The sequence below is a fragment of the Streptomyces broussonetiae genome (genome assembly GCF_009796285.1).
GTDB lineage: Bacteria > Actinomycetota > Actinomycetes > Streptomycetales > Streptomycetaceae > Streptomyces > Streptomyces broussonetiae.
In genome coordinates this window covers 5,738,448-5,793,849 of record NZ_CP047020.1, presented here as the reverse complement: position 1 = coordinate 5,793,849, position 55,402 = coordinate 5,738,448, and the positions used below count along the sequence as shown (strand labels likewise).

The 55,402-nt window shown below is 72.2% G+C and carries 54 protein-coding genes and 1 riboswitch (2 of these 55 only partly in view); of the genes, 23 read left to right on the top strand and 31 right to left on the bottom strand.

Annotated elements, in window-relative coordinates:
- Positions 1–288: the end of a L,D-transpeptidase family protein gene (locus GQF42_RS26895; RefSeq protein ID WP_158924014.1), read on the top strand. The gene continues 561 nt to the left of window position 1, outside the view; 288 of the gene's 849 nt are visible here — the last part of the coding sequence; the start codon falls outside the window, past its left edge; it ends in the stop codon at positions 286–288.
- A gap of 231 nt (positions 289–519) precedes the next feature.
- On the opposite strand, the gene GQF42_RS26890 is transcribed toward GQF42_RS26895, so the two are convergent.
- From GQF42_RS26890 to GQF42_RS26860, 7 genes are all read right to left on the bottom strand, one after another.
- Entirely contained in the window at positions 520–1,662 is a 1,143-nt protein-coding gene (locus tag GQF42_RS26890) for a hypothetical protein (protein ID WP_158924012.1), read from the bottom strand.
- The gene (locus tag GQF42_RS26885) at positions 1,662–2,324 is read right to left on the bottom strand and encodes an RNA polymerase sigma factor (RefSeq protein ID WP_158924010.1); all 663 of its coding nucleotides are present in this window, start codon (positions 2,322–2,324) and stop codon (positions 1,662–1,664) included. Before GQF42_RS26885 ends, GQF42_RS26890 begins: the two co-directional genes overlap by 1 nt.
- 279 nt (positions 2,325–2,603) lie before the next feature.
- Positions 2,604–3,185 carry a hypothetical protein gene (locus GQF42_RS26880; RefSeq protein WP_158924008.1) on the bottom strand — a complete coding sequence of 194 codons (582 nt, stop codon included), beginning with the start codon at positions 3,183–3,185 and terminating at the stop codon, positions 2,604–2,606.
- 197 nt (positions 3,186–3,382) lie between these two features.
- Positions 3,383–4,015: an RNA polymerase sigma factor gene (locus tag GQF42_RS26875; RefSeq protein WP_158930628.1), complete on the bottom strand. Its 633-nt coding sequence runs from the start codon at positions 4,013–4,015 to the stop codon at positions 3,383–3,385.
- 161 nt (positions 4,016–4,176) lie between these two features.
- Positions 4,177–4,524, bottom strand: coding sequence for a hypothetical protein (locus tag GQF42_RS26870; RefSeq protein WP_158930626.1), 348 nt, complete (start codon positions 4,522–4,524; stop codon positions 4,177–4,179).
- A gap of 186 nt (positions 4,525–4,710) precedes the next feature.
- Positions 4,711–5,280: a hypothetical protein gene (locus GQF42_RS26865; protein ID WP_158924006.1), complete on the bottom strand. Its 570-nt coding sequence runs from the start codon at positions 5,278–5,280 to the stop codon at positions 4,711–4,713.
- A gap of 93 nt (positions 5,281–5,373) precedes the next feature.
- The gene (locus tag GQF42_RS26860) at positions 5,374–7,023 is read right to left on the bottom strand and encodes a beta-N-acetylhexosaminidase (protein WP_375988780.1); all 1,650 of its coding nucleotides are present in this window, start codon (positions 7,021–7,023) and stop codon (positions 5,374–5,376) included.
- A 154-nt stretch (positions 7,024–7,177) separates the two neighbouring features.
- On the opposite strand from GQF42_RS26860, the gene GQF42_RS26855 reads away from it, so the two are divergent.
- The 7 genes from GQF42_RS26855 (at position 7,178) to GQF42_RS26825 (ending at position 12,797) form a co-directional block, all read left to right on the top strand.
- Entirely contained in the window at positions 7,178–7,750 is a 573-nt protein-coding gene (locus GQF42_RS26855; protein WP_158924004.1) for a 2-oxo-4-hydroxy-4-carboxy-5-ureidoimidazoline decarboxylase, read from the top strand.
- 192 nt (positions 7,751–7,942) lie between these two features.
- Positions 7,943–8,323, top strand: a complete 381-nt coding sequence (gene sdhC / locus GQF42_RS26850; RefSeq protein WP_158924002.1) for a succinate dehydrogenase, cytochrome b556 subunit — start codon at positions 7,943–7,945, stop codon at positions 8,321–8,323.
- Positions 8,324–8,328: 5 nt separating this feature from the next.
- On the top strand, positions 8,329–8,808 hold the full coding sequence (locus tag GQF42_RS26845; RefSeq protein WP_158924000.1) for a succinate dehydrogenase hydrophobic membrane anchor subunit: 480 nt from the start codon (positions 8,329–8,331) through the stop codon (positions 8,806–8,808).
- A 19-nt stretch (positions 8,809–8,827) separates the two neighbouring features.
- Positions 8,828–10,582 (top strand): succinate dehydrogenase flavoprotein subunit, encoded by a 1,755-nt coding sequence (gene sdhA, locus GQF42_RS26840; RefSeq protein ID WP_158923998.1) that lies wholly within the window; start codon positions 8,828–8,830, stop codon positions 10,580–10,582.
- Positions 10,582–11,343 (top strand): succinate dehydrogenase iron-sulfur subunit, encoded by a 762-nt coding sequence (locus GQF42_RS26835; protein ID WP_067055741.1) that lies wholly within the window; start codon positions 10,582–10,584, stop codon positions 11,341–11,343. Before sdhA ends, GQF42_RS26835 begins: the two co-directional genes overlap by 1 nt.
- A gap of 104 nt (positions 11,344–11,447) precedes the next feature.
- Positions 11,448–11,858 (top strand): VOC family protein, encoded by a 411-nt coding sequence (locus tag GQF42_RS26830; RefSeq protein ID WP_158923996.1) that lies wholly within the window; start codon positions 11,448–11,450, stop codon positions 11,856–11,858.
- A 117-nt stretch (positions 11,859–11,975) separates the two neighbouring features.
- Complete coding sequence (locus GQF42_RS26825) at positions 11,976–12,797, top strand: TetR/AcrR family transcriptional regulator (protein ID WP_233273473.1); 822 nt, start codon at positions 11,976–11,978, stop codon at positions 12,795–12,797.
- Here GQF42_RS26825 and GQF42_RS26820 read toward each other — a convergent pair whose 3' ends face one another.
- A complete protein-coding gene (locus GQF42_RS26820; protein WP_158923994.1) occupies positions 12,798–14,342 on the bottom strand; it encodes an ABC transporter substrate-binding protein in 1,545 nt (514 codons plus the stop codon).
- Between the two features lie 237 nt (positions 14,343–14,579).
- Positions 14,580–14,819, bottom strand: a complete 240-nt coding sequence (locus GQF42_RS26815; protein ID WP_158923992.1) for an SCO4848 family membrane protein — start codon at positions 14,817–14,819, stop codon at positions 14,580–14,582.
- Between the two features lie 91 nt (positions 14,820–14,910).
- On the opposite strand from GQF42_RS26815, the gene GQF42_RS26810 reads away from it, so the two are divergent.
- Positions 14,911–16,122 (top strand): D-alanyl-D-alanine carboxypeptidase family protein, encoded by a 1,212-nt coding sequence (locus tag GQF42_RS26810; protein WP_325100354.1) that lies wholly within the window; start codon positions 14,911–14,913, stop codon positions 16,120–16,122.
- 28 nt (positions 16,123–16,150) lie between these two features.
- Here GQF42_RS26810 and GQF42_RS26805 read toward each other — a convergent pair whose 3' ends face one another.
- Positions 16,151–17,011 (bottom strand): YihY/virulence factor BrkB family protein, encoded by an 861-nt coding sequence (locus GQF42_RS26805; protein WP_158923988.1) that lies wholly within the window; start codon positions 17,009–17,011, stop codon positions 16,151–16,153.
- Between the two features lie 116 nt (positions 17,012–17,127).
- Here GQF42_RS26805 and GQF42_RS26800 point away from each other — a divergent pair, with 116 nt between their 5' ends.
- Both GQF42_RS26800 and GQF42_RS26795 read left to right on the top strand, forming a co-directional pair.
- On the top strand, positions 17,128–18,396 hold the full coding sequence (locus GQF42_RS26800; RefSeq protein WP_158923986.1) for an FAD-binding oxidoreductase: 1,269 nt from the start codon (positions 17,128–17,130) through the stop codon (positions 18,394–18,396).
- A 15-nt stretch (positions 18,397–18,411) separates the two neighbouring features.
- Complete coding sequence (locus GQF42_RS26795) at positions 18,412–19,149, top strand: SDR family NAD(P)-dependent oxidoreductase (protein WP_158923984.1); 738 nt, start codon at positions 18,412–18,414, stop codon at positions 19,147–19,149.
- 10 nt (positions 19,150–19,159) lie between these two features.
- On the opposite strand, the gene GQF42_RS26790 is transcribed toward GQF42_RS26795, so the two are convergent.
- From GQF42_RS26790 to GQF42_RS26780, 3 genes are all read right to left on the bottom strand, one after another.
- Positions 19,160–19,744, bottom strand: coding sequence for a 2'-5' RNA ligase family protein (locus tag GQF42_RS26790; RefSeq protein ID WP_158923982.1), 585 nt, complete (start codon positions 19,742–19,744; stop codon positions 19,160–19,162).
- 151 nt (positions 19,745–19,895) lie between these two features.
- Complete coding sequence (gene trpS / locus GQF42_RS26785) at positions 19,896–20,912, bottom strand: tryptophan--tRNA ligase (protein ID WP_158923980.1); 1,017 nt, start codon at positions 20,910–20,912, stop codon at positions 19,896–19,898.
- Between the two features lie 164 nt (positions 20,913–21,076).
- A complete protein-coding gene (locus tag GQF42_RS26780; RefSeq protein ID WP_158923978.1) occupies positions 21,077–22,528 on the bottom strand; it encodes a glycine hydroxymethyltransferase in 1,452 nt (483 codons plus the stop codon).
- A gap of 41 nt (positions 22,529–22,569) precedes the next feature.
- A riboswitch (ZMP/ZTP riboswitch) is annotated at positions 22,570–22,657 on the bottom strand.
- A 137-nt stretch (positions 22,658–22,794) separates the two neighbouring features.
- On the opposite strand from GQF42_RS26780, the gene rocD reads away from it, so the two are divergent.
- Positions 22,795–24,000 carry an ornithine--oxo-acid transaminase gene (rocD, locus tag GQF42_RS26775; protein ID WP_158923976.1) on the top strand — a complete coding sequence of 402 codons (1,206 nt, stop codon included), beginning with the start codon at positions 22,795–22,797 and terminating at the stop codon, positions 23,998–24,000.
- Here rocD and GQF42_RS26770 read toward each other — a convergent pair.
- Both GQF42_RS26770 and GQF42_RS26765 read right to left on the bottom strand, forming a co-directional pair.
- Positions 23,997–25,181 (bottom strand): glutathionylspermidine synthase family protein, encoded by a 1,185-nt coding sequence (locus GQF42_RS26770; RefSeq protein ID WP_158923974.1) that lies wholly within the window; start codon positions 25,179–25,181, stop codon positions 23,997–23,999. The genes rocD and GQF42_RS26770 overlap by 4 nt on opposite strands.
- A gap of 13 nt (positions 25,182–25,194) precedes the next feature.
- Positions 25,195–25,533: a hypothetical protein gene (locus GQF42_RS26765; RefSeq protein ID WP_158923972.1), complete on the bottom strand. Its 339-nt coding sequence runs from the start codon at positions 25,531–25,533 to the stop codon at positions 25,195–25,197.
- Positions 25,534–25,655: 122 nt separating this feature from the next.
- On the opposite strand from GQF42_RS26765, the gene GQF42_RS26760 reads away from it, so the two are divergent.
- Entirely contained in the window at positions 25,656–26,477 is an 822-nt protein-coding gene (locus GQF42_RS26760; RefSeq protein ID WP_158930622.1) for a DMT family transporter, read from the top strand.
- A 282-nt stretch (positions 26,478–26,759) separates the two neighbouring features.
- Here the strand turns inward: GQF42_RS26760 and pdxR are convergent, their stop codons facing one another.
- Positions 26,760–28,166, bottom strand: a complete 1,407-nt coding sequence (gene pdxR, locus GQF42_RS26755) for a MocR-like pyridoxine biosynthesis transcription factor PdxR (protein ID WP_158923970.1) — start codon at positions 28,164–28,166, stop codon at positions 26,760–26,762.
- A 59-nt stretch (positions 28,167–28,225) separates the two neighbouring features.
- Here pdxR and GQF42_RS26750 point away from each other — a divergent pair, with 59 nt between their 5' ends.
- Genes GQF42_RS26750 through GQF42_RS26740 form a run of 3 tightly spaced genes read left to right on the top strand, consistent with a single transcriptional unit; the run spans position 28,226 to position 29,894 of the window.
- A complete protein-coding gene (locus tag GQF42_RS26750; RefSeq protein WP_158923968.1) occupies positions 28,226–28,735 on the top strand; it encodes a carboxymuconolactone decarboxylase family protein in 510 nt (169 codons plus the stop codon).
- Between the two features lie 38 nt (positions 28,736–28,773).
- On the top strand, positions 28,774–29,175 hold the full coding sequence (locus GQF42_RS26745; RefSeq protein WP_158930620.1) for a carboxymuconolactone decarboxylase family protein: 402 nt from the start codon (positions 28,774–28,776) through the stop codon (positions 29,173–29,175).
- Positions 29,172–29,894, top strand: coding sequence for an isocitrate lyase/PEP mutase family protein (locus GQF42_RS26740; RefSeq protein ID WP_158923966.1), 723 nt, complete (start codon positions 29,172–29,174; stop codon positions 29,892–29,894). The genes GQF42_RS26745 and GQF42_RS26740 overlap by 4 nt, the downstream gene beginning before the upstream one ends.
- A gap of 6 nt (positions 29,895–29,900) precedes the next feature.
- Here the strand turns inward: GQF42_RS26740 and GQF42_RS26735 are convergent, their stop codons facing one another.
- The 7 genes from GQF42_RS26735 to GQF42_RS26705 form a co-directional block, all read right to left on the bottom strand.
- The gene (locus tag GQF42_RS26735; protein ID WP_158923964.1) at positions 29,901–30,854 is read right to left on the bottom strand and encodes an ABC transporter substrate-binding protein; all 954 of its coding nucleotides are present in this window, start codon (positions 30,852–30,854) and stop codon (positions 29,901–29,903) included.
- 1 nt (position 30,855) lies between these two features.
- A complete protein-coding gene (locus tag GQF42_RS26730; protein ID WP_158923962.1) occupies positions 30,856–32,820 on the bottom strand; it encodes an ABC transporter permease in 1,965 nt (654 codons plus the stop codon).
- Entirely contained in the window at positions 32,820–33,920 is a 1,101-nt protein-coding gene (locus GQF42_RS26725) for a quaternary amine ABC transporter ATP-binding protein (protein ID WP_158923960.1), read from the bottom strand. Before GQF42_RS26725 ends, GQF42_RS26730 begins: the two co-directional genes overlap by 1 nt.
- Positions 33,917–35,458, bottom strand: a complete 1,542-nt coding sequence (locus GQF42_RS26720; RefSeq protein ID WP_158923958.1) for a GMC family oxidoreductase — start codon at positions 35,456–35,458, stop codon at positions 33,917–33,919. Before GQF42_RS26720 ends, GQF42_RS26725 begins: the two co-directional genes overlap by 4 nt.
- 43 nt (positions 35,459–35,501) lie before the next feature.
- The gene (locus tag GQF42_RS26715; protein WP_158923956.1) at positions 35,502–37,022 is read right to left on the bottom strand and encodes an aldehyde dehydrogenase family protein; all 1,521 of its coding nucleotides are present in this window, start codon (positions 37,020–37,022) and stop codon (positions 35,502–35,504) included.
- Positions 37,023–37,276: 254 nt separating this feature from the next.
- A complete protein-coding gene (locus tag GQF42_RS26710) occupies positions 37,277–37,750 on the bottom strand; it encodes a MarR family winged helix-turn-helix transcriptional regulator (RefSeq protein ID WP_158923954.1) in 474 nt (157 codons plus the stop codon).
- Between the two features lie 187 nt (positions 37,751–37,937).
- Positions 37,938–38,867, bottom strand: a complete 930-nt coding sequence (locus GQF42_RS26705) for a LysR family transcriptional regulator (protein WP_158923952.1) — start codon at positions 38,865–38,867, stop codon at positions 37,938–37,940.
- A 103-nt stretch (positions 38,868–38,970) separates the two neighbouring features.
- Between GQF42_RS26705 and GQF42_RS26700 the strand changes: the two genes are divergently transcribed.
- Positions 38,971–40,416, top strand: coding sequence for an MFS transporter (locus tag GQF42_RS26700; RefSeq protein WP_158923950.1), 1,446 nt, complete (start codon positions 38,971–38,973; stop codon positions 40,414–40,416).
- Positions 40,417–40,491: 75 nt separating this feature from the next.
- On the opposite strand, the gene GQF42_RS26695 is transcribed toward GQF42_RS26700, so the two are convergent.
- The 4 genes from GQF42_RS26695 to GQF42_RS26680 form a co-directional block, all read right to left on the bottom strand.
- Positions 40,492–41,481, bottom strand: a complete 990-nt coding sequence (locus GQF42_RS26695) for a malate dehydrogenase (RefSeq protein ID WP_158923948.1) — start codon at positions 41,479–41,481, stop codon at positions 40,492–40,494.
- A 372-nt stretch (positions 41,482–41,853) separates the two neighbouring features.
- Positions 41,854–43,134 (bottom strand): helix-turn-helix domain-containing protein, encoded by a 1,281-nt coding sequence (locus tag GQF42_RS26690; protein ID WP_158923946.1) that lies wholly within the window; start codon positions 43,132–43,134, stop codon positions 41,854–41,856.
- Positions 43,135–43,442: 308 nt separating this feature from the next.
- A complete protein-coding gene (locus GQF42_RS26685; protein ID WP_158923944.1) occupies positions 43,443–43,904 on the bottom strand; it encodes a DUF3017 domain-containing protein in 462 nt (153 codons plus the stop codon).
- Positions 43,894–44,748, bottom strand: a complete 855-nt coding sequence (locus GQF42_RS26680) for a bifunctional methylenetetrahydrofolate dehydrogenase/methenyltetrahydrofolate cyclohydrolase (RefSeq protein WP_158923942.1) — start codon at positions 44,746–44,748, stop codon at positions 43,894–43,896. The genes GQF42_RS26685 and GQF42_RS26680 overlap by 11 nt, the downstream gene beginning before the upstream one ends.
- Positions 44,749–45,008: 260 nt before the next feature.
- Here GQF42_RS26680 and GQF42_RS26675 point away from each other — a divergent pair, with 260 nt between their 5' ends.
- The 4 genes from GQF42_RS26675 (at position 45,009) to GQF42_RS26660 (ending at position 48,683) form a co-directional block, all read left to right on the top strand.
- The gene (locus GQF42_RS26675; RefSeq protein ID WP_158923940.1) at positions 45,009–45,629 is read left to right on the top strand and encodes a hypothetical protein; all 621 of its coding nucleotides are present in this window, start codon (positions 45,009–45,011) and stop codon (positions 45,627–45,629) included.
- Positions 45,630–45,779: 150 nt separating this feature from the next.
- A complete protein-coding gene (locus GQF42_RS26670; RefSeq protein ID WP_158923938.1) occupies positions 45,780–46,559 on the top strand; it encodes an FHA domain-containing protein in 780 nt (259 codons plus the stop codon).
- Positions 46,556–48,097, top strand: coding sequence for a serine/threonine-protein kinase (locus GQF42_RS26665; RefSeq protein WP_158923936.1), 1,542 nt, complete (start codon positions 46,556–46,558; stop codon positions 48,095–48,097). Before GQF42_RS26670 ends, GQF42_RS26665 begins: the two co-directional genes overlap by 4 nt.
- A gap of 100 nt (positions 48,098–48,197) precedes the next feature.
- Positions 48,198–48,683: a hypothetical protein gene (locus GQF42_RS26660; protein WP_233273471.1), complete on the top strand. Its 486-nt coding sequence runs from the start codon at positions 48,198–48,200 to the stop codon at positions 48,681–48,683.
- Positions 48,684–48,773: 90 nt separating this feature from the next.
- Here the strand turns inward: GQF42_RS26660 and purH are convergent, their stop codons facing one another.
- Together purH and purN are read right to left on the bottom strand one after the other, a co-directional pair.
- Positions 48,774–50,342, bottom strand: coding sequence for a bifunctional phosphoribosylaminoimidazolecarboxamide formyltransferase/IMP cyclohydrolase (gene purH, locus GQF42_RS26655; protein WP_158923934.1), 1,569 nt, complete (start codon positions 50,340–50,342; stop codon positions 48,774–48,776).
- A complete protein-coding gene (gene purN, locus GQF42_RS26650) occupies positions 50,339–50,977 on the bottom strand; it encodes a phosphoribosylglycinamide formyltransferase (RefSeq protein ID WP_158923932.1) in 639 nt (212 codons plus the stop codon). The genes purH and purN overlap by 4 nt, the downstream gene beginning before the upstream one ends.
- A 250-nt stretch (positions 50,978–51,227) precedes the next feature.
- On the opposite strand from purN, the gene GQF42_RS26645 reads away from it, so the two are divergent.
- Entirely contained in the window at positions 51,228–52,061 is an 834-nt protein-coding gene (locus tag GQF42_RS26645; protein ID WP_158923930.1) for a hypothetical protein, read from the top strand.
- 19 nt (positions 52,062–52,080) lie between these two features.
- On the opposite strand, the gene GQF42_RS26640 is transcribed toward GQF42_RS26645, so the two are convergent.
- On the bottom strand, positions 52,081–53,877 hold the full coding sequence (locus GQF42_RS26640; RefSeq protein WP_233273470.1) for a cell division protein PerM: 1,797 nt from the start codon (positions 53,875–53,877) through the stop codon (positions 52,081–52,083).
- Positions 53,878–53,973: 96 nt separating this feature from the next.
- On the opposite strand from GQF42_RS26640, the gene GQF42_RS26635 reads away from it, so the two are divergent.
- Positions 53,974–55,038 carry a helix-turn-helix domain-containing protein gene (locus GQF42_RS26635; protein WP_158923928.1) on the top strand — a complete coding sequence of 355 codons (1,065 nt, stop codon included), beginning with the start codon at positions 53,974–53,976 and terminating at the stop codon, positions 55,036–55,038.
- A 79-nt stretch (positions 55,039–55,117) separates the two neighbouring features.
- Here the strand turns inward: GQF42_RS26635 and sucD are convergent, their stop codons facing one another.
- Positions 55,118–55,402, bottom strand: the final stretch of a protein-coding gene (sucD, locus tag GQF42_RS26630; protein WP_158923926.1) for a succinate--CoA ligase subunit alpha. Its footprint extends 600 nt past the window's final position; only the last 285 of its 885 coding nucleotides appear in the window; its start codon lies beyond the right edge, outside the window; it ends in the stop codon at positions 55,118–55,120.

The window sequence follows — 55,402 nt, the reverse complement described above, 5'->3', positions numbered from 1 at the left end:
ACGGTGTCGACCATGGCGGTTCGGTTCGGCACCCAGTACTCGCCGACCCGGGAGGGTGTCTTCCACATCTACTGGAAGGCGCGGACCTGGGTGTCCACGCTCTACCACTCGCCGATGCCGTACGCGATGTTCTTCAGCGGCGGACAGGCGGTGCACTTCTCGTACGACTTCGCTGCGCGCGGTTACGCGGGCGGCTCGCACGGTTGCGTCAACGTCCGCGACGAGTCCGCCATCAGGCAGCTGTTCGCGCAGGTCCAGGTGGGTGACAAGGTCGTCGTCCACTGGTGACGCAGAAGGCGGAGGAGAATGGGCGCGGGCGGGACCGGGGGAACGTGTCCCGCCCGCGCCAGGTGCACGAGCCGTGGGTACGGGGGGAACCCCGGCTCAGTGCGACGGCCGATGACCAGTCGGCTCACTCAGTACTGCGCCTTGGACTTCAGAAACGTCACACCTGACGCCGAAAAAATTTCTCGAACCAACGAAATCGCAGGTCACAGGGGTGCGAGGGGACACCGTGCGTCAGCGGGCGGTGTACGTCGGGCTGGGTGCGGGGGCCGGTGCGGTACCGCTCGTCCGGGTCGGGCGCTCAGGGGTGAAGGCGGAGGGGGCGGGTGCGGCGCCGTCGCGGTGCCGGCCCCTGCCGTGGTCACCGCCGGTGCCGTGGTGGCCGCGGCCCGGGTGGCTGTCGTCGTCGCCCTGGCCCTCGTCGTCACCGCCCTGGCCGTTCCCCTTGCCCCGGTCCCCGCCGCTCCCCTGGCCCTTGCCCTGGTCCTGGCCTTTTCCCGGGTCGTCGCCGCCGCTGCCGTTCGTGCCGCCGATCGCCGAGTCACCGGTGGCCAGGATCACCTTGCAGTAGCGGTTCACCCGTGCGGAGCCGCCGGCCAGGTTCTCCAGCGCGCGCAGCCGGCCGGACTCCGGCTGCCTGCCGTCCCGGATGTCCCGGCAGGCCGTGGTGATGTCCTGCCAGCGGCCGCCCGGCGCCCCTGAGGCGGCGCCGGAGCCCGGTGCGCCGCTCGCGCCCGGGCTGCTGCCCGGTCCGGTGGCCCGGCCGGAGGCACCGCCCGAACCCGCGCCCGTGCTGCCGCTCGGCACGCCCGGACCGGGGTCCGGGGTCAGCGACGGAGAGACCGAGGCGAGCGGCGCGTTCGAGGTCTGACCGGCGGAGACGGAGGCGGCAGGGCCGGGGTTCCCGGAGTCGAACGGTGTGGGCAGCACCCCGCTCCCGACGGCCATGGCGACCCCGCCGAGCATGCCCACGCTCACCCCCGCGGCGAGCGCCAGCCGGGCCGGGCGGGCCCAGCGGGGGCGGCGGGCCGGGGTTCCGCTACGGGCCCCGCGGCCCGGGGCGCCGATGCGGACCAGCCCCGCGTCGGCGGGCGGTTCGGCCGCGCCGGCACGCCGGGCGGAGGCGGCTGTGGCGAGGGCTGCGGCGGTGCGCTCGGCCTCCGCGGCCTCGCGAGCCTTGCGGAACGCGGCCAGGGCGGCCTGTTCGCCGGGGAGTTCACCGGTGGCGGCAGCCGCCTGCGCGGACAGGGCACCGAGCGCCCGGGAGAGACGTTCGGCCTGGTCACGGGCGCCGGCGTCGACGGCTTCCAGTGACTCCCCGCGCAGCAGACGTTCCGCCGTCCTGCGGTTCAGCCACTTGTCGTGCTCGTCGGCCATCACATGTCCTTCTGCGTCCGCGGACGCGTATGCGTCACAGTTGCGGACGACACCGCGCCGTGGCGCGGTTCTCGCTGGGGCGGGAGCGCATCCAGGGCGCCCACCGATTCCGGATCCTGGCCGAGCAGCTCCGCGAGCCGCTTGAGGCCTCGGTGCGCCGCGGTGCGTACGGCACCGGCGCGTTTGCCGAGCGTCTCGGCGGCGCTCTTGGCGTCGAGACCGACCACCACACGCAGGACGACCGCCTCGGCCTGGTCCTGCGGGAGCCGCGCGATGAGGGAGAGGGTGCTGTCGGTGGCCAGGGCCTCGATGGCCTCACCGGCGGTGTCGGACTCGGCGGCCCGTCCGGTCAGTTCCGTCTCGTCGCCGCCTATCGCGGGGCGGCGACCGCGCATCCGTATGTGGTCCAGGGCGCGGTTGCGGGCGATCCGGGCGGCCCAGCCGCGGAACCGGTCGGCGTCTCCGCTGAACCGGTCCAGGTCACGGGCGATCTGCAGCCAGGCCTCGGAGGCGACGTCCTCGGCGTCCGGATCACCGACCAGCGTGCGGACGTATCCGAGCAGCCGTGGGTGCACGGCGCGATACACCGTACGGAACGCGGTCTCGTCCCCGTCCTGTGCCGCACGCACCGCGGCGGTCAGCTCCGCGTCGTCCCCCAGCACCGCACTCCCTAACGCCTGTCTTCGGTCGGCGCGAAAGGCACGTTACGGCGTGAAAGCGGTCCCCGTCCACGTCCGTAGAAGATGCAACTAACTCGTGACCGGCGCCTGGAGTGCGCGGGAGGAGGCCGGCCGCGACCCGGGTGTGACAGAAAACGCACTCACGGCGCTGAAGGAAGTACGGGCCGTGCGCGGCCCGTCCGCGCGACGGCCGGGGCCTCTCCTGTGGGGGGTGGCGGCCCCGGCCGTTGCCTCGGCGCCACCCGCCTCTCCCGCCCGGCGCTACTTCTTCGCCCGGCCGGTCGGCTTCGAACTCGGGGCGACGCCACGGGACTTGACGCCCGAATTGCCGTCTTTGTCACCCTTTTTCTCTTGCCCGCGCTTCCCTTGCGTGCGCTTCCCTTGCGTGCGCTTCCCTTGCGTGCGCTTCTTGCGGGCGTGGTGAGTCGGCGCATCCCGAGCGGCGGCCGGGCGGCGCGGGCGCACGAAGAGGCCGGACGGGCCCGGGGTCACGGACCCGGCGGCCGGAGCCGGGCGGTACGGGGCGCTCACCGAGGGGCGGGCCGGATGCACGGCGCCCCGGCCGGCGTCCGCGCCGGAGCCCGTCGTACCGATCGCCGCGACGGCGACCCCGCCCAGCGCGACGCTCGCGAGCGCCACCGAGAGCGTGCCCCGCAGCGTCAGCCGGGCACGGCGCGGTGCGGCGGGCCGCCAGTCGTCCCGGCGCCGGGCGCGCACCCGGCGCGCGCCGGGCGAAGGGGCGGCACGGGCCGCACGGAAGGCGGCCACGGCCCGGCGCTCGGCCTCGGGATCGACACCGTCGGCACGCAGGGCGGCACCGAACCAGGCCCCAAACCCTGACATTTCAGCCGACTCGGACACACTGGGAGGTACGCGCCGACGGTCGGGCAGCCCGTCGTCGCTGTGCCGTTCGCCCATGTCCGTTCCCGTCCTCGTCCGGTCCACCCGACGCGCCGGATCCACGGGCCCGGAAACAGTGTCTGTGCCGGTGCCGTACGCGGATCCGTACGGCCTTCCATACGGCCCGCGGCCGTCGGCGTTCATTCCGACTCACCCAGCGTCCGCGGGCCCTCATCCGTCACACCCGTGCCACCCTCGCCCTGTGCGCCCAGATGCCGGGCGAGCCGCTTGAGTCCGCGGTGGGCGGCCGTGCGGACGGCGCCGGGGCGCTTGCCGAGGACGCGCGCGGCGGACGGGCCGTCGAGGCCGACGACCACGCGCAGCAGCACGGCCTCGGCCTGGTCGCGCGGGAGGGCGCGCACCAGGTCCAGCGCGCGTTCGGTGGACAGCGACTCCAGGGCCTGGTCGTGGGTGTCGAGCCGGCCGGGCAGCTCCAGCGCGTCCTGTTCGAGGGCCGAGGCCCGGGGCCGCACCCGCAGACGGCGCAGATGGTCCAGGGCACGGTGCCGGGCGATGGTCGCGGTCCAGCCGCGAAAGCCCGCGCCGTCGCCCTTGAACCGGCCGAGGTCCCGGGCTATCTCCAGCCAGGCGTCGGAGGCCACGTCCTCCGCGTCCTCGCCGACCAGACCCCGCAGGTAGCCGAGGAGTCCGGGCTGCACGATCCGGTAGGCCACCGCGAAGGCGGTCTCGTCGCCGTCCTGGGCGCGCGCGACGGCCGCGCCCAGCTCCGCGTCCCGCGGCGGCGGGCGGCGGGGTTCCCCTCCCTGGCCCAAGACGTCCTCGTTCGTGCCCAGTTCATGGCCACTGCGTGGCGCGTCCCTCACGGTCCGACACGTCCGGCCGTGTCTCCGCCCTCCACGATCATCAGCGCCGGGCCTCATAGAAGTGTCACAGCTAGGCCGTAGTACCCGCCCGGCGCCTCCTCCGGGTCCGGCTACGCCCGTCCGGAGGAGGTCGCGTCCCGGCACAACAGGCGCAGCGAGCCGTGGCCGCCGTACACGCGCCGGGCCTCGTCGACGGGGTCCCACAGCCGGCCGTCGGGGGTGCGCACCCAGTACTCACCGCCCGTCGCCCACCACTCGCCGCCGGTCTGGCGGACGATCACCTCGCCCGCGTAGGCGCCGAAACCGCGCAGGGCGCTCTCGACGGCGGGGTACGGCGGGCCCTCGCGGCGGATCTCCTCGATCATCCGGTCCGCCCGCCACAGGCTCTGCGCCGAGTAGTCGAGCCGGACCCGGGCGCCCTCGCGCGCCATCGCCACGGTGTCGGCCGCCCACCGCACCGGCTTCGCCGCGGCGTGCGGCCTGGTCTCCTGCTGTGGTGTCACGTCCTGGGCTGTCACATAGGGAAGAGCGAGCCGGCCCCGCCATCCGTCACGCCGATTCGAAACGTTTCGTCAACCGTCGCAGGACCGCCCCACGTCCACCGCAGAGCGCTCACAGGATCGCCTTGGCCGCAGGCCGGACGGTCACGCCCCCGACTCCGCCTCGCTGCGCGCCCGGCGGGACACCACCGCCCGCAGCACCCGGCGCCCCTCCACCGACACGTCCAGTGCGCGGCGCAGGCCGTGGCTGCCGTGTTCGGCGAGGAGGTCCAGCACGGCCCGCTGGCGGCGCAGCTCGGCGGCGACCAGCGGCGGCAGGTCCGCCGTGTCGCCCGCGCGCCCGGAGTCGAGGGCTTCGGCGGCCGGGGTGCCGTCGGCGGCGGGGTCGAGCAGCCGGTGGATGCGCAGCGAGGCGACCGAGCAGGCGTCGGCCCAGGGCCGTACCGCGTCGGCGGTGCGCGCGGCCGGGGCCGCGTCCAGCATCCGCCGCACCAGCAGCGCGGCCTCGTCGTCGGCGCCCTCCTCGGCACCCACGCTGCCCCGGGCCCGCTCCAGGCCCACGGACCAGTCCGAGCCGTCGGCAAGGCTCGCCCACAGGGGCCGCAGCAGTTCGTCGTCGGCACCGAGCAGAGGCAGGCACCGGTCCAAACAAGCCAACCCGCTGGCGGCCAGTCCGCGTTCGTCGGCCTGTGCGATTTGTTCCACCAGGCTCATGAATGTCTCCCTCGCCAGGGCACCGACCGGTACGGAGCCCGTACTTCCCCTTACTGCGTCCGGACCCCTCCCGGTGTCACAGGGAGCGCCGGCTCAGCCCAGCCTGGCCGAAAGCTGTTGGAAGTCCGCCCAGGACAGGGACGGTTTGCCCGGGTCCCACAGCTTCTGCACGGTGGCCCGCAGCGGCATCCGTATGCCTGCTGCGACCTGCGCCTGCGTCTGCGCGTCGGGGAAGTCGCACCACACCCCGAAGGTTCCGCCGAGTATCTGCCCGTCGTACTTCGCCGGTACGGCGGTCGTGCCGCGCACCACCAACGGGTTCCACTGCTCGTAGATCCGCCTCCCGGTCGGGTAGACGAAGGTCTGCGGCTGACCGAGGACGTAGTAGAGGAACTCGTCGTTGTAGTTGACGACCTTCCGGCCCGCGCTCAGGTACTCCACCGGCTGCCGGGCGCCCAGCTCCTTGCCGGTCCAGTAGGCGACCTGGAGGTCCTGGGCGGGCTGCACGGAAGTACCGCGGTAGAAGCCGTCGTTCCAGGCGCGCATGGTCCTGCCGTGGGCGCGCACGGTGTCGGCGCGGGCGTTGAGCCAGCCGGTGGTGAGGCCGGCGACCGTGCCGCCGGAGCCGTAGGCCTTCCGGGCAGCGGCTGCGAGCTGCGGATACGAGGCCTGCGGGTCCTTCACGGTGAGCGCCTGGTACTCGTCCCCGCCCAGCTGCCACTGGTTGCCGGTGAACAGCCCCGCGTACTCGTTCAGCAGGTCGTCGACGATCTTCGCGGAGCCGGGCTTGGAGATGTCGACCGCGCCCTTGGTGGCCACCCCGTCGGCGTTGCGCAGTTGCAGGTCCGGGTGGGCGGCGATGACGGCCCCCAGATGCCCGGGCGAGTCGATCTCGGGTACGACGGTGATGTGCCGGCTGTTCGCCAGGTCCACGATCTTCTTGACCTGTGCCTTGGTCAGGTGGTCCTTGGAGACGATCTCGGGGTGGGTGCTGGACTCGATCCGGAAACCCTGGTCGTCGGAGAAGTGCAGTCCCAGTTCGTTGAACTTGAGATCCCCCAGCTCGCGTATCCGGTCCTCGATCCAGGACTCGGAGAACGGCTTGCGCGCGATGTCCAGCATGAACCCCCGCACCGGCTTGGCGGGCTCGTCCCGCACGACCCCCTCCGGGGCCGCGGCGCCGCCGTGGACCTCCTGCTTGAGGGTGCGGGTGCCGTAGAACACGCCCGCGTCGCCCGGCCCGCTGATGTCGACCCGTCCGTCGCGGACGGTCATGGCGTACGACTCCTGGTTCCCGCCCCCGCCGCCGAGCGCGAGCCGGACGTCCCCCGCCCGCACGTCGTCCTTCTCCCCCGCGTAGGTGAGCCCCAGCTCCCCGGCCATCAGCCGCCCCGTGTCGGCCAGCTCTGCGTCGCTCACCACCACGCGCTCGTTCTTCTGCGGCTTCCAGCCCGGCCCCCGCGCCGGGGTGAAGGCGTGCACCGCGGGTATCGTCCGCGGCGCCCGGGACAGCGCATAGGACCGGCCGGGCGTGGGGCTCTGCGACGCGCCGGAGCCGCTTCCGCCCCCCTGGCCGGAGGACGACCGCGCCGCACCCCCGTCCGCCTTCCCGCCGTTCCCGCCCGACGAGGCCCACACACCGACGCCGGTACCGATCGCGATGGTTCCGACGAACGCGGCGGCCACCACCGCCCGCTTACGTATCACCTGTTGCGCCGAAGCACGGCGTTTGTGCTGGGTCACTCTGCCAACGTACGACCGACCCGCTGTTCATTCGTCACCCGGGCGTTCCCAAACTCTGCCGTCCGGGTGAATTTCAGGCACCACGAGGACACACAGTGACCACTCTCGATAACCTGACGACACACCTTTCACAGCATCCCCTGCCACGCCACATGTGACGCGAGGACCCACGCTGCCCGCCCACCGTCTCCCGTACCTCCCCAAGCCCCTCGACGCCTTCAACACCGCCCCCGACGACGAGGCCCGCGCCCTGCTCCTGCGCTGTCTGTGCAGCCTGCGCTGGTCCCGCCGCATCGCGGACCACCGCCCCTACCCCGACCTGGAGTCCCTCCTGGCCGCTGCGGACGAGGCGGCGTACGACCTGTCCCCGGCGGACCTGTCGGAGGCCCTGGCCGGAGAGTCCCTCCCCGCCCTCCCCGAGGACACCTACTCGGCGGCCCACATGGCCCTGGGTGCGGCTCACGCGGCCTACGAGGCACGATTCGGACACGCGTTCATCATCTACCCGGGTGACGTCCACCCGGACGAGGCACTCGACCACATCCTCGAAGGCATCCGATCACGATTGACAAACGATCCGGAGGAGGAACGGGTGGTGGCGGCAGAGGAACTCCGGCGCTTGGCAAGAAGCAGACTGGCCATTTCCCTGAGGGGTGCGAAACCGCATCTACCAGCGGCTCCGTCGCGGGGCATGACCAGCGCCAACGCACCCGCGGTCGGCACATGACGGGGCACCACGCCCCCGGCAGCCGCCCGGCGCTCCCCCATCCGGTGGCAGTTTGATCACTCGGGCAGGCCCCCCGTAAGCACCGCCGTGCAGCACGGATACGATGCAGAGGGCCGGTGGACCGTACCCGGCCGGGCCCGACCGACACCGAAGCCGGCGCGGCCCTAGTCCCCGCTCCCGGAGGGTTCTTCCGTGCCGGCTGGAACGCTGTACCGCGGCCGGGAAGGAATGTGGTCCTGGGTGGCTCACCGAGTCACCGGCGTCCTCATTTTCTTCTTCCTGTTCGTCCACGTGCTGGACACCGCTCTCGTGCGTGTCTCCCCCGAGGACTACGACAAGGTCGTAGCCACGTACAAGACGCCGATCGTCGCGTGCCTCGAATACGGCCTCGTCGCCGCCATTCTCTTCCACGCGCTCAACGGCCTGCGCGTCATCGCCGTCGACTTCTGGTCGAAGGGCCCGCGCTACCAGAAGCAGATGTTCTGGACCGTGATGGGTGTCTGGGTCGTCCTGATGGTCGGCGCGATCTACCCCGTGCTCGGCCACGCCGCTCGTGTTCTGTTCGGGAGCTGACGCCGATGTCCACGACTGAAACCACCGCGTCCGGGATCGGCCCCGTCGAGGGCGCCGTCTACACCGTCGACAACCCGGCCCCGCTGATCGAGGCGCCGCGCAAGCGCACGAAGAAGACCCCCAAGTCGACCCGGGGCAACTTCGAGCTGGCCGCCTGGCTGTTCATGCGCCTGTCCGGCATCGTGCTGGTCGTCCTGGTCATCGGCCACCTGCTGATCCAGCTCGTGCTGGACGGCGGCGTCTCCAAGGTCGGCTTCGCCTTCGTGGCCGGCCGCTGGGCGTCCCCGTTCTGGCAGGTCTGGGACCTGCTGATGCTGTGGCTCGCGATGCTGCACGGCGCCAACGGCCTGCGCACGGTCATCAACGACTACGCGGAGCGTGCCGCCTCCCGTATGTGGCTGAAGGCCCTGCTCTACACCGCCACGGTGTTCACCATCCTGCTGGGCACGCTGGTGATCTTCACCTTCGACCCGAACATCCGCTAGGCACGGGGCTGCGAGAATCATGAAGATCCACAAGTACGACACCGTCATCGTCGGCGCCGGTGGCGCGGGCATGCGCGCCGCCATCGAGGCCACGAAGCGCAGCCGCACCGCCGTGCTGACCAAGCTCTACCCCACCCGCTCCCACACGGGCGCCGCGCAGGGCGGCATGGCCGCCGCGCTCGCCAACGTGGAGGAGGACAACTGGGAGTGGCACACCTTCGACACGGTCAAGGGCGGTGACTACCTGGTCGACCAGGACGCCGCCGAGATCCTGGCGAAGGAGGCCATCGACGCCGTCCTCGACCTGGAGAAGATGGGCCTGCCGTTCAACCGGACCCCGAACGGCACCATCGACCAGCGCCGCTTCGGCGGTCACTCCCGCAACCACGGCGAGGCCCCGGTCCGCCGGTCCTGCTACGCCGCGGACCGCACCGGCCACATGATCCTCCAGACGCTGTACCAGAACTGCGTCAAGGAGGGCGTGGAGTTCTTCAACGAGTTCTACGTCCTGGACCAGCTGATCACCGAGGTCGACGGGGTCAAGCACTCCGCCGGTGTCGTGGCGTACGAGCTGGCCACCGGTGAGATCCACGTCTTCCAGGCGAAGTCGGTCATCTACGCCTCCGGCGGCACCGGCAAGTTCTTCCGGGTGACCTCCAACGCGCACACCCTGACCGGTGACGGCCAGGCCGCGTGCTACCGCCGGGGCATCCCGCTGGAGGACATGGAGTTCTTCCAGTTCCACCCGACCGGCATCTGGCGCATGGGCATCCTGCTCACCGAGGGCGCCCGCGGTGAGGGCGGCATCCTGCGCAACAAGGACGGCGAGCGCTTCATGGAGAAGTACGCTCCCGTCATGAAGGACCTGGCGTCCCGTGACGTCGTGTCCCGCTCCATCTACACCGAGATCCGCGAGGGTCGCGGCTGCGGTCCCGAGGGCGACCACGTCTACCTCGACCTCACCCACCTGCCGCCGGAGCAGCTGGACGCCAAGCTCCCGGACATCACGGAGTTCGCGCGGACCTACCTCGGCATCGAGCCGTACACGGACCCGATCCCGATCCAGCCCACCGCGCACTACGCGATGGGCGGCATCCCGACGAACGTCGAGGGTGAGGTCCTGTCGGACAACACCACTGTCGTCCCGGGTCTGTACGCGGCCGGCGAGGTCGCCTGTGTCTCCGTGCACGGCGCCAACCGCCTCGGCACCAACTCGCTGCTGGACATCAACGTCTTCGGCCGCCGTTCGGGCATCGCCGCCGCCGAGTACGCCGACAAGGCGGACTTCGTCGAGCTGCCGGAGAACCCGGAGGCGTTCGTCGTCGAGCAGATCGAGAAGCTGCGCAACTCCACCGGCAACGAGCGGGTGGCCGCGATCCGCAAGGAACTGCAGGAGACCATGGACGCCAACGTCATGGTGTTCCGCACCGAGCAGACGATCAAGACGGCCGTCGAGAAGATCGCCGAGCTGCGCGAGCGCTACAGGAACGTCTCGATCCAGGACAAGGGCAAGCGGTTCAACACGGACCTGCTGGAGGCCATCGAGCTGGGCAACCTGCTCGAGCTGGCCGAGGTCATGGCCGTCTCCGCCCTGGCCCGCAAGGAGTCCCGCGGCGGTCACTACCGCGAGGACTACCCGAACCGCGACGACGTCAACTTCATGCGCCACACCATGGCGTACCGCGAGGTGGGCGACGACGGCACCGAGTCCATCCGTCTCGACTACAAGCCGGTCGTCCAGACCCGCTACCAGCCGATGGAGCGTAAGTACTGATGGCTACCCCCGTTCTGGACAAGGTGGAGGCGGAGTCCGCCGCGTCCCCGTACATCACCGTCACCTTCCGGGTCCGCCGGTTCAACCCGGAGGTCTCGGCGGAGGCGACCTGGGAAGACTTCCAGCTGGAGATCGACCCGAAGGAGCGCGTCCTCGACGGCCTCCACAAGATCAAGTGGGACGTCGACGGCACCCTCACCTTCCGCCGCTCGTGCGCGCACGGCATCTGCGGCTCGGACGCGATGCGGATCAACGGCAAGAACCGCCTTGCCTGCAAGACGCTGATCAAGGACATCAACCCCGAGAAGCCGATCACGGTCGAGCCCATCAAGGGCCTGACGGTCCTGAAGGACCTGGTCGTGGACATGGAGCCGTTCTTCCAGGCGTACCGGGACGTCATGCCGTTCCTGGTCACCAAGGACACGAACGAGCCGACGCGCGAGCGGCTGCAGTCGGCCGAGGACCGCGAGCGCTTCGACGACACGACGAAGTGCATCCTCTGCGCGGCCTGCACCTCCTCCTGCCCGGTGTTCTGGAACGACGGCCAGTACTTCGGTCCGGCCGCGATCGTGAACGCCCACCGCTTCATCTTCGACAGCCGTGACGAGGCGGGCGAGCAGCGCCTGGAGATCCTCAACGACCGTGACGGCGTGTGGCGTTGCCGTACGACCTTCAACTGCACGGACGCCTGCCCGCGCGGTATCGAGGTCACCAAGGCGATCCAGGAAGTCAAGCGCGCGCTGATCACGCGCCGCTACTGATCCTTCTCGGCGCCCGGCCGACGAGGGCCCCGCTTCCCTGCCGGAAGCGGGGCCCTCGGGCGTTTTGGACGGTTTTCCCCGGCGGCCGGTTCTAATCTGACGACATGCCAGACGAAGAGTCGTACGAGCTGCTCGGTTTCGACAACGTGCTGCTGCCCGTCGGCGACCTCGGCGAGGCCGTCGGCTTCTACGAGCGGGCCGGGTTCGCCGTGGGGTTCCGGTTCGACGAGGCCGGGATCGCGCTGCTCAGGGTCGGCAAGGAGATGCCCGGGATCCTGCTGCGGGTCGAGGAGGAGCTGAGGCACCGGACGCCGCCGTGGCCCTCGGCGCGGGTGTGGGTGGAGGTGCCGGACGCGCGGGCGGCGGCGAGCGCACTGGCCGCGGCCGGTATCCGCGCGCTGGACGAGCCGTTGCAGACGGCCACCGGGTGGGCCGTCGAGATCGCCGACCCGTGGGGGAACATCCTCGGCTTCACGGACTACACAAAGCGCCGTGAACTCGGCCGAACAGGCTGAGGCGAAGCGCCCCCGAGGGGAGCGGGCCGTATCGGTCTGCGGCTCCGCCGCGTGCGCGCGAGCAACGACGACGCAGCCGCAGGCGGACGGCGGCCTGCCACGGCTTAGGCTCCTACCGTGCCCGCGAAGAACGACGGCCCCGAGCCGGCCGACTCCCCCAGCAGCAAGTCCGAGCAGACCCGCGCGCTGATCCTGGAGACAGCGCTGCGGCTGTTCCAGGAGCGTGGGTACGACAAGACCACCATGCGGGCCATCGCCACGGAGGCCGGAGTCTCCGTCGGCAACGCCTACTACTACTTCGCGGGCAAGGAGCACCTGGTCCAGGGCTTCTACGACCGGATCGCCGCCGAACAGCAGGCAGCCGTCCGTGAGGTCCTGGACCGGGAGACGGGCCTTGAGGCGCGACTCGCGGGCGTGCTGACGGTGTGGCTCGACATCGCCCGGCCGTACCACGAGTTCGCCGTGCAGTTCTTCAAGAACGCCGCCGATCCCGACAGCCCGCTCAGCCCCTTCTCGCCCGAGAGCGCGCCCGCCCGCGAGCAGGCGATCGCCATCCACCGGGAGGTGCTGGCCGGGTCGAAGTCCAAGGTCCCGGCCGAACTGCGCGATGCCCTCCCGGAGTTGATGTGGCTCGCCCAGATGGGACTCGTCCTGTACTGGGTCTTCGACCGGACGGAGGGGCGCGAGCGCAGCTACCGGCTGGCCCGGCGCGGTGCCCGGCTGACCGCCCGCGGCGTGGCGCTCGCCCGCTTTCGTGTGCTGCGCCCCCTGGTCCTGGAGGTCCATGAGCTGTTCACGGACTTCCTGCCCGGCATGACCAAGGCACTGCCGGATCCCCGGAGCAGGAGGACCAAGGAGACCGCCGAGACCGCGGAGACCGCGGAGACCGCGGAGACCGCCGAGACCGAGGGGCGCGGGAAGAGGAACGAGGAGGGCTGATCAGATCCAGGTCAGGCGCCACAGGCGGAACACGCCCGTGCCGTCGTCCAGGTACTGGCTGCCGCCCACGTCCTCGGTGCTGACCACGTACTCCTTGCGCTGCCACAGCGGGATCAGCGGGACGTCCTGGGCGACGTTCGACTGGATGCCCTGGAAGTCCTTCGCGGCCCGGCTGCGGTCGGCGTACTGCCGGCTGTCCAGGATGAGCTGGTCGACCGCCTTGTTGCTGTACCCGGTGCTCATGGTGGAGCCGGTGCCGACGAGCGCCGCGCCGAAGGTGTCCGGGTCGGGATAGTCGGCCACCCAGCCGACCGCCCAGGCGTCCATCTTCCCGGCGGCCCACTGCTTCTGGAAGTCGGTCCACTCGTAGCCCTTGACGTCCACCTCGAACAGGCCGCCCGCCTCCAGCTGCTTCTTCAGCTCCGCGGCCTCCTGCGCGCCCGCGCCGTGCCCGATGCCGTAGCCGAAGGTGAAGTGCACCGGCAGGCTGACCCCGGCCTGGGTGAGCAGCGCGCGGGCCCTGGCGGCGCTCTGTGTCGGGTAGTCGTCGAAGAACGACGTGGTGTGGCCGGTGATGCCGGTCGGGATCAGTGAGTACAGCGGGTCGACCGTGCCGTTGTAGACCGTCGCGGCCAGTTGCTCGCGGTTGACCAGCCAGGCCATCGCGCGGCGCACCCGTACGTCGCGCAGCGGGGAGCCGGCGCGGGTGTTGAGGTACAGGTTGCGGGTCTCGGAGCTGTCGGACTCGGTGACGCGCCGGTTGGGGTCGCTCGGGTTGAGCTGGGCGAGCACACCCGGCGAGAGGTTCCGGGTGGCGACCTCGATCTGCTGGGCCTTCCAGGCGCTGTCGAGCCTGGCCGAGTCGGTGTAGTAGCGCAGCTCGATCGGGCGGCCGGTGGCGCCGAGGTCGCCCTTGTAGTGCGAGTTCGGGGCGAGTTCGGCCTTCTCGTCCTTGGTGTACGACGTCAGCCGGTACGGGCCGGTGCCGTCGACCGTGCTGCCGGTGCGCAGCGAGTCCGCCGGGTACGTGTCCTTGTCGACGATCGACCCGGCGCCGGTGGCGACCTTCAGCGGCCAGGTGGCGTCCGCGGACGTCAGGTGGAATGTGACGGTGGTGGCACTGTCGGCGCTCACCGAGGCGAGCGTGGAGAACAGCGAGGCCGGGCCGGTGTCCGAGTTGATCTTCTTGACCCGGTCGAAGGAGTACTTCACGTCCTCGGCCGTCATCGTGCGCCCGCTCGGGAAGGTGATCCCGGAGCGCAGCGTGCACTGGTACGTCCTGAGCCCGCTGCCCTGGAAGGCACAGCTCTGCGCCGCGTCCGGGACCGGTGCGACCCCGCCCGGCTCGAAGGTCAGCAGTGACTGGAACACGTTGCTGAACAGGGCCCAGGAGCCGGCGTCGTAGGCACCGGCCGGATCCAGGTCCGTGACGGCGTCCGTCGTACCGACCGTGATGGTCTTGTCCTTGTTCCCCTGCGATGGCAGCAGCTGCCAGCCGCCGATTCCCACGACCGCGAGCACGAGCAGCGTCACGAGAATACGCATGCGAACAGATCGCATGGTGGTGCCCTCCCCAGGCCCCCTACAGGCCCTACCCCTGGCCAGCACGAATGCGCCACTCCCCCAAGTGACGCGGCTCACCTAATCACAGGAGTTTCACCTGGGGGAAGGGCTTTCTGACCAGTTGGGGCAAGAACTTACCCAGGTGTTGTTTCCGCCGGGGTTCACAGCCTCTTCACAGGCGTGGGAGCGGTTCCAGCCGGGCGTGCGGTCCGGGTCCGGCTATGACGTGCGGCGCACTGCGCGCAGGCCGCGCAACCCGATGCCCCCGATGGCCGTCCCCAATACGAAGGAGACGACGGCCAGCAGCAGGTGCACCCAGAAGTACGCGGTCGGGTGGCCGTGGTCGAAGGCGAGCCCGCTGGTGTCCTTGACCAGGTTCTTGACGAAAGTGATCCAGATGACCCAGCTCCACACCCCGAAAGCGAGCAGGAACCAGGAGATGCGGCGGCTGAGGTTCATGGAGTCAGTATCGCCGTACGGTGTCCGGTTCCGTGCCGGGGGTGGGGTCGGGAGCGGGATTTCACCGGCCGCGCCGGGTACGTTTCCGATCGTGCCCGCACCGAAGAAGACCGGCCGGCGATCACTGCTGGTCACCTCCGCCGCACTGCTGTCCCTGTCCGCCACCGCGCCCGCCGCTCTGGCCGTCCCGGCCCCTTCGACGAGCCCGACCGCCACGCCCCCGGCCACGATGTCGGCCGTCGGCGGCGCACGGCTCGGACAGCCCGGTACCCAGGTGAACCTCGCACCGGGCGTCCCGGTGCTGCCCAAGGACCTCACCGCGCGCTCCTGGATCGTCACCGACGCCGAGTCGGGCGATGTGCTCGCCGCGCACAACGCGCACTGGCGGCTGCCGCCGGCCAGCACCCTCAAGATGCTGTTCGCGGACACCGTCCTGCCCCGCTTCCCCAAGGGCACCACGCACAAGGTGGCGCCGTCGGACCTCGCCGGCATGGGTGCCGGCTCCAGCGTGGTCGGGATAAAGGAGGGCCAGAGCTACAGCGTCCACGACCTGTGGCTCGGGGTCTTCCTGCGCTCGGGCAACGACGCCGTGCACGTGCTGTCCGCGATGAACGGCGGGGTCCAGCAGACCGTCAAGGACATGCAGGACCACGCCGAGGAACTGCAGGCCCTGGACACGCACGTGGTGACCCCCGACGGTTACGACGAGGCGGGGCAGGTCTCCTCGGCGTACGACCTGACGCTGTTCGCGCGGTCCGGGCTGCAGAAGAAGGACTTCCGCGAGTACTGCTCGACCGTGCGGGCCAAGTTCGGTACCGGCGAGATCCAGAACACCAACCGGCTGCTGAGCGGTGACACCGACGTCCCCGTCTACCAGGGCATCGCGGGTGTGAAGAACGGCAACACCACGCATGCGGGCGCCACCTTCACCGGCGTCGCCGAACGGGGCGGCCGGGTGCTGCTCGTCACGGTGATGAACCCGGAGAAGCACGACCACAACGAGGTCTACAAGGAGACGGCGAAGCTGTTCGACTGGGGCTTCCGGGCGGCCGGCAAGGTCAGCCCGGTGGGCGAGCTGGTGCCGCCGAAGAACGCGCTGGCGAGCCCGGCGCCCAGCGCCTCCGGCGGGCAGCCCGCCGGGTCCGGGGCCAGGCCGGTGACGAAAGCCGCCGCCGACTCCGGCACCGGCGTCGGCACCGCCGCGGCCATCGCGGGCGGGCTGGTGATCCTGCTCGCGGGTGCGGCGTTCCTGATCAACCGTCGGTGGCCGCTGCCGGACCTGTTGCGCCGCCGGAACGGGTGAGCCCGGTCCCGTTCCCGTTCTCCTCGCGTCACTCCTGCTCGTCGCTCTGCGTCGCCGTCCAGGAGGCGCAGAACAGGATGAGTCTCGCGGTGAAGTTGATCCACAGCAGCAGCGCCACGGGGACGCCGAACGCGCCGTACATGCTCTTCGCGGCGACGCCCTGGATGTAGCCGCTGAGCAGCAGTTTCAGCAGTTCGAAGCCGACCGCGCCGAGCAGTGCGGCCACCACCAGGCGGCGGCGCGGCGGCTCGACCCCGGGCAGCAGGGTCAGGACGTAGACCAGGACGAGGAAGTCGGCGAGCACGGCGACCGCGAACGCGGCGATCTGCAGCAGCAGGCTGCCCCAGCCGGACTGGTCCAGGCCCAGATGGCGCGACGCGAGGCCGACGGCGGCCGAGGCGAACGTGGACGCGGCGAGCGTGACCAGCAGGGCGCCACCGAGCCCGACGAGGATGCCGGCGTCCTTGGCCTTGGCGAGCAACGGGTTCTGCGCCTTGTCCGGCAGCTCCCACACCGTGCGCAGGCAAGCCCGCATCTGGCCGACCCAGTTGATGCCCGTGAACAGCAGCAAGGCGCCCGCGATGAGGCCGACGGTGCCGGCGTTGTGCACCAGCGAGGTGATGTTCAGCTGGTCCGAGACGACCCCCGGGAACTGTTCGGCGATCTTCTGCTCGACGGTCCGCTGCCGGGAGGGGCTGAGCGTGGCCGCGGTGACCGCGGCGGCCACCGTCAGCAGCGGGAACAGCGCCACGAAGCTGATGAACGTCATGGCGGCGGCCAGCCGCGACCACTTCACCCGGTCCAGCCGCTCGTAGCAGTGCCACGCGTGCGTCGCCATCAGGCGGGTGACGATCGGCCCGATGCCGGGAAGTCTCTTCAGCCAGTCCATGATCCGTTCCTGCCCCCGGTTGCGCGCTCGTATGACATCCCACTAATCACCCGTTGTGTGCAGCACGCGAATGTTCCACAACTAAGCTCCCACAAAGGGGCGATACGGTCACCGACATGTCTGGAGACACGGTTTCCGTCATCCGTCCGCGGACATACGAGGAGGCCGCGGTCGCCGTCCGCGCGTGCGGGGCGCGCGGCGCCGTCGCCCGGGGCGGCCCGGGCCCCGCCCGCGGGGACGCGGCGCGGAACGCGGGCGGCACCGTCCTCGACATGACCGGCCTCGACCGCGTCCACGTGGTCGACGCCGACGAGGGCGTCGTCCTGTGCGCGGCCGGCGTCACCCTGCGGCGGCTGACCGAACTCGTGCTCCCGCTCGGCTGGTTGGTGCCCGCCGGGCCCGCCGCCCGGCACACGACGGTCGGCGGGGCCATCGCCGCCGGCCTCCACGTCTCCGGCTCCTTCACCCGCCACGTGCAGGCCCTGGAGCTGCTCACCGCCGACGGCGAGGTCCGTGCGGTGCGCCCGGACACGGAGCTGTTCGAGGCGACCGCCGGCGGGCTGGGCCTGACCGGCGTGATCCTGACGGCCACGATCCGGCTGCTCCCGGTGGAGACCGCGTACCTGACCGTCGGCACCGAGCGCGCCGCCGACCTGGACGAGGTGCTGGCCCGCCTGACCGGCACCGGACGGGACCGCCGTTACGCGGCCGCACGGATCGACCTGACGGCCCGGGGCGCGGCCACCGGGCGCGCGGTCCTCACCCGCGCCGACCACACCCCCTTGAGCGCCCTGCGCACGGGCCCGCGCGGGTGGCGCCGCCCGTTCGCCCTGCGCTCCCCCGGACTCCCGCCCGTCGCCACCCTCGTCCCGGCCGGGATCCGGTACCGGACGGCGCCGCGCGCGCGTACCGGTGAACTCCGCCATCTGTCCGCCTTCTTCCACCCGCTGGAGACCGTCGCGCTCGAAAGCCGCCTCCACGGCCGTTTCGGCCGGGTGCGCTACCGGTTCGCCGTCGGCGCCGGCGAGGAGGAGATGCTGCACCGCATCGTGCGGCGCGTCGCCTCCCGCCGCTGCCCGACCGCCCACGCCGTCCTCCAGCGGCTCGGGGAGGCCGGGCCCGGCTGGCTCTGCGGTGCCGTGCCCGGCTGGACGCTGGCCCTGGACCTCCCGGCCGGGCTGCCCGGACTGCCCGCCTTCCTCGACGCGCTGGACGAGGAGGTCGCCGCGGCCGGCGGCCGGGTCGGCCTCGCCGAGGACGCCCGGCTCCGCCCCGACCTTCTCACCGCCATGTACCCGCGCGCGGCCGACTTCCGCGCCCTGCGCGCCCGGCTGGACCCGCGCGCGGTCTTCGCCTCGGACCTCGCCCGCCGACTCGCCCTCTAGCACCTAGGACCGCATGTGAAGGACGTCTTCGGTCTCCCCCAGTCCCTGCTCGTGCTCGGCGGTACGTCCGAGATCGCGCTGGCCACCGCGCGCCGGCTGATCGCCCGCCGCACCCGCACCGTGTGGCTGGCCGGCCGGCACTCGCCCGCCCTGGAGCGGGCCGCCGAGAGCCTGCGCGCGCTCGGCGCGGACGTCCGTACCGCCGGCTTCGACGCCCTTGATCCCGAGTCGCACGAGACCGCGCTCGACAAGATCTTCGCCGAGGGCGACATCGACCTGGTGCTGCTCGCCTTCGGCGTCCTCGGCGACCAGGCCCAGGACGAGCGCGAACCGGCGCGCGCCGTCCGGGTCGCCCAGACCAACTACACCGGGGCGGTCTCGGCCGCACTGGTCACCGCCCGGGCCCTGCAGGCCCAGGGGCACGGCTCCCTCGTGGTGCTCTCCTCCGTGGCCGGTGTGCGGGCCCGGCGCGCCGACTTCATCTACGGCTCCAGCAAGGCCGGCCTCGACGCCTTCGCCCAGGGCCTCGGCGACGCCCTGCACGGCACCGGTGTGCACGTGATGGTCGTACGCCCCGGATCCGTGCACCGGCCGGAGACTCCGTTCGCCACCACCCCGGAGGCGGTCGCCACCGCGATCGAGCTGGGTCTGCGGCGCCGCTCGGAGACGGTGTGGGTGCCGGGTGTGCTCAGGGTGGTGACGACGGCGCTGCGGCACACGCCGCGGGCGCTGCTGCGCAGGCTGCCGGTCTGACGGCCGGCCCCTACAGGCTGACGGTCGTCCCGCGCTCCAGGTCCGCGGAGCACGCCTGCGGGGGGACGACGGATCCACCGAACGTGTACTCCCGCAGCTTGCGCCAGACCCCGTCCGGGCCCTGCTCGTAGAGCGCGAAGCCGGTGCACGGCCACTCGGCCTCGTAGCCGGCCAGCTCCTCGAAGGCGCGGTCCATGGCGGCCTCGTCGATGCCGTGCGCGACGGTGACATGTGGGTGGTACGGGAACTGCAGCTCGCGCCCCACCGGCCCGGACGCGTCCCGCACCCACTGCTGGAGCCGGGCGCACTCCTCGGCGCCCTGGACGACACGGACGTAGACGACGGGCGACAGCGGCCGGAAGGTGCCCGTGCCCGACAGCTTCATCGGGAACGGACGGCCGCCCGAGGCGACCTCCGTGAGGTGCGCCTCGACGGCCGGCAGGTCGCACCGGTCGACCTCGGTCGGCGGCAGCAGCGTGACGTGCGTGGGAATGCCATGGGCCGCGGCGTCGCCGAAGCCCGCGCGCCGCTCCTGGAGCAGGCTGCCGTGAGGCTCCGGGACCGCGATCGACACGCCGATCGTTACGGTCCCCAACGTCGTCTCCTGTCGTCCGCGCCTGTGTTCTACCCGGCCGCTCAGCCGTCTGTTCCGCTGCACCGTCGGATATCGACTGTACGGCTATGGGTGTCCTGTGGGCAGGCGCAGGGGAAGTGATGTGCAGCGCTCTGCCGATGCGGCAGCCGGTTCAGTGCTTCGCCGGCAGGAAACCCACGCGGTCGTACGCCTGCGCGAGTGTCTCGGCGGCGACGGCGCGCGCCTTCTCGGCGCCCTTGGCCAGGATCGAGTCGAGCGTCTCGGAGTCGTCCAGGTACTGCTGCGTGCGCTCCTTGAACGGCGTCACGAAGTCGACCATGACCTCGGCCAGGTCGGTCTTGAGGGCGCCGTACATCTTGCCCTCGTACTCCCGCTCCAGCTCGGCGATCGACGTGCCGGTGAGCGTGGAGTAGATGGTGAGGAGGTTCGACACGCCCGGCTTGTTCTCCACGTCGTAGCGGATCACGGTGTCGGTGTCGGTGACGGCGCTCTTGACCTTCTTGGCGGTGGCCTTCGGGTCGTCGAGGAGGTTGATGAGGCCCTTGGGCGTGGACGCCGACTTGCTCATCTTGATCGACGGTTCCTGGAGGTCGTAGATCTTCGCCGTCTCCTTGAGGATGTACGGCGACGGGATCGTGAACGTCTGCCCGAAGCGGCCGTTGAAGCGTTCCGCCAGGTCACGGGTCAGCTCGATGTGCTGGCGCTGGTCCTCGCCGACCGGTACCTCGTGGGCCTGGTAGAGGAGGATGTCGGCGACCTGGAGGATCGGGTACGTGAACAGGCCGACGGACGCCCGGTCCGCGCCCTGCTTGGCGGACTTGTCCTTGAACTGGGTCATGCGGCTGGCCTCGCCGAAACCGGTGAGGCAGTTCATGATCCAGGCGAGCTGGGCGTGCTCGGCGACATGGCTCTGCACGAAGAGGGTGCAGCGGTCCGGGTCCAGGCCGGCGGCGAGCAGCTGGGCGGCGGCGAGGCGGGTGTTGGCGCGCAGGTCGGCCGGATCCTGCGGGACCGTGATCGCGTGCAGGTCGACGACCATGTAGAAGGCGTCGTGGGACTCCTGGAGTGCCACCCACTGGCGGACGGCGCCGAGGTAGTTGCCGAGGTGGAACGAGCCGGCGGTGGGCTGGATGCCGGAGAGCACGCGAGGTCGGTCAGCGGTGGCCATGTTGCCCATTCTCTCAGAGGCCGGGGGTGGGATCGGCCCGTGAGGTGGGGAGTGGCTCGGGTACGTGGGGGACTGCGGACCGTGGTGGGCCGGTCGCGCCCCGCGGCGGAGCCGCATATTGATGCGGCCCCGCGCCCCTGGCGTGCTGCCCCACAGGGCGGCTGTCAGCCCAGGTCGATTTCCGGGTAGAGGGGGAAGCCCGCCACGAGGTCGGTCGCCCGGCGGGAGATCTCGTCCGCGATCTTCTCGTCCAGGACGTGGGCCGCCTTCGACGGGGCGCCCGACTTCGTCGTGCCCGGCTCGGTCGTCGTCAGGACACGGTCGATCAGGCCCGCCACCTCGTCCATCTCCGCCGTACCCAGGCCACGCGTGGTCAGCGCGGGGGTGCCGATGCGGATGCCCGAGGTGTACCAGGCACCGTTCGGGTCGGCCGGGATGGCGTTGCGGTTGGTGACGATGCCGGAGGCGAGGAGGGCGGCCTCGGCCTGGCGGCCGGTGAGGCCGTACGACGTCGCCACGTCGATCAGGTTGAGGTGGTTGTCCGTGCCACCGGTGACCAGGGTGGCGCCGCGGCGCATCAGGCCCTCGGCGAGCGCGCGGGAGTTGTCGACGATCCGCCGGGCGTAGTCCTGGAAGGAGGGCCGGCGGGCCTCGGCGAGGGCGACGGCCTTGGCGGCCATGACGTGCGGGAGCGGGCCGCCGAGGACCATCGGGCAGCCGCGGTCGACCTGGTCCTTGAGGGTGTCGTCGCACAGGACCATGCCGCCGCGCGGGCCGCGCAGGGACTTGTGGGTGGTCGTGGTGACGATCTGGGCGTGCGGGACCGGGTCGAAGTCGCCGGTCAGGACCTTGCCCGCGACCAGGCCCGCGAAGTGGGCCATGTCGACCATCAGGGTCGCACCGACCTCGTCGGCGATCTCGCGCATGATCCGGAAGTTCACCAGACGGGGGTACGCCGAGTAGCCCGCGACGATGATGAGCGGCTTGAACTCACGGGCCTGGGCGCGCAGCGCCTCGTAGTCGATCAGGCCGGTGGCCGGGTCGGTGCCGTAGGAGCGCTGGTCGAACATCTTGCCGGAGATGTTCGGGCGGAAGCCGTGGGTGAGGTGGCCGCCCGCGTCCAGGGACATGCCGAGCATCCGCTGGTTGCCGAAGGCCTGGCGCAGCTCGGCCCAGTCGGCCTCGGTCAGGTCGTTGACCTGGCGGGCGCCGGTCTTCTCCAGGAAGGGGACCTCGACCCGGTCGGCGAGGACGGCCCAGAAGGCGACGAGGTTGGCGTCGATGCCGGAGTGCGGCTGGACGTAGGCGTGGCGGGCGCCGAAGAGTTCCTTCGCGTGCTCGGCGGCCAGGGACTCCACGGTGTCGACGTTGCGGCAGCCGGCGTAGAAGCGGCGGCCGATCGTGCCCTCGGCGTACTTGTCGCTGAACCAGTTGCCCATCGCGAGCAGCGTGGCCGGGGAGGCGTAGTTCTCGGAAGCGATCAGCTTGAGCATCTCGCGCTGGTCGTGGACCTCCTGGCCGATGGCGTCGGCGACGCGCGGCTCGACGGCGCGGATGACGTCGAGGGCTGCGCGGAAGGCGGTGGACTCGGTGGACAGGGGCTGCTGCTCTGGCATGAGGACCTCCGGACGGCGTGCGTACAGCGTTCACGTTGTTCACGTTCGGCCCAGGCGCACGGCACTTTCCCGCTGAGGCCGCTCCCCGATGGTCCGTCCCATCCCAGCGCGCCAGTCACGGCCCGCTGATCAGCCTACCGGGCACGCCGGAGAGGGCAGATCCCGCGTCCACCATGCGAGCGAGGGCAGGAAGAGGGGCATGTTCATCCTGGGAGGGCACTTTCGCCCCTTTCGTACCCGTGTCCCTTTCGTCCCCGGGAGACGCCGTGACCGCTTCAGCCGACCTCATCGCCACCGCCGACGCGCACTGTGCGCCCACCTACGATCCGCTGCCGGTCGTCGTGGCCACGGCCGACGGGGCCTGGCTGACCGATGTCGAGGGCCGCCGGTACCTGGATCTGCTGGCCGGGTATTCGGCGCTGAACTTCGGGCACCGCAACCGGCGGCTGCTCGATGCGGCGCGGGCGCAGCTGGAGCGGGTGACGCTCACCTCCCGCGCCTTTCTGCACGACCGCTTCGCCGCGTTCTGCGCCGAGCTGGCGGAGCTGTGCGGGATGGAGATGGTGCTGCCCGTGAACACCGGCGTGGAGGCCGTCGAGAGCGCGGTGAAGACGGCCCGGAAGTGGGGGTACCGGGTCAAGGGCGTGCCCGCGGAGATGGCGAAGATCGTGGTCGCCTCCGGCAACTTCCACGGGCGTACGACGACCGTGATCAGCTTCTCGACCGACCCGGAGGCACGGGCGGACTTCGGGCCGTACACGCCGGGCTTCCAGATCGTGCCGTACGGCGATCTGACCGCGATGCGGGCGGCGCTGACGGAGAACACCGTCGCGGTGCTGCTGGAGCCGATCCAGGGCGAGTCCGGGGTGATCGTGCCGCCGGAGGGCTATCTGCCGGGGGTGCGGAAGCTGACGCGCGAGCGGAACGTGCTCTTCGTCGCCGACGAGATCCAGTCGGGACTCGGCCGCACCGGACGCACCTTCGCGTGCGAGCACGAGGGCGTGGTACCGGACATGTACGTGCTGGGCAAGGCGCTGGGCGGCGGGATCGTGCCGGTGTCGGCGGTGGTGTCGAGCGCGGCGGTGCTCGGGGTGTTCCGGCCGGGCGAGCACGGGTCGACGTTCGGCGGGAATCCGCTGGCCTGCGCGGTGGCACTCGAGGTGATCGCGATGCTGCGTACCGGCGAGTTCCAGGCGCGGGCGGCCGAGCTGGGCGCGCGGATGCACCGGACGCTGGCGGCCCTGCCGGCCACGGGCACGGTGACGGCGGTGCGCGGGCGCGGGCTGTGGGCGGGCGTCGACATCGCCCCGAAGATCGGCACGGGGCGGCAGGTCGCGGAGCGGCTGATGGGACGCGGGGTGCTGGTGAAGGAGAGCCACGGCGCGACCATCCGGCTCTCCCCGCCCCTGGTGATCGGCGAGGCGGACCTGGACCGGGGTCTGCAGCAGCTGGCGGACGAACTGGGTGCCTAGAGGATCACGTGCGGCACGAAGCGGGCGTACTCGTCCGTGATCAGGCCCGACGACTCGCGGATGCCGAGGCCCGCCGCTTCGTCGCGCACGACCCAGGCGCCGAGGACGACGTGGTTGCCGTCGAAGGCGGGCAGCGGGGCGAACTGCTGGTAGCAACAGGGTTCGTCGCGCAGGACGGCGGGCGCGCCCGGTGGGTGCACGGTGACGCCCGCGCCCTCGCGGCCGAGCAGGGGCTTGGCGACGTAGCCCTCGCTCGCCGCCAGCTCCCGCGGGCCGTCGAGGTGGGCCGGCAGGAGGTTGGGGTGGCCCGGGTACAGCTCCCAGAGGACTGCCAGCAGGGCCTTGTTGCTCAGCAGCATCTTCCAGGCGGGTTCGATCCACAGGGTGCTGCCGGTGCCGCCGCCGTTGTCGAGGGTGTCGAGGACGTGCCCGGCGAAGGCGTCGGCGGTAAGCCATTCCCACGGGTAGAGCTTGAAGATGCTCCGGATGAACCGGAGCCGGTTGTCGACGAAGCGGCCGGAGAGACCGTCCCAGCCGATCTCCTCCATGGCCAGCCAGTCGGTGTCGAGGCCGGCCTGTTCGGCGGTCTCCTTCAGGTAGGCGACCGTCATCAGGTCCTCGCCGAGTTCGTCGGCCGCGGAGTGCGCGAAGTGCAGCGGGCTGCCGGGCGGCAGGAGCCGGGCCTGGGTCCGCCAGGCGTCGACCAGCCGCTCGTGCAGGGAGTTCCACTGGTCGGCGCCGGGGAAGCGGTCCTCCATCCAGAACCACTGCGGGGAGGCCGCCTCCACCAGCGAGGTCGGGGTGTCGGCGTTGTACTCCAGGAGCTTCGCCGGGCCGGTGCCGTCGTAGCGCAGGTCGAACCGGCCGTAGACGGAAGGGAGTTCGACCCTGCGCCGCCAGGCCTCGGTGACCGCCGCGGCCAGGCGCGGGTCGGTGATGCCGAGGTCGGCCAGGCGGTCCTCGGCCACGATGTGCCCGGCGGCGGCCAGGCACATGCCGTGCAGTTCCTCGACGGTCTCCTCCAGCGCCTCCACCTCGTCCAGGCCGAAGACGTAGTAGGCGCTCTCGTCCCAGTAGGGGCGCAGGGTGCCGTCGGGGTGGCGGGTGAGGGGATACACGAGTCCCTGGGCCTCGACGGTCTGCTGCCAGCCGGGGCGGGGGGTGGTCGTACGGCGTTCCACGGGGCGTTTCCGGTCAGCCGCCGGAGCTGTGGTGGCCGCCGCCGAAGCCGCCGCGGTGCACGCCGCTGTGGCCACCGCCGCCCGAACTCTTGTGCGGCCTGGTGAAGGAGCCGCCGCTGACGTAGCCGGACTTCCTGGTGCCGCCGTAGTACCAGCCGCCGTCGACGGACGCCTTGGTGGACGTGCAGTTCTTGTCCGAGACGACCTTGTAGCCCTTGGCGAGCCGGTAGCTGTCCCGGTCGACGCAGCGCTTGTCCGGGTCGGACGAGCAGGCGGTCAGGGCGGCGGCCAGCAGGCCCATGCCGCCCAGCACGACCGTGCCCGAGCGCAGTCGGCGGCGCGTGTCAGCCATCGTGGTGTCTCCCCCGTGTGCAGTGACCGGATATCGGCGGCCAGCCTAAAGAAGGGTAAGAGGGCAGACCGGGGTGGGTGGCCGGATCGGCCTTCTCCTAGAGTCCCTTTGTGTTCTTTGGAATGGTGTGCGCCCTTGGCGCGGCGGTCTGCTTCGGCACCGCGACGGTGTTGCAGGCGGTGGCCGCGCGGACGGCCGGAACGGGCAAGGGGGGCGAGGCGGCGCTGCTGCTGCGGGCGCTCAGGCAGTGGCGGTACATCGTCGGGCTGTCATTGGACGGGATCGGTTTCGTGTTCCAGATCGTGGCGCTGCGGTCCCTTCCGATCTACGCCGTCAGCGCCGCCCTGGCATCCAGCCTGGCGGTGACCGCCGTGGTCGCGGCGCGCCTGCTGCGGGTGCGGCTGAGCGGCACCGAGTGGGGCGCCGTGGCCGTGGTGTGCGCCGGTCTCGCGATGCTGGGGCTGGCGTCCGGGCCGGAGGGGAAGCAGGACGGGTCGGACACCCTGCGGTACGTGATGCTCGCGGTGGCGGTCGGCATGGTTCTGCTCGCGCTCGCAGGCGGGCGGTTGTCCGGGAGGGGGCGCTCGCTGGTACTGGGGCTGGGCGCCGGGTTCGGGTTCGGGGTGGTGGAGGTGTCGGTGCGTCTGATCGACTCGCTCCGGCCTGCGGAGCTGCTCACCAACCCGGCGACGTACGCGCTGGTCATCGGCTCCGCCGCCGCCTTCATACTGCTGACCTCCGCCCTGCACCGCGGTGCGGTGACCACGGCCACGGCCGGCATAGTGATCGGCGAGACGATCGGCCCGGCGGCGGTGGGCGTGGTCTGGCTCGGCGACCGCACGCGGGAGGGGCTGACCTGGCTGGCGGTGCTCGGTTTCGCGGTGGCCGTGGTCGGGGCACTGGCGCTCGCCCGCTTCGGCGAGGCCCCGGCGGACACCCACTGACCCGGAAGGCGCACACCAGCACCCACCGGGCACCACCCGGCACCTGCCGGGTACCACCACACCCACCCCCGCCGACCCGGCACCACACCAGCCCACGGCTGCGGCGCCGGCGGGCAACCGGTGGCCCAGGAAGCACACACCAGCGCCCACCGGGCACCGCCACACCCACCCGCACCACCCGGCACCACACCAGCCCACGGCTGCGGCGCCGGCGGGCAACCGGTGGCCCAGGAGGCACTCGCCCGCGCCCGGCGGCACGACTGCCCGCGGGTCCGGGTCCCGCTACGGCAGCACCCGGCACAACGCCTCCAGCGCACCGGCCCACGCGCTGTCCGACGGGGTCGCGTATCCCACCACGAGGGCATCCTGCGGGGCGGCCACGGCCTGCGGGTGGCGGTGGAAGGCGAGGCCGTGCAGGGCCAGGCCCTGCCAGGCGGCGGCCTGGATCACCGACTGCTCCAGGCCCGGCGGCAGGCGGAGCACCGCGTGCAGGCCGGCGGCGATGCCCGTCACCGTGACCTCGGGGCTGCGGGCGGCGACCGCCTCGGCCAGGGCGTCGCGGCGCCGGCGGTAGCGCAGGCGGGAGGAGCGGACGTGACGGTCGTACGCGCCGGAGGTGAGGAACTCGGCGAGGGTGAGCTGCTCGAGGGCCCCGACAGTGTCGGTGGCGCCCTTGACCGAGGCCGCCTCCTGCGCCAGGGCCGGCGGCAGCACCATCCAGCCGAGGCGCAGCCCGGGTGCCAGGGACTTGCTGGCGGTGCCGAAGTAGACGACGTGGTCGGGGTCGAGTCCCTGCAGGGCCCCGACGGGCTGGCGGTCGTAGCGGAACTCACCGTCGTAGTCGTCCTCCAGGACCAGCCCGCCGGTGCGCCGCGCCCAGTCCACGACGGCGGCCCGCCGGTCGGGGTGCAGGGGCGTGCCCATCGGGAACTGGTGCGCAGGGGTCAGCAACACCGCACCGGCGCCTCCCAACACCCGTGTGTCCGTGCCGAGTTCGTCGTACGGCAGAGCCGGTGTGGCGAGTCCGTCCCGGTGGAGCAGGTCCCAGTGCCGGTCGAGGCCGTACGACTCGACCGCCACCGTGTCCACCCGGTGCGCTCGCAGCACGGCGCCGGCGATGCGCAGGGCATGCAGGAAGCCGGAGGTGATCAGCACGGTCTCGGGGTCGGTGCGGACGCCGCGTGCGCGCGCGAGGTAACCGGCGAGGGCGGTGCGCAGTTCGGCGCGGCCCCGCGGGTCGCCGTAGCCGAGGGCGTCGTGCGGGGCGGTGGCGAGGGCGCGGCGGGCGGCCTTGAGCCACTCCGCGCGCGGAAACGCCGCCAGGTCGGGACTGCCGGGCAAGAGGCTGTACGCCGGGCGGGCGGGGTGCTCGCGCCGGGGCGTCGCTCCCCCGCCCCGGGGCCCGCCCGGGGACGGGGTGGCGGCGCCCTGAGCCACCCGAGTGCCGGAGCCCTGCCGGGCGGTGAGCCAGCCCTCGGCGACCAGGTCCGCGTAGGCCTCGGCGACGGTGTTGCGGGCGATGCCGAGGTCGGCGGCGAGGCTGCGGGAGGAGGGCAGCCGGGTGCCGGGGGCGAGCCGGCCGGTGCGGACCGCGTCCCGCAGGGCGTCCGTCAGGCCCCGGCGCAGCCCGCCGGAGCCGGTCGGTTCGAGGTGCAGGTCGACGCCCAGAGTGGCCCATGATTCTGCCATGGAAATGGACCATACCCTTGGGCTGCCTCGCTCGTAGGGTCGACGTCATGAGTGACGTCATGAGTACAGACATCAGCGCCGGGAAGTCCGTTGAGTACGCTCCCGAGCACACCCCCCGGCTGCAGTTCGCCCAGCACGCCCCCGAGGTCTACAAGGCGATGATCCGGCTGGACGCCGCCGCCCGGCAGGGGCTGGATCCCGCGCTGTACGAGCTGGTGAAGATCCGCGCCTCGCAGATCAACCACTGCGCCTTCTGCCTCGACATGCACACCAGGGACGCGCTCGCGGCCGGTGAGAGCGTGGAGCGGATCGTGCAGCTCAGCGCCTGGGAGGAGTCGAAGCACTTCTACACCGAGAAGGAGCTGGCGGCGATCGAGCTGACCGAGGCGGTCACCGTCCTGACCGACGGCTTCGTGCCTGACGAGGTGTACGACCGGGCCGCGAAGCACTTCGAGGAGGCCGAGCTGGCCCAACTGATCGCCGGGATCATGATGATCAACGCCTGGAACCGGATCGGCGTGACCACCCGGATGGTCCCCGGCCACTACCGGCCGGGACAGCACAAGTGAGCCGTACGCAGACACTGGACCGGGAGGTCGGCCGGTCCATGTCCGCGCTCAGCGCGGCCGCGAAGAAGGGGCTCGGCGATCCGGTCCTCGCCGAGCTGGTGATGATCCGCGCCTCGCAGATCAACCACTGCGCGTTCTGCCTCGACATGCACCTGCGGGCCGCCCGGAAGAACGGGGAGTCGCAGGACCACATCCAGCTGCTCGACGCCTGGGAGGAGACCGAGGACCTCTACAGCGCGCGGGAGCGGGCCGCACTGGCGCTGACCGAGGCGGTCACCGTGCTCACGGCCGGCTTTGTGCCGGACGAGGTGTACGACACCGCCGCCCTGCACTTCACCGAGGCCGAACTCGCCCATCTCATCGGCCTGATCACCGTCATCAACGGCTGGAACCGCCTGATGGTCAGCCGCCGTGTCCCGCCGGGGGGTTGTCAGTCATGAGCAAGGTCGACGTGTTCCGCGCACTGCACCTCCAGCGCGCCCAGGGCGATCCGCTGGTCCTGCCCGGCCCCTGGGACGCGGCCGGGGCCCGGGTGTTCGTCGAGGCCGGGTTCCCGGCACTGGCCACGCCGAGCGGAGGGGTGGCCGCCGCACTCGGGTACGCGGACGGGTCCACCCCTGCCGACGAGATGTTCGCGGCCGTCGCCCGGATCACGCGGGCGGTGCAGGTGCCGGTGTCGGCGGACGTCGAGAGCGGGTACGGGCTCGCGCCAAAGGAGCTGGTGGAGCGGCTCCTGGAGGCCGGTGCCGTCGGCTGCAACCTCGAGGACTCCGAGGGGGGTGTCCTCAAGGACCCGCACCGGCAGGCCGAGTTCCTTGCCGAGGTGCGCTCGGCAGCCGCCGACCGGCTGTTCGTCAACGCCCGCGTCGACACGTTCGTACACGGCGACAAGGACCCCGAACAGGCCATCGAGCGAGCCGCGTTGTACGTGGCGGCGGGCGCCGACTGCGTCTACCCCATCCTTGCTCCGGCGGACGTGCTGCCGCTGCTGCGAGCCGGGATCCAGGGCCCGATCAACATCAACGCCCGCCTGGCGGGCGAGGGCCCCTCGCCCGCCGAACTCGGCGAACTCGGGGCCACGCGCGTCACGTTCGCGTCCGGGATTCAGCGGTGGGCCACCGCTGCGCTGGTCGAGCTGGCCCGCGGTCTGGCACGCTGAGCCCGCTCAGGACAGCCACTTCCGCCACACGTCGGGGTGGCTGTCCACCCACTTCTTCGCCGCGTCCTCGGGCGACAGCTTCTGGTCGGCGATCAGCAGGGAGACCTCGTTCTGGTCCTCGGTCGTCCACTGGAACTTCTTCAGGAAGGCCGCCGCCCTACCGCCGGACTTCGCGAAGTCGGCGTTGAGGTACTTCTGCAGCGGAGTGTGCGGATAGGCGCAGGCGATCTTCGCCGGGTCCGCGTCGCAGCCGTCCTTGTACGGCGGCAGCTGCACCTCCGTCATGGGCACCTTCTTGAACAGCCACTGGGGCGAGTACCAGTAGGTCAGGAAGGGCTTCTTCTCCTTGGCGAACTGCTTCATCTGGGTGATCTGCGCCGCCTCGGAACCGGCGAAGACCACCTGGTAGTCCAGCTTCAGGTTGCTCACCAGGGCCTTGTCGTTGGTGACGTAGGACGGGGAGCCGTCCATCAGCTGGCCCTTGCCGCCGCTCTCCGGGGTACGGAACAGGGAGGCGTACTTGTTGAGGTTCTTCCAGTTCGTGATGTCGGGGTGCTGCTTGACCAGGTAGGTCGGCACGAACCAGCCGATGTGGCCGGTCACCCCGAGGTCGCCGGCCCGGGCGATGGTCTTCTTGTCCTCGACGTACCGCTTCTCCTGGTCCGGGTGGCCCCAGTCCTCCAGGATCGCGTCGACGCGGCCCTGGCTGAGCGCGTCCCACGCGGGCACCTCGTCGACCTGGACGGTGTCGACGCGGTAGCCGAGCTTGTGCTCCAGGAGGTACTGGGCGACGGCCACGTTGGACTGCGCGCCCACCCAGGACTGCACGGACAGGGTCACGGACTTGGCGCCCTGGGCGTTCGCGAACGGCGAGGCCTGCTTGGTCATGTCGGCGGCACCGCAGCCGGTGGCGGTCAGCATCAGCAGCGAGCCCACCGCGAGTGTCGTACGTGCGCGCATGTCAGGCTCCCTTCTTCGCGCGTCGGCCGGTCGGCTGGGTCACCCGGTCCAGCATCAGGCCCAGGCAGACGATGGCGGCACCGGCCACCAGGCCGGTGGCGAGGTCGCCCTGGGCGAGGCCGAAGGCGACGTTGTAGCCGAGGGCGCCGCCGCCGACCAGGCCGCCGATGATGACGACGGCGAGGACCAGGACCACGCCCTGGTTGACGGCGAGCAACAACGAGCGTCTGGCGAGCGGGAGCTGGACCTGCCACAGCTGCTGCCGGCCGGTCGCGCCGAGCGAGCGCGCCGACTCCAGCGCGGCCGGGTCGACCTGGCGCAGGCCCTGCGCGGTGATCCGGACGACGGCCGGCAGGGCGTAGACGACGGCCGCGGCGACGGCGGGCGCGCGGCCCACCCCGAACAGCGCGACGACCGGGATCAGGTACACGAACTGCGGCATCGTCTGGAAGACGTCCAGGACGGGCCGCAGGACGCGCTCCACACGGTCGCTGCGGGCGGCGGCGATACCGGTCGCGAAGCCCAGCACCAGGGTGACGGCGACGGCGGCCAGCACCTGGGAGAGGGTGTCGAGGGCCGGGTCCCAGACGCCGAGCACCCCGATCGCGGCCATCGCGAGGACGGCGGTCAGGGCGGTGGCCCAGGTGCCGATCAGCCAGGCGAGCGCGGCGACGATCAGCAGCACCGACCACCAGGGCAGCCCCTGCAGGCCGCTGCGGACCGGGTCCAGGATCCAGGTGGTGAAGTGCCCGGCCCAGTCCGCCGTGCCGCCGACGACCGGGACGCCGGAGTAGAGATGGGCGGTCATCCAGTCGACGGCCCGGTTGACCGGTGCGGCGATCTCCAGGGTCCAGCCGGTGGGCCAGTTCAGGCCGTGCAGCAGGCGGCCGGCCAGGGCGACGGCCACGGTGACGGCGAGGGCGTACGCCCAGCCGATGGTCCGGGGGTACGACGGGTGCGGCAGGGATGACGTGTGCGCCGTACGGTCGTCGCCCGCGGCGGCGGTCACGCGGTCCAGGACGATCGCGAGCAGCACGATCGGGATGCCGGCGGCGAGTGCCTGGCCGACGTCGACCGAGGCGAGCGCCTGGTAGACGCGGTCACCGAGGCCGCCGGCGCCGATGACCGAGGCGATGACGGCCATGGACAGCGCCATCATGATCGTCTGGTTGAGGCCGAGGAGGAGTTCCCCCCGGGCCAGCGGGATGCGGGCGGTCAGCAGCCGCTGGCGGCGGGTCGCGCCGAGCGACTCCACGGCCTCCAGGACTTCGGGGTCGGCGCCACGCAGGCCGAGCGCGGTGAGGCGGGCCATCGGCGGGGCGGCGTAGACGACGGTGGCGAGGACGGCCGCGGGGACACCGATGCCGAAGACCAGGACGACGGGGAGGAGGTAGGCGAACGCCGGGAGCACCTGCATGGTGTCCAGGACCGGGCGCAGGGCGCGGTCCAGACGGTCGGACAGGCCGGCGGCGAGGCCGAGCAGCGCGCCGACGACCACGGAGGCGAGGACGGCCGCGACCATGAGCGCGAGGGTCTGCATGGTCGGCACCCACATGCCGAGGGCTCCGCCGGTCAGGAGGGCGAGGGCCGTGCCGGCGGCGAGCCGGACCCCGGCGACGCGCCAGGCGACCAGGGCGCCGAAGACCGTGACGCCGGTCCAGCCCGCGGCGAGCAGGACGAGGTAGACGGCGCGGACGCAGAGGACGACCGCGTTGCTGATGTAGCCGAAGAAGTACAGGAACAGGGGGTGGCTGTCCCGGTTGTCGATCACCCAGTTGCTGGCCGACGTCAGGGGTTTGGAGAGGCTGACGGTCAGGTCGTGGGGCCAGGTTCCGTTGCCCCAACGGCTGAGGAAGGGCAGGAGGACGGCGGTGAGGAGCGCGAGCAGGAGCAGTTTGCCCGCGGCCCGGCTCCTGAGGACACGGGGTGCGGCGGTGCGGGAGGCCGATACGGAGAGCGCTGCCATCAGACGGCCTCCGGGGTGGTGTTCGGTGTGCCGGCCAGGCCGGCCACCACGTCCAGCAGACGCTCGTGGTCGACCACTCCCAGGCACCGGCCGTCCTGGACCACGCAGGCGGGGGCGCCGAGGCCGGCCACCGTCCTGATCGCGTCCGCGACCACCGCGTCCGGGGCGAGTGCGCCCGGGTGTTCCGGGCCGCCGCAGGGGCCCGGCTTCATCGCCGTACGCACGGTCATGACCTGCTCGCGCGGCACCTCTCGGACGAACTCGCGGACGTAGTCGTCGGCCGGGGAGCCGACGATCTCCTCCGGGGTGCCCAGCTGGACGACCCGGCCGTCGCGCATCAGGGCGATGCGGTCGCCGAGCTTGAGGGCCTCGGCGAGGTCGTGGGTGATGAAGACCATCGTGCGGCCCTCCTCGCGGTGCAGCCGGGCCACCTCGTCCTGCATGTCGCGCCGGATGAGCGGGTCCAGGGCGCTGAACGGCTCGTCGAAGAGGAGGACCTCGGGGTCGACCGCCAGGGCCCTGGCCAGGCCCACGCGCTGGCGCTGGCCGCCGGAGAGCTGGCTCGGGCGGCGCTTCTCCATGCCCTCCAGACCGACCTTCTTGACGACCTCGGCGGCACGCTCGCGCCGTTCGGCCCGGCCGACGCCCTGGATCTCCAGGCCGTAGGCGACGTTGTCGAGGACCGTGCGGTGCGGGAGCAGCCCGAAGTGCTGGAAGACCATGGCGGCGCGATGCCGGCGCAGCTCGCGCAGGCGGGCCTTGTCCATGGCGCGGACGTCCTCGCCGTCGATCGCGATGGTGCCGGCCGTCGGCTCGATGAGCCGGGTCAGGCAGCGGACCAGGGTGGACTTGCCGGAGCCGGACAGGCCCATGACGACGAAGACCTCGCCCTTGCGGACGTCGAAGGAGACGTCCCGGACGGCGGCCGTGCAGCCGGTGCGGGCGCGCAGGCCGGCGGGGTCGAGCGCGGTGAGTTCCGGGTCGGCGGGGACGCGCTCGGACTTGGGGCCGAACACCTTCCACAGGCCGGAGACGGCGAAGACGGGCGTGTCGGCGCCGGCCCCGGTGGGCGGCTTGCGCGTGGGGACGGTGGCGCTCATCGGGCCTCACCACCGATCAGGTCGACGGCCTTCTCCCCGACCATGAGCACTCCGATCATCGGGTTCACAGCGGTCATCGTCGGGAAGACGGAGGCGTCCGCGATCCGGATGCCGTCCAGGCCGCGGATCCTCAACTCCGGGTCCACGACCGCGAGTTCGTCGTCCGCCGCGCCCATCCTGCAGGTGCCGGCCGGGTGGTAGACGGTGTGCGCGACCTTGCGGGCGTACTCGCTCAGCTCCTCGTCGCCGGTGACCTGCGGGCCGGGGCACACCTCGCGCTTGAGCCAGCCGGCCAGCGGCTCGGCCCGGGCGATCTCGCGGGCGATGCGGATGCCGTCGACCAGGGTCCGGCCGTCGTAGTCGTCCTCGTCGGTGAAGTAGCGGAAGTCCAGGGCGGGCTTCACGGCCGGGTCGGCGCTGGTCAGGTACAGCCGGCCGCGGGACCTGGGCTTGGGGATGTTCGGGGTCATCGAGACCCCGTACCGCGGGCGTTCGTAGCCGAGGCGCTCCGGGTTGTCCGTGAACGGGATCTGGTAGAAGTGGAACATCAGGTCCGGGCCCGCGTGGCCGGGGTCGCGGCGTACGAACAGGCCCGCGTCGGAGTCCATCGCGGAGTTCTCCGGGATCGGCCCGTGGGTCTCCCAGACGATCACCGACTCGGGGTGGTCGAGCAGGTTCTCGCCGACGCCCGGCAGGTCGTGGACGACCGGGATGCCGAGCGCCTCCAGATCCTGGCCCGGGCCGATGCCCGAGTGCATCAGCAGCCGCGGGGAGTCGACGGCGCCGGCGCACAGCACGACCTCGCGCCGGGCCCGTATCAGCAGTTCCTCTCCGTCCTTGGTGCGCACATGGACGCCCTCGGCACGGGTGCCGTCCAGCTCCAGCCGGTACGCCCAGGTCTCCAGCAGGATCGTCAGATTGGGGCGCTCGTCCATGACCGGGTGCAGATACGCCACCGACGCCGAGGAGCGCTTGTTGTTCTCCGGGTGGTAGGCGAGGTCGAAGAAGCCGGCGCCCTCGGTGAACGGCTTCTTGTTGAAGCCCTCGACGCGCGGGACGCCGAGCGCCGACTGCGCGGCGTCGACGAAGTCGCGGGCGATGGCGTTGCGGTCCTTCTCGTCGACGGAGACGATGTTGTTCTTCAGGCGCGCGAAGTAGGCCTCCATCGGCACGGCGCCCCAGCCCTTGGCGCCGGCCTGCTCCCACTCGTCCCAGTCGGACGGGAGCGGCTTGAAGGAGATGAGCGTGTTGTGGGAGGAGCAGCCGCCGAGGACACGGGCGCGGCTGTGCCGGATGTGGGAGTTGCCGCGCGGCTGCTCGGTGGTCGGGTAGTCGTAGTCGAGGTCGCCGCCGAGCAGGCCCATCCAGCGCCGCAGGGTGAGGACGTCGTCGCGGTCGACGTCGCTGGGGCCGCCCTCGATGACGGCGACCGTGACATCGGGGTTCTCGGTGAGGCGGGAGGCGATGACGGAGCCTGCGGTGCCGCCGCCGATGACGACGTAGTCGTAGAGGTGGGGAGTGGCAGAGGAAGGGGGCATGGTGGTACTCCGAAGGGACGTGCTGCGTACGGGAGTCGGGGGATCAGCCGGCGAACCAGCGCACGGGCCGGGGCGCGAGGTTCTGGTAGACGTGCTTGGTCTCGCGGTACTCGGCGAGTCCGGCCGGCCCCAGCTCGCGGCCGGTGCCGCTCTTGCCGAAGCCGCCCCACTCCGCCTGCGGCAGGTAGGGGTGGAAGTCGTTGATCCAGACGGTGCCGTGGCGCAGGCGTCCGGCGACCCGGCGGGCCCGGCCCGCGTCGGCGGTCCACACGGCGCCGGCGAGGCCGTACTCGGTGTCGTTGGCGAGGCGGACGGCCTCTTCCTCGGTGCGGAAGGTCTCGACGGTCAGGACCGGTCCGAAGACCTCTTCCCGTACGACCCTCATCTCGCGGTGGCAGGCGTCGAGCACGGTCGGCTCGTAGAAGTACCCGTCCTGCGGCCGGACTTCGCTCGGCTCGGGCCGCTTGCCGCCGCAACGCAGCACCGCGCCCTCGGCCAGCGCGGAGGCGATGTGGGCCTCCACCTTCTCGCGCTGCTGCGCGGAGACGAGCGGGCCGCACTCGACGCCGTCGGCGGTGCCTCGCCCGAGCCGGATCCGCTGGGCCCGGCGGGCGAGTTCGGTGACGAAGCGGTCCCGGACCGACTCCTCGACGATGAGGCGGGCGCCGGCCGAGCAGACCTGGCCGCTGTGGATGAAGGCCGCGTTGAGTGCCTGGTCCACGGCGGTGTCGAAGCCGTCCTCGGTGGCCAGGGCGTCGGCGAAGACGACGTTGGGGTTCTTGCCGCCGAGTTCGAGCGCGACCTTCTTCACGGTGGGCGCGGCGGCCTGGGTGACCTTGGTGCCGCTGACCAGGCCGCCGGTGAAGGAGACCAGGTCGACGTCGGGGTGCTCGGCGAGCCGGGCGCCGACGGTGTGGCCGGGCCCGGTGACGAGGTTGGCGACCCCGTCGGGCAGCCCGGCCTCCGCCAGCAGCTCGATCAGCGCGATGGTGGTCATCGGGGTGATCTCGCTGGGCTTGACGACGAAGGTGTTGCCGGCGGCGAGCGCCGGGGCGATCTTCCAACTGGCCTGGAGCAGCGGGTAGTTCCAGGGGGTGATCAGCGCGCAGACACCGACCGGCTCGTGCACGACCACGCTGTGGATGTCCGGCGAGCCCGCGTCCACCACCCGGCCGGGTGCCTCGGCTGCGACCAGGTCGGCGAAGTAGCGGAAGGCGTCGGCGACACAGTCGATGTCGATCCGGCCCTCCTCGACGGTCTTGCCCGCGTCCCGGCTCTCCAGCAGGCCGAGCGCTTCGCGGTCGCGTACGAGGAGGTCGGCGACGCGGCGCAGCAGTGCGGCCCGCTCGGCGACCGGAGTGAAGGGCCAGGGCCCCTGGTCGAAGGCCTGCCGGGCCGCGGCCACCGCTCGCTCGGCGTCCTTCTCGTCACCCTCCGCCACCACGGCGAACGGCCGGGCGTCCGCGGGGTCCAGGATCTCGCGCGTCGCACCGGAGACCGCTTCCAGCCACGCACCTGCCGCGTGGATGGTCGCCCGGGCCTGTCGTTCCGTTCTGTCCGCCATGATCGGTGTTGCCTTCCGTTCCTGATCCATGCCCCTGTGTCACACACGTGTCACCCTCGGGGGCCGCGTCCGCCTGCCCCGGGCCTGCGCAGGCATGCGCAATCCGCGGTCGAAAGTGCGCCTCGTCACTGAAAATGCGGTCGAAAAGGGGCAAAGAAGGCCGTCTGGCGGGTCTGCTTGAAGGTGGCACGCCAATCCCCGGCACGGGGCCGGGGATCCGGGGCCGTTCAGGACCGTGCGGGAACGCGGGGCGATCAGGGATACAGGTCGGCCCGGCCCCCCAGGTTGCGGATCATCCGGCGCAGGACGTCCAGCGTGGTGGCGTACTCCTCCTCCGGGATGCCGTCGTGGATCTCGGCGCGCACCCGCTGGAGGACGTCGACGGCGCGCCGGGTCGCCGCCCGGCCTGCGTCGGTGGCGTGCACCCGGCCGGCCTCGTCGGCGGTCAGCCACTCGCGGGCGGTGAGCGTGTCGATGGCGCGGCCGATCTCCTCCGGGCCGGCGTCGAGGTGCACGGCCAGGCGGTCCTGCAGTTCGGACCGGGTACGGGGGGCGGATTCGGCGGCGATGTCCTTCAGGACCCACCACTGCGGCTGGGTGAGATCGATTCCGGCCAGGGCGCCGCGCAGATGTCGTACGACGGCCTGATGGGCGGCCCAGGTCCAGTAGCCGACGGGCTGGACGGCCGACGGGGCGGTCGACGGGGAGGAGGCGGGGACGGTCGTCATGGGGCCACGGTAGGAGCGGCGGCGGCCCGGCGCCCGGCACGCGCCGCGAACGAGTGAGGCCGCCGTGCGGCCGGTGCGGCGCCCTCCCCCACACGGGTGATGGCCGGTGTCGGCGCAGCCGGTGGCGGAAGCCCGTCGACGCCCCCACGAGGCCGGTCCGGCAGGGCAGCCGGCCGCGACGGCCTGATCAGCCGGACGAGTCCTGGCCGGCCGGCCCCTCGGCCATCAGCTCGCGTACGCAGTCGCGCAGCCAGGCGTGGGCGGGGTCGGCGTCATGGCGCGGGTGCCAGGCCAGACCCACGCTCACCACCGGAAGCCTGAGGGGGATCTCGAAGGTGACCAGGCCGAGGGCGTGGGCCAGCGGGCGGCCGTAGGAGGTGATCAGTCCGATCAGGTCGGTCTCGCGCAGCACGAAGAGAGAGGCGGGATAGGTGCCCACGCTCCCCACCACCCGGCGCCCGAGGCCGAGTTCGGCCAGGGCGGTGTCGATCGGGCCGTGCTGTCTGCCGCGCCGCGAGACGCTCAGATGCCCCGCCGCGCCGGCGAACCGCTCGGGCGTCAGCTCCCCGGCGAGCAGCGGGTGCCCTGAGCGCACGACGCCGAGCATGCGTTCCTCGTAGACCGTCTCCACATGCACCTCGGGTGCGGTGGAGTCGATCACCCCGACCTCCAGATCGGCGGTGCCCTGGCGCAGGAACGGGGCGTCGACATGGCTCTCGGACAGGAAACGCAGGCTGATCCCGGGGGCCTCGCGGGCGGCGCGGGCGAAGAGGGCGGCGCCCTGCCTGGCGGCGATGGCGTCGTGTCCGAGGATCGTGAACGTCCGGGACACCGTGCGCAGGTCGGTGTCCCGGCCCGGCGCGAACAGGGCCCGGGCCCGCTCCACCACCGCGCTCACCTCGGCACGTACGGCGAGCGCGTGCGGGGTGGGCACCATCCGGCGTCCGGCACGCACCAGGACGGGGTCACCGAGCACCTTGCGGATCCGGCCGAGGGTGCGGCTCATGGCGGGCTCGGACAGATGCAGCCGGTGCGCGGCGCCCTGCACGCTCTGCTCCTCCAGCAGCACGTCCAGCGCCACCAGCAGATTCAGGTCCAGCCCCGTGGATTGCGTCATGTGCAGGTATTCCTTGCAAAGGTTGCACTGGAAAAGCAGGTCACTGGCGAGCCTACGGTGAGAGCGCATCCCACACCAGCCACCCAAGCTCCCGGGAGGAGCCGTGCCCGCGCACGCCCTGAAACGTCCCACCCTGCTCGCGCTGTGCGCCTGCGTGCTCGTCGCACAGAGCATGGTGGCCGCAGTCAACCTCCTTGTTCCACAGCTGAGTTCGTCTGCGCTGCACCCCTCGCACACCGAGGTCCTGTGGACGATCGACGCCTACGTCATCGTCTTCGCGGGGCTGCTGATCCCGGCCGGCGCCCTCGGCGACCGGTACGGCCGCAAGGGCGCCCTGCTCGCCGGGCTCGGCCTGTTCGCGGCGGGCGCCGCCACCAGCGCGCTCGCCACCGGCCCGGCTCTGCTGATAGCGGGCCGGGGCCTGTCCGGCGCCGGAGCCGCGCTGATCACGCCGTCCACCCTGTCGATCCTGATGCAGCTGTCCGCGCCCGAGCACCGGGCCCGCTCGCTGGGCTCCTGGACCCTGGCGATCGGTGTGGGCGGCGCGGCGGGCAACCTGGGCGGCGGGCTGGCCGGGCAGTTCCTCAGCTGGCGTGCCCTGTTCGCGGTGATGGTCCCGCTCGCGGGCGTGCTGGCCGTGGCCGTCGGCGTCACCACCCCGCGCACCGAGCGCTCAGCCCACAGCAACCCCGACCCGCTCGGCACCCTGCTGCTCACCGCGGGCCTGGTCGCCGTCCTGTTCGGCATCATCGAGGGACCGGGCTACGGCTGGACCTCCGCGCGCATCCTCGGCGCCTTCACGGCGGGCGCGCTGCTGATCACCGGCTTCACCCTGCACGCCCTGCGCGCGTCCGCCCCGCTGTTCGACCCGCGGGTCTTCGCCTCCCCCCGCCTGCGCGCCGCCTGTCTCGGCACGGCCACCTGCTTCTTCGGAATGTTCGCCCTGTTCCTCGTCAACTCGCAGTACCTGCAGGGCGTGAAGGGCTACGGCGCCGCCGTCACTGGGGTGGCGATCATGCCGCTGGTGGTCGGCATGGCCGGTGCCCAGAAGCTGGCCACCCGCTGGGCGGCCCGGCCCCGCGCGGTCATCGGCGCCGGTCTCGCACTCATCGGCGTGGGCCTGCTCGGCGCGTCCACGGCCGACGCGGCGACGCCCTACGGGGAGTTCGTCTGCTGGCTGCTGGTCATCTCGGCCGGCGCCGGACTGTCCATGCCCGCGCTGACGTACGGCGTGGTCACCTCGCTCCCCGCCCACCGGGCGGGGCTCGGCTCCGGCCTCGGCACCACCGCCCGCGAGACCGGCGCGGCCCTCGGCGTCGCGGTCACCGGCACCGTCCTGTCCGCCCACTCCGATCTCCTGCACGGCATGGGCCCGGCCCTGCGCACGGTGGCGGTCGTGGTGCTGGCCGCGACGGCACTGGTGGTCGCCGGATACGGAAAGGGCCCTGAAGGAGCGCGGGGCCGTGCCGCCGTGCGGCTGCGCCGCGGGGCGCGGCCGACCACAGCCGACCAGCGCCCGGCAGCGGCCCCCCTGCCCCGGGGCAGGTAGCCGAAGACGCACGTGGGCCCCGCTCGGAAGGAAACCTGAGCGGGGCCCTCGCAGGGTATTTACCCTCGCGGGTATTTAGATGAGGCCGAGGCCGCGGACCGCCTCGCGCTCCTCCTCCAGCTCCTTGACGGAGGCGTCGATGCGGGCGCGGGAGAACTCGTTGATGTCCAGGCCCTGGACGATCTCGTACTTGCCGTCCTTGGTGGTGACCGGGAAGGAGGAGATCAGGCCCTCCGGGACACCGTAGGAGCCGTCCGACGGGATGCCCATGGAGGTCCAGTCGCCCTCGGCGGTGCCGTTGACCCAGGTGTACACGTGGTCGATCGCGGCGTTGGCGGCGGACGCGGCGGAGGACGCGCCACGGGCCTCGATGATCGCGGCACCGCGCTTGGCGACGGTCGGGATGAACTCGTCGGCCAGCCACTTCTCGTCGCCCACGACCTCGGCGGCGTTCTTGCCGGCGACCGTGGCGTGGAAGATGTCCGGGTACTGGGTCGCGGAGTGGTTGCCCCAGATGGTCAGGCGCTTGATGTCGGCGACCGTGGAGCCCGTCTTCTTCGCCAGCTGGGTCAGCGCGCGGTTGTGGTCCAGGCGGGTCATCGCGGTGAAGCGCTCGGCCGGGACGTCCGGCGCGGCGGCCTGCGCGATGAGCGCGTTGGTGTTGGCCGGGTTGCCGACGACGAGGACCTTGATGTCGTCCGCCGCGTGGTCGTTGATGGCCTTGCCCTGCGGCTTGAAGATGCCGCCGTTGGCCTCCAGCAGGTCACCGCGCTCCATGCCCTTGGTACGCGGGCGGGCGCCGACCAGGAGGGCCACGTTGGTGCCGTCGAAGGCGACGTTCGGGTCGTCCGTGATGTCGATGCCCTGGAGCAGCGGGAACGCGCAGTCGTCCAGCTCCATCGCGGTGCCCTCGGCGGCCTTGAGCGCGGGGGTGATCTCCAGGAGGCGCAGCCTGACCGGCACGTCCGCGCCGAGCAGCTGGCCGGAGGCGATGCGGAAGAGCAGGGCGTAACCGATCTGGCCGGCCGCGCCGGTGACGGTGACGTTCACGGGAGTGCGGGTCATGGCGTTCTCCGTATGACAGCTGGCGATGGGGCGTCCCGCCCCGGGCGGATGATCGATCTCTTGGCGTCAAGAGATCGATCCAGCGGTCAGGCTATCGCGCATCCGGCATGCGAGACGTCCGGGGCCGTGTGGCTCACCCCACAGGCTCACCCTGCAGGGCAGACACGGTTGCCGTGGGACGGAACGGCGGCCGCCGGTCCGGGAGAGGAGGGACGGAAGGCGGCCGCCGGTGGGGGGTACCGGCTTTACCGGACTCCCGTGGGGGTACGGTTCGCGTGCCCAGGATCCGGCAACCCATGCACCCGATCCTGGAATTTCACTCTCCCGATGTCACGCGGGCCGTTCACTCCGCCGTGTCGCGGCATGTGTGCGCTATTTCGTGCACCCGGTTCCCCCGGCGGCGAGGGTCGCGCAGGCCCTGGCCTCCGCCTCGTTCCTGACGGCGACCATCGGGGTGTAGGCGATGGCGTCGCCCGCGGCGGTGATCTCACCCGTCTGGCGGGCCGCACCCACAACGACCTCCACCTTGTCGCCCCGCACGGCGCCGGTGATGCGGCCCCAGGCGGCGCCGCAGGCCTTGCTGTAGCGGACCTCCAGGTTGGTGGTGCCGACGGTGGCGGTCTTGGCGGTGGTCACCAGGTCGCCGGTGCACCCCATGGCCTCGGCGTCCTTGCCGGTGCAGGTGGATCCGGTGCACCTGACCCCGGGCGGCGGGCTCGCGTGGCGGGTGGCCGTCGGGGACGGCGGCGTGGCCGCGCCCTCGTGCTTGCCGCCGCCCCGGGGGGTGAGGAAGAAGACGGCGGCGATCACGACGCTCACACCGACGAGTCCGGCGAGGAACATCATCAGCCGCTGCCGGCCACCGCCTTGCGCGGCGGGCCGGGGTGCCGGTACGTCGTACGGGTTCGCCGTGCCCGGCGGCGGGGCGGGCCGGTCCCCCGCGCCGCCCGACCGGTCAGCCCCGCCGCCGGAACCCGCACCGGCACCGGCACCGGCCTCCGTCCGATCCTCGTCAGCAGGACGGGCGCTCGCCCGAGACGGCCCCTGATACCCGGCCAGACCCCAGGAGTTGGCGGAACCGCCCGAGTCGTCACCGAGGGCCGCAGCACGCCCGTCGCCGTCGGCCGAGCCACTGCCCGCGCCCTCCGCCCCACTCCCCGCGCCGTCCTCGGCGTCCGCGTCCGCGCCCGTCGGCCGGGGCGGGATCGTCGGGGAGACACCGGCCGGACCGGCGATGCCCGTCACCGGGACCGCGCCGCTGCCCTTGCGGACCGACGGCGTCCCGGACGGCCCCCCGGTCGCCTCGGCCGCTCCGAAGTCGCCGAGCGCGGCGCGCGCCTGGGAGATCCGGATGGCCTCCATGGTGCGGTCGTGCCGCATCTCGGCCCGGCTCCAGGCGCGTTCGGCCAGCTCCCACATCGTGGTCAGATGGACGGGGTTGGTACCGGTGACCTCGGCGAGCGCGACGACCGCACCCTTGGGCGCGAGGAGCCGGCCGCCCAGATACCGCTCCCAGGACGTCTTGCTGTATCCCGTGCGGTCGGCCAGTGCGGCGACGCTCAGCCCGCTTCTGTCCACCAGCCTCCGCACCTGACTGGTGAACTCCTTGATCTGCGGGTCCAGATCCTCGGGCAGCTCTTTCCAGCGAGGCATCGCTTCCCCCCTCTTCCCCCCGGTCGGTGCTCTTCGTTCTCGCGCCCGGTTCCCCGGCCCGGCCCCGCGTTCCGGTACCCGTCCTGGCTACCCACAGGGATGCGCTGCCTAAGGATCCCAGTTCCCGGCACGGGGGCGCACGGGAGCATCGCCACGCGCGGCCGTGCATCCGGTGACGGCGGTCCGTCCCAGGTGCCGTTCCGGAACACGCCGGTGGCCCGCGCCCTCGGGGGAGGCGCGGGCCACCGGTGCCACGGCAACATGCCGGCGGACGCGGCTGCTTGTCCGCGGCCGCCGCTACTCGTCGCTCACCTGCCGTTCAGTGTGAAGTGCAGGGTGTCCTTCAGGAACGGGATCTCGATCCACGGCTTGGGCTGGGCCATCATCGTCAGCAGGACGATCGCGAGGCCGAGGATGCCGTAGGTGGCGATGTCCGTGAACCGGGAACGTACGGCGAGCATGCCGACGCTGGGCAGTATCCAGCGCATCACCGCGCCGGCCAGCAGGGCCGCGCCGATCAGCAGCGTTCCCCAGCGGAAGACGTCCAGCGAGGTCAGCAGCAGGCCGAGCGCGACGCCGCCCAGCACGACCAGCAACGGCCATTGCCGGGCGGGGGCCGGCGAGGCACCGGACGCGGCCCGGCCGCCGCCCTCGGGCCGGGCGGTGTCCCGGGTGATCCGCGGGAAGCGCCGGGTGGGGCGCTCGGGGGTCTGTCCGGCGTGCTGTGTTCCGCGGGTGGCCGCCCCCGCGCGGGCGCCCTCAGCCGGCACTGCGCTCCGCCGCCTCCACCACGTTGACCAGCAGCTGCGCCCGGGTCATCGGGCCCACGCCGCCGGGGTTCGGGGAGATCCAGCCGGCCACCTCGGTGACGTCCGGGTGCACATCGCCGACGATCTTGCCCTCGGCGTTGCGGGAGACGCCGACGTCCAGCACGGCGGCGCCCGGCTTGACGTCCTCGGCGCGGATCAGGTGCGGGAAACCGGCCGCAGCGATGATGATGTCGGCCCGCTTGAGGTGGGCGGGCAGATCGCGGGTGCCGGTGTGGCACTGGGTCACGGTGGCGTTCTCGCTGCGCCGGGTGAGGAGCAGCGGCATCGGCCGGCCGATGGTGACACCGCGGCCGACGACCACGACCTCGGCGCCCTTGATCTCCACGCCGTGGGCGCGCAGCAGGGAGATGATGCCGTTGGGCGTGCAGGGCAGCGGCGCGGGCTCGTTGAGGACCAGCCGGCCCAGGTTCATCGGGTGCAGACCGTCGGCGTCCTTGGCCGGGTCCATCAGCTCCAGGATGCGGTTCTCGTCGATGCCCTTGGGCAGCGGCAGCTGGACGATGTAACCGGTGCAGGCCGGGTCCTCGTTCAGCTCCCGGACGACCGCCTCGATCTCCTCCTGGGTGGCGGTGGCGGGCAGTTCGCGCTGGATGGAGGCGATGCCGACCTGCGCGCAGTCGCGGTGCTTGCCGGCGACGTACTTCTGGCTGCCGGGGTCGTCCCCGACCAGGATCGTGCCGAGGCCGGGCGTGACGCCCTTCTCCTTCAGCGCCGCCACGCGGGCGGTCAGATCGGACTTGATCGCGGCTGCGGTGGCCTTGCCATCGAGAATCTGGGCGGTCATGTTCCCATCCTCGCGGATGACCTGCCCCTGGTTCCAATCCGGGTACCCGGCCACCCGTCTCCGTTCTGTCACAGCATGATCAGTGATGTTGCACTTGCACAACACCTCACAATTCCGGCTGGACAAGTAAGACCGGCCTAAAGAACGATGAGTACACAGTGCCGCGGGCAGTACCGGGGGGACGGACCGCATCTGTAGAACCCTCCTCCGAACCGTGCCGCGCGTCGTCCCCGCACTTGGACCAACGGAGGAAGACCGCCATGAGTTTTGGCGACCCGAACAACCCCTATGGCCCGCCGCCCCAGCAGCCGCCGGCCGCTCCCGGTTACGGCTACCCCCAGGCTCCCGGTTTTCCGCCGCAGGCTCCCGGTTACCCGCAGCAGGCCGCGTACCCCGGCTACCCGGGCGTCACCATGATGCCGCAGACGATGCCGGGCCTGATGACCACCGCGCGGGTCCTGCTCTACATCGTGGCGGCGGTGCAGATCCTCATCGGCATCTTCATGATCTTCGGTGCCGCGACGATCAACGACGCGTCCAACGCGGGCGAGGACACCTTCGGCAACAACAGCTTCTCCGACATCGGGCACGCCGGTGCCGGCATCGTCCTCGTCGTCGCGCTGCTCTTCCTCGCGCTCGCGAGCCTGTCGATCACGCTGAGCGTGAAGTTCACCCGCGGCGGCCAGGGCATCCGCATCACCACGATGGTCTACGGCATCCTGGGCGCGCTGGTCGGCGTCCTGATCATGATCGGCGCGGCCAACGTGGGCTCCAGCGCCGCGCTGGTCTGGGCGCTGCTGTGGATCGGCTTCGGCGGCATCATGGCGGCCGCGATGATCGCCCCCTCGGGCGCGGCCTGGTTCAACCGCCCGCGCTACTGAAACAGCCCGCGCGACAGAACAGTTCGCGCCATTCACCGCCAAGGGCCGTGTCTCACCCGTCCAGGGGAGGCACGGCCCTGGTGTAGCGCCCTAGTCTGACCTGGGTAGCCGTACCGGCCGGGGTTGCCGTCAGGCACGGGGAGACGCACCTTGTACAGCATCATCGTCGTACCTCCGCCCACCCCGGAGGGTGATCACCACCAGACCCAGGTCCGGCTCGCCCCGGGCGAGAGCCTCGGTTTCGGGCGGGCGCCCGGCAACGGCCTGCGGATCGCGCACGACGGGGTCTCGCGCCGGGCCGGCGAGGTCACCGCCCAGGGGACGTTCTGGATACTGAGCAACCTCTCCGCGCGGCACACGTACGTCGTGGAGAACCCGGAGGGGGCGGGCGAGCACATCAAGGTGGGCCCGGGCCGGCTCGACGCGCCCGTGCCGTTCGAGTTCTCGCGGATCGTGCTGCCGGCCGCCGGTGACCTGCTGGCACTCGAGGTCTGGGCACCGCGCCACGACTACCTGCACCCCGACTGCCTGCGCGACGACGGCGAGGGCGACAGCGGCCGGCCGGACGGCGACACCACCGCCGCGGCCTTCGCCGTCGACCGCACCAAGCGCTACTTCGCCGTCCTGGCCGCTCTGTGCGAACCACGGCTGCGCGGCGACCCGCACGCCCCGCTGCCCACCGTCGACCAGGTCGTGGACCGGCTGCGCCCCGCCTGGCCGGCCGCCTCGCGCACCTCGGTGCAGTGGAACATCGACTATCTGGCCGTGAAGCTGCGGCTCAAGCCCGGCCCGGAGAGCGCCGATCCGGGCCCCCGCCTCAATGGCAAGAAGGAGTCCCTGGTCTCGCTCGCGCTCCGCTTCGACGTGGTGCGCGAGGACGATCTGGTCGTCCTGTCCGGCTCCGGGTCCGCGAGCCGGACAGCCCGGTGACCGAGCCGTACGCCGTGCCGGTGCCCAAGGGCTACCGGGTCGGCGTCTGGGAGGTGCACGAGCCCATCGCGACGGGCGCCTTCGGCAGCGTGTACGCGGCCCGCCGCACCGACAGGTCCCCACGCGCCACGGAGCTGCCCGCGTCCGCCGCGCTCAAGTTCCTGCCCACCGGCACCAACACCCCACGCCAACTGGCCCATCTGCGCGAACTCGTGGAACGCGAGGTCGCGCTGTACCGCCGCCTGGACCAGCCGCGCCTGATCCGCATGTACGACACGCTCGTCGTGGACGACCCGGACCGCCCCACCCTCGACGGCGCCACGGTCCTCGTCCTGGAGCAGGCGCAGGGCTCCCTGTCGGCGCTCCTCGCCACCTCTCCGCGCCCGGACGGCGGCCCCGCCCTGCTCGCCCAGATCTGCGAGGGCCTGGCCCAGCTGCACACGGCGGGCTGGGTGCACGGGGACCTGAAACCGGCCAACGTCCTGCTCATGCCGGACGGTTCGGCCCGGCTCGGCGACTTCAACATGGCCGCCGAACTGGAGGGCACTCACGCCTACACCCCCGCCTTCTCCACTCCCGACTACACCCCGCCCGAGCTGCTGTGGGCGGAGATCGGCGACCGTGGCCGCCGTATCCGCCCCTCCGCGGACGTCTGGGCCTTCGGCGTGCTCGCCCATCTCGTCCTCACCGGCGCCTTCCCGCTCCCCGGCGCTACCCCGACGGCCCGCCGCGACGCGGCGACGAGCTACGCGCGCGGCACCGACGAACTGCGCCTGTCGCCCGAACTCCCGGACGACTGGCGGGAGATCGTGTGCGCGTGCCTGGCCCGCACACACGCGGACCGGATCACCACGCAGGCGCTGTCACGTCGGGTCGAGGCGGCGGCCGGTACGGCCCGCCCGTCCCGCCTGGGCCGGTCGCCACGGCGCCGCCGAGGCCTGTCGACGGTGGTCGCGAGCGCCGTGGCCGTCGCAGCCCTCGCGTACGGCATCGGCCTGTGGACCGCGGGCGGAAAAACGGACGCGAGCAACGGCGATGCCGCACTGGCGCGTTACGGCGCCTCGGAACTCCGTACCGACCAGGGCATTCCGGTGCAGTACCGGCGGCTGATCGTCGACTCCGCGCACGCCTGCTCCCGGCCCGACGTCACTCCCGTCCTCGTCGCGGCGATGCTCAAGTCCGAGAGCAACTTCGACCCGAACCTCTCCGACCCCGGCAAGCAGGAGTTCGGCATCGCCCGCTGGACCCCGGCCGTGCTGCGCTGGTGGATGCAGGACAACGGCGTCCCGGCGTCCGCGACCCCGACACCACCGCTCACCCCCTCCGTCTCCATCCCGGCCATGGGCCGCTACCTGTGCTACATCGACGACCACCTGAAGTCCGGACTGCCCGGCGACGAACGGGTGCTGGTCGCCGCCGGCTACCGGACGTCGGCCGCCAAGGTGAACGACACGGGCGGAGTTCCCCCGAAGTACCGCGACTACTGCGCCCGTGTCGCCCACTACCTCAAGGAGTACGCGCCCCCGGGCAGGAAGTGACCCTGAGACTTCACAGGTACCGGCGGGCGGCGACCGCTGCGACGGTGGAACCACTCCGCCCCGGCGGAGCGACCGAAACAGTTCATGCACCACCGTTCACATGGGGGAACACGTGAACATCGCCAAGCCCGCCGCGCTTCTGATCGCGGCCACCGCCCTCGTCGCCGGCTCCACGATCGCGGCCGTCGCCGACACCGCCGCGGACGGCACCCGGGTGACCGGCATCCAGCAGGTCGCCGACCACGTCCTCGCCGGACACCCGAAGGTGCTCTCCGCGTCCGCCGACCAGGTCCGCTACGACGGCCTGACCCTCACCAGGGCCCCGCAGGGCAGGTTCGCCGCCAAGGACCTGGACTGCGCCTACGGTCACCTGTGCATGCTCGTCAACGGCACCAAGTTCGACTTCTACAAGTGCCAGACCTGGAACGTCACGAACTGGACCGGCGACGGCCCGTTCACCAACAACCAGACGCCGGGCACGGTCGCCAAGTTCTTCAACCAGGACGGCAGCGTCCGCTGGACCTCGACGGCCTACCAGGCGGGGACGGCGACTTGGGACCCGATCTGGTCCCTGCGCCCCTGCTGATCGGGCGGGGACGGCGGTCTCCGGCCCCCTCGGGGGAGGGCCGGAGACCGTACGGCTTGGCGAACCGGTCGGCGAAGACCGCCGCAGGCGTCAGTGGAAGAAGTGCCGCGTACCCGTGAAGTACATGGTCACGCCCGCCTTCTTCGCGGCCTCGACCACCTGCTCGTCACGGATCGAGCCGCCCGGCTGGACGATCGCCCGGACACCGGCGTCGATCAGGATCTGCGGACCGTCGGGGAAGGGGAAGAAGGCGTCCGAGGCCGCGTACGAGCCGCGGGCGCGCTCCTCGCCGGCCCGCTCGACCGCGAGCTTGCAGGAGTCGACGCGGTTGACCTGGCCCATGCCGACGCCGACCGAGGCGCCGTCCTTGGCGAGCAGGATCGCGTTGGACTTCACCGCGCGGCAGGCCTTCCAGGCGAAGGCCAGCTCCGCCAGCTCCGCCTCGCTCAGGGCCTCACCCGACGCCAGCGTCCAGTGGGCCGGGTCGTCGCCGTCGGCCTGGAGCCGGTCGGTGACCTGCAGCAGCACACCGCCGTCGACCTGCTTGGCCTCGACCCGGTTGCAGGGCGCGCCCGGAGCCTTCAGGACACGGATGTTCTTCTTCTTGGCGAGGGCTTCGAGAGCCCCCTCCTCGTAGTCCGGGGCGACGACAACCTCGGTGAAGATCTCGGCCACCTGCTCCGCCATCTCCTTGCTGACCGGCCGGTTCACGGCGATCACACCGCCGTACGCGGAGACCGGGTCGCAGGCGTGCGCCTTGCGGTGCGCCTCGGCGACGTCCGAACCGACCGCGATTCCGCAGGGGTTGGCGTGCTTGATGATGGCGACGCACGGCTCGTCGTGGTCGTACGCGGCACGGCGGGCGGCGTCCGTGTCCGTGTAGTTGTTGTACGACATCTCCTTGCCGTGCAGCTGCTCGGCATCGGCGAGACCGCCGGTCCCGTCGACGTAGAGGGCGGCGTCCTGGTGCGGGTTCTCGCCGTAGCGCAGGGTGTTCTTGCGCTCGTAGGTGCTGCCCAGGAAGTCCGGGAACCGCGAGTCGTCGACGGGGGCGTAGGAGGACGCGAACCAGTGGGCGACGGCCACGTCGTAGGCGGCGGTGTGCCGGAAGGCCTCGGCGGCCAGCCGCTTGCGGGCGGCGAGGTCGAAGCCGCCGTGCTGGACCGCGGCGAGGACGTCGGCGTACCGCTCGGGGCTGGTGACCACGGCGACCGACGGGTGGTTCTTGGCGGCGGCGCGGACCATCGAGGGGCCGCCGATGTCGATCTGCTCCACGCACTCGTCGTCCGAGGCACCGGAGGCGACCGTCTCACGGAACGGGTAGAGGTTCACCACGACGAGGTCGAACGGCTCCACGCCCAGCTCGGCGAGCTGCTCACGGTGGCTGTCCAGCCGCAGGTCGGCGAGGATGCCGGCGTGCACCTTCGGGTGCAGCGTCTTGACCCGGCCGTCCAGGCACTCGGGGAAGCCGGTCAGCTCCTCGACCTTGGTGACAGGGACGCCGGCGGCGGCGATGCGGCCAGCCGTGGACCCGGTGGAGACCAGCTCCACGCCGGCCTCGTGCAGCCCGCGCGCGAGGTCTTCGAGGCCGGTCTTGTCGTAGACGCTGACGAGCGCCCGGCGAATGGGCCGCTTGGTGCTCTCGGCGGTGGCGGTCACTGGATAACTACCTTTCGTCCCTCAATGCGATAGCCGTTGCGGGCGAGCCGCCCCACGACCTCGACGAGCAGCCTTCGCTCGACTTCCTTGATGCGCTCGTGCAGCGCGCTCTCGTCGTCCTCGTCCCGGACCTCGACGACCCCCTGGGCGATGATCGGGCCGGTGTCGACGCCGTCGTCGACGAAGTGGACGGTGCAGCCGGTCACCTTGACGCCGTACGCGAGCGCGTCCCGCGCGCCGTGGGCCCCCGGAAAGCTGGGCAGCAGGGCCGGGTGGGTGTTGACGAACCGTCCGCCGAAGCGCGCGAGGAATTCCTTCCCGACGATCTTCATGAACCCGGCGGAGACCACGAGGTCGGGCTCGTGGGCGCGCACGGCCTCGGTCAGCGCGGCGTCCCACTCCTCACGGCTGCCGAAGTCCTTGCCCCTGCACACGAAGGTCGGCAGCCCGGCCCGCCCGGCGCGGGCGAGCCCCTCGATGCCGTCGCGGTCGGCCCCCACGGCGACGATCCGGGCGCCGTACCGCTCGGCTCCGGTGCGCTCGATCTCGTCCAGCAGCGCCTGGAGGTTGGTGCCCGATCCGGAGACCAGCACGACGAGACGCTTGACCGCGGGGGCAGCGGGGGTGGCGGCCACGGGAGGCCCTTTCTCGGGTACTTGTACATTCGTACGAATGCTTCGCGTCCCTGGATACGGGGAACCCTACGAAGCAGCCGACCGCCAGCAACGATACCGGCACACTGGACAGCCCCCACGGGACGGGGGCGTGGCCGGAAGGTAGCGTTCGGGAGGAACCGGCTCGGGAACGCGCACGCCGTGTGGTGCGTTTCCGAGGTGGAAGCTCACGTCGGACAGCCGTATTCACCTAGGGGAAGACGCTCTCTTGATGCCCGATCGCAGCCTGCGACTCCTCACGTTCCCCCTGCGCACGGGCCAGGGAGGCGAACGCGGCGCCGTGCTGCTGCGGGAGCGGCCGGCCTCGCCGCCCGAGGCGCCGCGGGGCGGCCACGAGGGTGCCGGCGCCGGGCAGCAGGACGACAACCCCTTCGCCCCGCCGCCCGAGGGCACCCCGGACCGGCCCTGGCAGCCCCGCCGACGTCCTGATGGTCCGTCCGGTGGCCCGGGCGCGGATTCCGGCCCGGATGACGGCTCCGACGGCACTCCCGGACACGGCCCCGGCGGCGGTTCCGGCGACGGCCCTGCGTGGGGCAGTCAGTGGAGCGACCGGCAGCCCGGACGCTCCCCCGGCGGCTTCGGCGAGCGGCCCGGCGGCAGCTCCCAGGGTCCCGGCGGACCGACCGGCCCCGGCGGGATGCGCTGGGACCCGACCGACCCCGCCCAGCGCCGCGCGCGCTACGCCCTCCTGTCCGGCATGTGGGCGGTCTTCTTCGTCCTGTTCAGCTGGCCGTACGTGGCCCTGCTGCTGGGCGTGCTGGCCCTGTACTGGGGCATCAGCGCGCTGCGTGCCAAGCCGCGCACGCCGTCCCCTGACGGCCCGGCGCGCCCCATGCCCGCCCGGCCCCAGGTGACGGCGGCCGTCGGCGGCCTGGTGACGGCGTCCCTCGCCCTGGTCCTGGTGGCCTCGACCTTCACCGTCCAGTTCGTCTACCGCGACTACTACACGTGCGTGAACGACGCCCTCACCCACGAGGCCAAACAGTCCTGCGACCAGCTGCTGCCCAAGGGGCTGCGGGGAGTCCTGGGAGTGGGGAACAGCTGAGGGCACGAGGCCGCGGGGGTCACCCGGTCGCGTCGGGCGGCTCCGGCGTGCCCGGCGGCGGCAGGTCGGTGAGGTCCGGCTCGGGCTCGAGTTCGGGCTCGGGCTCGGGCTCGGGCTCGGGCTCGGGGGGCGGTGCCGAGGGGGCGGCGGCCTCCTTCAGGGCCGCCCAGCGGGAGGCGCGGGCGACGTCGTCGTGCCAGTCCGGCGGGAACGGGTCCTCGGCCGGGAGGACGTCGTACGGCTCCTCCTCGGCGGCGCCGGGCGCCTGAGGCACGACCTCCACCTGCTTGCCCCTGTCCTGCTTGCCCTTCTCCTTCTTGCCCGGGCCGGCGTCCTCGGCCTTCGCCTGGCCCTGCGCCTTCGCCCTCGCCGCCGCCTGCTCCTCTCCGCCCCCGGCACCCGCCGCAAGGCCGTTCGCCGGGCCGGAGTCCGCAGGGGCGGTCTTGGCCCTCCCGCCCGCCCCCGTGTCCTGCGCCGGGATCTCCCCGGTGCGTGTGCGCCCGCTCCACAGCCGCCATGCCCGTACCGTCAGCGCCACCGGCATCCCGAACACCGCCGTCCAGACCCCCGCCGCTCCTGCGGTCTGCCACCACACCGGGCCGAAGCGGGCCAGCGCGGCCACGCCCAGCGGCCCGCCCGCCAGCAGGGCGAGCAGGGCGTCCGCCGCCGCGCAGAGCGCCGCGGTCAGCAGGACCACCGCGGCGGTACCGGCGGCCGGCCAGCGAGCCGAGGCCGCCTTCCCCCTCCCCGGCCGGCGCACGGCGCCCCGCGCCACGAACCACCCCGCCGTCACCCCGGCCGCCACCGGGACCAGCCCCGCCGCCCAGTTCGGCAGCGCCCCGGGCCCCGCGTCCGGCACCGCCGCCAGCAGCGGGAACGGCGGCAGCAGCGGGGCCGGATGCGAGGCGAACGGCTGCACCACGTGCCCGGCGCCGAGTGCGAAGCCGGGCCCGAGGGCGTACGAGGCGGCCCACACCGCCGCGTTGGGGATCAGGACGACCCCCAGCAGCAGCACGGCGAACCGCCCGGTCCAGCCCTCCGTCAACTGGAGGAAGGACGCCCGCGCCGCGCCGCCGTGCCACACCAGCGACACCGCGAGCAGCAGCGCCCCACCGCCCAGCAGGGCGGTCGTCGCCGCACCGGCCGCCCGTACGGCCGTACCGAGCCGCGGCCGTGCGTCCGCACCGAACACCAGGCGCCGTACCGGACCCGGCACCACGCGCAGCATGCCGAGCACCGGCTCACGCGGCCGGCCGTACGCCGACCACACCCCCGCCGCCGCGGAGCCCGCCGCGACAAGTGGCAGACACACCGTCACCCAGCCCCACGAGGGCCGCAGTTCGGCGCCGGCGCAGTACAGCGCGGCCGAGCCGCCGACCCCGAGGTAGCCGAGGACGATCCCCGTCCACGCGGTGCGGGCGGGCACCGGGGGCGGTCCGTCGGCGTCGGCGGGCGCGTCGACGGCGTCCCGGGCCGCCCGGTACAGCAGCCACACCGGCAGCGCGAGCAGCAGCAGCGGGGTCACGCCCATCGGCAGCGGCGCGCCGGAGAGCGTGTCGGTGCGGACCAGTTCGACACCGTGCGCCAGCAGCCACAGGGCGGCGGCGACGTGCAGGGCACCACCCGGACCGCTGTCGGGGTACGGCGAGCTGACCCACAGCGCCAGCACGAGCACGGCGAACGAGCCGAGCCCGAGTCCGGCGGCGACGGCGCCGCCGAGGACGCTCGCGGCCAGTCCGGGCGAGCGGTCGCGCAGCCGGGCCAGCAGGAGCGGGAGCGACGGTCGGCGTGCGGTCATCGGGATCACGTCCGCCATGCTCCCAACGACACGCGCTTTCCCGTCGTAACAGGCGAACCTCCGAAGTGTCGCTCAATATATGTTTATGTTCTTTTTCGTACGGAAGGGCGCACGGTGACGAAGCAGAACTCTGCCAGTCCGCTGCCACCGCCGAAGGAACGCCGACGCCTGCGCGAGTCCCGGTCGCTGACGCTGGATCAGGTCGCGGAGCGGATCGGCGTCAGCCGCACGACGCTGCACGCATGGGAGTCCGGCCGCGGCCTCCCGGGCGGAGCCGAGGGCGAGGCGTACGCCAGACTGCTGGCGGCCCTCGCACTGACACCTCTCACCCCACCGGCGGGCGACCGGCGGAGGGTTCCCGCCCCTGCCTGCGCATTGGAGAACCTGACGCCCACTCAGGCCTTCGACGCGCTGTACGTGTTCTGCACTCCCGCTCTCGTGCGCCAGGCCTATCTGCTGTGCGGGAGCCGGGAGCTGGCCCGCGAGGCCGTGGAGCGGGCCTTCCAGCTGGCCTGGCAGCGCTGGCCCGTCGTGGCCCGGGACCGGGATCCGGCCGGCTGGGTACGGGCCGTGGCGTACGACTGTGCGCTCTCCCCCTGGCACCGCTTCCGCCCCCGCCACCGGTACCCGGAGCCGCCGCCCGCCGACCCGGCCGACCGCGCGCTGCTGCACGCCCTACTCGAACTGCCGCCGTCGTACCGGCGCACACTCGTCCTGTACGACGGGGTGGGCCTCGACCTGCCGGAGACCGCGGCGGAGACGGAGGCCAGCACTCCGGCGGCGGCGAACCGGCTGACCCACGCCCGCGAGGCCGTGGCGGCCCGCATCCCGGAACTGGCCGACCCCGCCGAACTCCACCGGCGGCTGCTCGAACTGGCCTCGGCCGATCGGCTGCGCGCGGCCGGGCCGTCGCTGGTGCGTACCGTCGGCGAACGGCGCAACGTCTTCTGGACCCGCACGGCGATCGCGTTCACGGTGACGATCATCGGCGCGACCACGCTCACGCTGCGCACCGCACCGACGCACTACGAGCCGCCGATCGCCCCGGCCCAGGCGGTGCAGGGGGTGCCGCTGCGAGCCGCAGCGGGCCCCCTCTCGCACGACGAACAGACCCTGCGGACGAAGCTGCGCAGGTCGGAGTCGAGCGGGCCGGAAAGAGTGCGGCCACTGGCCGGGTGAACGGCGGCAGGCCCGCCCCCGGTCCAGGGGGCGGGCCTGCCGACGGTCGGCCCGCAAGCCGATGGGCGCACCGGGAGATTCAGCCGCCCAGGATCTCGCGGGCGAGCTTCGCCGTCTCGGTCGGCGTCTTGCCGACCTTGACGCCCGCGGCCTCCAGGGCCTCCTTCTTGGCCTGTGCGGTGCCGGAGGAGCCGGAGACGATGGCGCCGGCGTGACCCATGGTCTTGCCCTCGGGCGCGGTGAAGCCCGCGACGTAGCCGACGACCGGCTTGGTCACGTTCTCCTTGATGAACGCCGCGGCACGCTCCTCGGCGTCGCCGCCGATCTCACCGATCATCACGATCAGCTCGGTGTCGGGGTCGTC

What these genes read in the sequence shown, in the direction of transcription:
- GQF42_RS26640 (WP_233273470.1), bottom strand. Translation starts at nt 53,877, where the DNA reads ATGGCGGACGTGATCCCGATGACCGCACGCCGACCGTCGCTCCCGCTC.
- GQF42_RS26730 (WP_158923962.1), bottom strand. Translation starts at nt 32,820, where the DNA reads ATGGCAGCGCTCTCCGTATCGGCCTCCCGCACCGCCGCACCCCGTGTC.
- GQF42_RS26805 (WP_158923988.1), bottom strand. Translation starts at nt 17,011, where the DNA reads ATGGACTGGCTGAAGAGACTTCCCGGCATCGGGCCGATCGTCACCCGC.
- trpS (WP_158923980.1), bottom strand. Translation starts at nt 20,912, where the DNA reads ATGGCCACCGCTGACCGACCTCGCGTGCTCTCCGGCATCCAGCCCACC.
- GQF42_RS26845 (WP_158924000.1), top strand. Translation starts at nt 8,329, where the DNA reads ATGTCCACGACTGAAACCACCGCGTCCGGGATCGGCCCCGTCGAGGGC.
- GQF42_RS26735 (WP_158923964.1), bottom strand. Translation starts at nt 30,854, where the DNA reads ATGCGCGCACGTACGACACTCGCGGTGGGCTCGCTGCTGATGCTGACC.
- GQF42_RS26750 (WP_158923968.1), top strand. Translation starts at nt 28,226, where the DNA reads ATGAGTACAGACATCAGCGCCGGGAAGTCCGTTGAGTACGCTCCCGAG.
- GQF42_RS26675 (WP_158923940.1), top strand. Translation starts at nt 45,009, where the DNA reads ATGAGTTTTGGCGACCCGAACAACCCCTATGGCCCGCCGCCCCAGCAG.
- GQF42_RS26815 (WP_158923992.1), bottom strand. Translation starts at nt 14,819, where the DNA reads ATGAACCTCAGCCGCCGCATCTCCTGGTTCCTGCTCGCTTTCGGGGTG.
- GQF42_RS26705 (WP_158923952.1), bottom strand. Translation starts at nt 38,867, where the DNA reads ATGACGCAATCCACGGGGCTGGACCTGAATCTGCTGGTGGCGCTGGAC.
- GQF42_RS26695 (WP_158923948.1), bottom strand. Translation starts at nt 41,481, where the DNA reads ATGACCCGCACTCCCGTGAACGTCACCGTCACCGGCGCGGCCGGCCAG.
- sdhA (WP_158923998.1), top strand. Translation starts at nt 8,828, where the DNA reads ATGAAGATCCACAAGTACGACACCGTCATCGTCGGCGCCGGTGGCGCG.
- GQF42_RS26715 (WP_158923956.1), bottom strand. Translation starts at nt 37,022, where the DNA reads ATGGCGGACAGAACGGAACGACAGGCCCGGGCGACCATCCACGCGGCA.
- GQF42_RS26690 (WP_158923946.1), bottom strand. Translation starts at nt 43,134, where the DNA reads ATGCCTCGCTGGAAAGAGCTGCCCGAGGATCTGGACCCGCAGATCAAG.
- GQF42_RS26835 (WP_067055741.1), top strand. Translation starts at nt 10,582, where the DNA reads ATGGCTACCCCCGTTCTGGACAAGGTGGAGGCGGAGTCCGCCGCGTCC.
- GQF42_RS26880 (WP_158924008.1), bottom strand. Translation starts at nt 3,185, where the DNA reads ATGTCAGGGTTTGGGGCCTGGTTCGGTGCCGCCCTGCGTGCCGACGGT.
- GQF42_RS26720 (WP_158923958.1), bottom strand. Translation starts at nt 35,458, where the DNA reads ATGCCCCCTTCCTCTGCCACTCCCCACCTCTACGACTACGTCGTCATC.
- GQF42_RS26780 (WP_158923978.1), bottom strand. Translation starts at nt 22,528, where the DNA reads ATGCCAGAGCAGCAGCCCCTGTCCACCGAGTCCACCGCCTTCCGCGCA.
- GQF42_RS26800 (WP_158923986.1), top strand. Translation starts at nt 17,128, where the DNA reads ATGTCTGGAGACACGGTTTCCGTCATCCGTCCGCGGACATACGAGGAG.
- GQF42_RS26830 (WP_158923996.1), top strand. Translation starts at nt 11,448, where the DNA reads ATGCCAGACGAAGAGTCGTACGAGCTGCTCGGTTTCGACAACGTGCTG.
- GQF42_RS26760 (WP_158930622.1), top strand. Translation starts at nt 25,656, where the DNA reads ATGGTGTGCGCCCTTGGCGCGGCGGTCTGCTTCGGCACCGCGACGGTG.
- GQF42_RS26660 (WP_233273471.1), top strand. Translation starts at nt 48,198, where the DNA reads ATGGGGGAACACGTGAACATCGCCAAGCCCGCCGCGCTTCTGATCGCG.
- GQF42_RS26820 (WP_158923994.1), bottom strand. Translation starts at nt 14,342, where the DNA reads ATGCGTATTCTCGTGACGCTGCTCGTGCTCGCGGTCGTGGGAATCGGC.
- GQF42_RS26765 (WP_158923972.1), bottom strand. Translation starts at nt 25,533, where the DNA reads ATGGCTGACACGCGCCGCCGACTGCGCTCGGGCACGGTCGTGCTGGGC.
- GQF42_RS26680 (WP_158923942.1), bottom strand. Translation starts at nt 44,748, where the DNA reads ATGACCGCCCAGATTCTCGATGGCAAGGCCACCGCAGCCGCGATCAAG.
- GQF42_RS26745 (WP_158930620.1), top strand. Translation starts at nt 28,774, where the DNA reads ATGTCCGCGCTCAGCGCGGCCGCGAAGAAGGGGCTCGGCGATCCGGTC.
- GQF42_RS26645 (WP_158923930.1), top strand. Translation starts at nt 51,228, where the DNA reads ATGCCCGATCGCAGCCTGCGACTCCTCACGTTCCCCCTGCGCACGGGC.
- GQF42_RS26865 (WP_158924006.1), bottom strand. Translation starts at nt 5,280, where the DNA reads ATGAGCCTGGTGGAACAAATCGCACAGGCCGACGAACGCGGACTGGCC.
- GQF42_RS26710 (WP_158923954.1), bottom strand. Translation starts at nt 37,750, where the DNA reads ATGACGACCGTCCCCGCCTCCTCCCCGTCGACCGCCCCGTCGGCCGTC.
- GQF42_RS26740 (WP_158923966.1), top strand. Translation starts at nt 29,172, where the DNA reads ATGAGCAAGGTCGACGTGTTCCGCGCACTGCACCTCCAGCGCGCCCAG.
- pdxR (WP_158923970.1), bottom strand. Translation starts at nt 28,166, where the DNA reads ATGGCAGAATCATGGGCCACTCTGGGCGTCGACCTGCACCTCGAACCG.
- GQF42_RS26890 (WP_158924012.1), bottom strand. Translation starts at nt 1,662, where the DNA reads ATGGCCGACGAGCACGACAAGTGGCTGAACCGCAGGACGGCGGAACGT.
- GQF42_RS26725 (WP_158923960.1), bottom strand. Translation starts at nt 33,920, where the DNA reads ATGAGCGCCACCGTCCCCACGCGCAAGCCGCCCACCGGGGCCGGCGCC.